The sequence below is a fragment of the Nonomuraea sp. NPDC003709 genome, assembly GCF_040610775.1.
Classification (GTDB): domain Bacteria; phylum Actinomycetota; class Actinomycetes; order Streptosporangiales; family Streptosporangiaceae; genus Nonomuraea; species Nonomuraea angiospora_A.
Genome location: NZ_JBEXMW010000003.1, coordinates 803,426 through 859,450, shown reverse-complemented (window position 1 = coordinate 859,450; position 56,025 = coordinate 803,426). Strand labels below are relative to the sequence as shown.

General features: G+C 71.5%; 51 protein-coding genes and 2 pseudogenes (2 of these 53 only partly in view). 25 read left to right on the top strand and 28 right to left on the bottom strand.

All coding sequences use genetic code 11. From position 1 onward, the window contains the following. The 4 genes in view from ABZX61_RS12680 to ABZX61_RS12665 are tightly spaced (at most 1 nt apart) and all read right to left on the bottom strand, a layout consistent with a single transcriptional unit that may run on beyond the window. Positions 1-344 carry the 5' portion of a family 78 glycoside hydrolase catalytic domain gene (locus tag ABZX61_RS12680; RefSeq protein WP_355194012.1) on the bottom strand. It extends 2,248 nt beyond the left edge of the window, so 344 of the gene's 2,592 nt are visible here — the first part of the coding sequence; the start codon lies at positions 342-344; the stop codon falls past the left edge of the window. A 1-nt stretch (position 345) separates the two neighbouring features. Next, positions 346-1,173, bottom strand: a complete 828-nt coding sequence (locus ABZX61_RS12675; protein ID WP_355194010.1) for a carbohydrate ABC transporter permease — start codon at positions 1,171-1,173, stop codon at positions 346-348. Then, positions 1,170-2,084 carry a sugar ABC transporter permease gene (locus ABZX61_RS12670; protein ID WP_355194008.1) on the bottom strand — a complete coding sequence of 305 codons (915 nt, stop codon included), beginning with the start codon at positions 2,082-2,084 and terminating at the stop codon, positions 1,170-1,172. The genes ABZX61_RS12675 and ABZX61_RS12670 overlap by 4 nt, the downstream gene beginning before the upstream one ends. Continuing rightward, positions 2,078-3,379 (bottom strand): ABC transporter substrate-binding protein, encoded by a 1,302-nt coding sequence (locus tag ABZX61_RS12665; RefSeq protein ID WP_355194006.1) that lies wholly within the window; start codon positions 3,377-3,379, stop codon positions 2,078-2,080. Before ABZX61_RS12665 ends, ABZX61_RS12670 begins: the two co-directional genes overlap by 7 nt. A 242-nt stretch (positions 3,380-3,621) precedes the next feature. Here ABZX61_RS12665 and ABZX61_RS12660 point away from each other — a divergent pair, with 242 nt between their 5' ends. Beyond that, positions 3,622-4,611 carry a LacI family DNA-binding transcriptional regulator gene (locus ABZX61_RS12660; protein WP_355194004.1) on the top strand — a complete coding sequence of 330 codons (990 nt, stop codon included), beginning with the start codon at positions 3,622-3,624 and terminating at the stop codon, positions 4,609-4,611. Here the strand turns inward: ABZX61_RS12660 and ABZX61_RS12655 are convergent. Beyond that, complete coding sequence (locus ABZX61_RS12655; RefSeq protein ID WP_355194002.1) at positions 4,606-5,928, bottom strand: cellulose binding domain-containing protein; 1,323 nt, start codon at positions 5,926-5,928, stop codon at positions 4,606-4,608. The two genes, ABZX61_RS12660 and ABZX61_RS12655, sit on opposite strands and share 6 nt — an antisense overlap. A 118-nt stretch (positions 5,929-6,046) precedes the next feature. Continuing rightward, the gene (locus tag ABZX61_RS12650; RefSeq protein ID WP_350723289.1) at positions 6,047-7,255 is read right to left on the bottom strand and encodes an ROK family protein; all 1,209 of its coding nucleotides are present in this window, start codon (positions 7,253-7,255) and stop codon (positions 6,047-6,049) included. A 132-nt stretch (positions 7,256-7,387) separates the two neighbouring features. On the opposite strand from ABZX61_RS12650, the gene ABZX61_RS12645 reads away from it, so the two are divergent. Genes ABZX61_RS12645 through ABZX61_RS12625 form a run of 5 tightly spaced genes read left to right on the top strand, consistent with a single transcriptional unit; the run spans position 7,388 to position 11,781 of the window. Next, on the top strand, positions 7,388-8,440 hold the full coding sequence (locus ABZX61_RS12645) for a substrate-binding domain-containing protein (protein ID WP_355194000.1): 1,053 nt from the start codon (positions 7,388-7,390) through the stop codon (positions 8,438-8,440). Positions 8,441-8,494: 54 nt separating this feature from the next. Continuing rightward, positions 8,495-9,469 carry an ABC transporter permease gene (locus tag ABZX61_RS12640; RefSeq protein ID WP_350723292.1) on the top strand — a complete coding sequence of 325 codons (975 nt, stop codon included), beginning with the start codon at positions 8,495-8,497 and terminating at the stop codon, positions 9,467-9,469. Further along, positions 9,466-10,221: an ATP-binding cassette domain-containing protein gene (locus tag ABZX61_RS12635; protein ID WP_350723294.1), complete on the top strand. Its 756-nt coding sequence runs from the start codon at positions 9,466-9,468 to the stop codon at positions 10,219-10,221. Before ABZX61_RS12640 ends, ABZX61_RS12635 begins: the two co-directional genes overlap by 4 nt. Before the next feature lie 25 nt (positions 10,222-10,246). Beyond that, positions 10,247-11,116 carry a sugar phosphate isomerase/epimerase gene (locus ABZX61_RS12630; RefSeq protein WP_355193997.1) on the top strand — a complete coding sequence of 290 codons (870 nt, stop codon included), beginning with the start codon at positions 10,247-10,249 and terminating at the stop codon, positions 11,114-11,116. Beyond that, positions 11,113-11,781, top strand: a complete 669-nt coding sequence (locus ABZX61_RS12625; protein WP_355193995.1) for a nucleoside/nucleotide kinase family protein — start codon at positions 11,113-11,115, stop codon at positions 11,779-11,781. Before ABZX61_RS12630 ends, ABZX61_RS12625 begins: the two co-directional genes overlap by 4 nt. 21 nt (positions 11,782-11,802) lie before the next feature. Here ABZX61_RS12625 and ABZX61_RS12620 read toward each other — a convergent pair whose 3' ends face one another. Further along, positions 11,803-13,278 (bottom strand): fatty acid--CoA ligase family protein, encoded by a 1,476-nt coding sequence (locus ABZX61_RS12620; protein ID WP_355193993.1) that lies wholly within the window; start codon positions 13,276-13,278, stop codon positions 11,803-11,805. Next, complete coding sequence (locus ABZX61_RS12615) at positions 13,262-14,815, bottom strand: NAD(P)-binding domain-containing protein (RefSeq protein ID WP_355193991.1); 1,554 nt, start codon at positions 14,813-14,815, stop codon at positions 13,262-13,264. The genes ABZX61_RS12620 and ABZX61_RS12615 overlap by 17 nt, the downstream gene beginning before the upstream one ends. A gap of 62 nt (positions 14,816-14,877) precedes the next feature. Here ABZX61_RS12615 and ABZX61_RS12610 point away from each other — a divergent pair, with 62 nt between their 5' ends. The 6 genes and pseudogenes from ABZX61_RS12610 to ABZX61_RS12585 all read left to right on the top strand — a co-directional run. Then, a complete protein-coding gene (locus ABZX61_RS12610; protein WP_355193989.1) occupies positions 14,878-16,365 on the top strand; it encodes an aromatic amino acid ammonia-lyase in 1,488 nt (495 codons plus the stop codon). A gap of 6 nt (positions 16,366-16,371) precedes the next feature. Further along, positions 16,372-17,715: an FAD-binding protein gene (locus ABZX61_RS12605; RefSeq protein ID WP_355193987.1), complete on the top strand. Its 1,344-nt coding sequence runs from the start codon at positions 16,372-16,374 to the stop codon at positions 17,713-17,715. A 103-nt stretch (positions 17,716-17,818) separates the two neighbouring features. Then, positions 17,819-18,478 (top strand): DUF998 domain-containing protein, encoded by a 660-nt coding sequence (locus tag ABZX61_RS12600; protein WP_355193985.1) that lies wholly within the window; start codon positions 17,819-17,821, stop codon positions 18,476-18,478. A gap of 37 nt (positions 18,479-18,515) precedes the next feature. Continuing rightward, positions 18,516-18,890 carry a YciI family protein gene (locus tag ABZX61_RS12595; RefSeq protein WP_350723308.1) on the top strand — a complete coding sequence of 125 codons (375 nt, stop codon included), beginning with the start codon at positions 18,516-18,518 and terminating at the stop codon, positions 18,888-18,890. Positions 18,891-18,947: 57 nt separating this feature from the next. Next, positions 18,948-20,204, top strand: a complete 1,257-nt coding sequence (locus ABZX61_RS12590) for an RNA polymerase sigma factor (protein WP_355193983.1) — start codon at positions 18,948-18,950, stop codon at positions 20,202-20,204. A gap of 74 nt (positions 20,205-20,278) precedes the next feature. Beyond that, positions 20,279-20,467, top strand: a pseudogene (locus ABZX61_RS12585) (oligopeptide/dipeptide ABC transporter ATP-binding protein); the annotation flags it as partial. On the opposite strand, the gene ABZX61_RS12580 reads toward ABZX61_RS12585, so the two are convergent. The 7 genes and pseudogenes from ABZX61_RS12580 to ABZX61_RS12550 form a co-directional block, all read right to left on the bottom strand. Further along, complete coding sequence (locus ABZX61_RS12580) at positions 20,468-21,856, bottom strand: serine hydrolase domain-containing protein (protein WP_355193981.1); 1,389 nt, start codon at positions 21,854-21,856, stop codon at positions 20,468-20,470. Between the two features lie 138 nt (positions 21,857-21,994). Further along, positions 21,995-22,423, bottom strand: a pseudogene (locus ABZX61_RS12575) (hypothetical protein). A gap of 21 nt (positions 22,424-22,444) precedes the next feature. Continuing rightward, positions 22,445-23,461: a LacI family DNA-binding transcriptional regulator gene (locus tag ABZX61_RS12570; RefSeq protein WP_355193979.1), complete on the bottom strand. Its 1,017-nt coding sequence runs from the start codon at positions 23,459-23,461 to the stop codon at positions 22,445-22,447. Between the two features lie 37 nt (positions 23,462-23,498). Further along, positions 23,499-24,308 carry a carbohydrate ABC transporter permease gene (locus ABZX61_RS12565; RefSeq protein ID WP_350723315.1) on the bottom strand — a complete coding sequence of 270 codons (810 nt, stop codon included), beginning with the start codon at positions 24,306-24,308 and terminating at the stop codon, positions 23,499-23,501. Continuing rightward, on the bottom strand, positions 24,305-25,237 hold the full coding sequence (locus tag ABZX61_RS12560; protein ID WP_355193977.1) for a sugar ABC transporter permease: 933 nt from the start codon (positions 25,235-25,237) through the stop codon (positions 24,305-24,307). Before ABZX61_RS12560 ends, ABZX61_RS12565 begins: the two co-directional genes overlap by 4 nt. A 1-nt stretch (position 25,238) precedes the next feature. Continuing rightward, complete coding sequence (locus ABZX61_RS12555) at positions 25,239-26,474, bottom strand: extracellular solute-binding protein (RefSeq protein WP_355193975.1); 1,236 nt, start codon at positions 26,472-26,474, stop codon at positions 25,239-25,241. 219 nt (positions 26,475-26,693) lie between these two features. Then, positions 26,694-27,848 carry an FAD-dependent monooxygenase gene (locus tag ABZX61_RS12550; protein WP_355193973.1) on the bottom strand — a complete coding sequence of 385 codons (1,155 nt, stop codon included), beginning with the start codon at positions 27,846-27,848 and terminating at the stop codon, positions 26,694-26,696. Positions 27,849-27,907: 59 nt separating this feature from the next. Between ABZX61_RS12550 and ABZX61_RS12545 the strand changes: the two genes are divergently transcribed. Together ABZX61_RS12545 and ABZX61_RS12540 are read left to right on the top strand one after the other, a co-directional pair. After that, positions 27,908-28,474 carry a TetR family transcriptional regulator gene (locus ABZX61_RS12545; protein ID WP_355193971.1) on the top strand — a complete coding sequence of 189 codons (567 nt, stop codon included), beginning with the start codon at positions 27,908-27,910 and terminating at the stop codon, positions 28,472-28,474. A gap of 221 nt (positions 28,475-28,695) precedes the next feature. Continuing rightward, positions 28,696-28,902, top strand: coding sequence for a cold-shock protein (locus tag ABZX61_RS12540; RefSeq protein WP_192788611.1), 207 nt, complete (start codon positions 28,696-28,698; stop codon positions 28,900-28,902). Between the two features lie 57 nt (positions 28,903-28,959). Here the strand turns inward: ABZX61_RS12540 and ABZX61_RS12535 are convergent, their stop codons facing one another. From ABZX61_RS12535 to ABZX61_RS12520, 4 genes are all read right to left on the bottom strand, one after another. Further along, positions 28,960-30,099, bottom strand: coding sequence for an alpha/beta hydrolase (locus tag ABZX61_RS12535; RefSeq protein ID WP_355193969.1), 1,140 nt, complete (start codon positions 30,097-30,099; stop codon positions 28,960-28,962). A 75-nt stretch (positions 30,100-30,174) separates the two neighbouring features. Further along, positions 30,175-32,019: a hypothetical protein gene (locus tag ABZX61_RS12530; protein WP_355193967.1), complete on the bottom strand. Its 1,845-nt coding sequence runs from the start codon at positions 32,017-32,019 to the stop codon at positions 30,175-30,177. 71 nt (positions 32,020-32,090) lie between these two features. After that, positions 32,091-33,929, bottom strand: coding sequence for an ABC transporter ATP-binding protein (locus ABZX61_RS12525; RefSeq protein ID WP_355193965.1), 1,839 nt, complete (start codon positions 33,927-33,929; stop codon positions 32,091-32,093). A 101-nt stretch (positions 33,930-34,030) separates the two neighbouring features. After that, complete coding sequence (locus tag ABZX61_RS12520; RefSeq protein WP_355193963.1) at positions 34,031-35,452, bottom strand: hypothetical protein; 1,422 nt, start codon at positions 35,450-35,452, stop codon at positions 34,031-34,033. 133 nt (positions 35,453-35,585) lie between these two features. On the opposite strand from ABZX61_RS12520, the gene ABZX61_RS12515 reads away from it, so the two are divergent. Continuing rightward, positions 35,586-36,251 (top strand): sensor domain-containing protein, encoded by a 666-nt coding sequence (locus tag ABZX61_RS12515; RefSeq protein WP_355193961.1) that lies wholly within the window; start codon positions 35,586-35,588, stop codon positions 36,249-36,251. 66 nt (positions 36,252-36,317) lie between these two features. On the opposite strand, the gene ABZX61_RS12510 is transcribed toward ABZX61_RS12515, so the two are convergent. Further along, positions 36,318-36,704, bottom strand: coding sequence for a hypothetical protein (locus ABZX61_RS12510; protein ID WP_355193959.1), 387 nt, complete (start codon positions 36,702-36,704; stop codon positions 36,318-36,320). 168 nt (positions 36,705-36,872) lie between these two features. Here ABZX61_RS12510 and ABZX61_RS12505 point away from each other — a divergent pair, with 168 nt between their 5' ends. Genes ABZX61_RS12505 through ABZX61_RS12495 form a run of 3 tightly spaced genes read left to right on the top strand, consistent with a single transcriptional unit; the run spans position 36,873 to position 40,608 of the window. Further along, positions 36,873-38,909, top strand: a complete 2,037-nt coding sequence (locus ABZX61_RS12505; RefSeq protein ID WP_355193957.1) for a histidine kinase — start codon at positions 36,873-36,875, stop codon at positions 38,907-38,909. Then, entirely contained in the window at positions 38,906-39,565 is a 660-nt protein-coding gene (locus ABZX61_RS12500; protein WP_355193955.1) for a response regulator transcription factor, read from the top strand. Before ABZX61_RS12505 ends, ABZX61_RS12500 begins: the two co-directional genes overlap by 4 nt. 59 nt (positions 39,566-39,624) lie before the next feature. After that, positions 39,625-40,608 carry an aldo/keto reductase gene (locus ABZX61_RS12495; protein ID WP_355193954.1) on the top strand — a complete coding sequence of 328 codons (984 nt, stop codon included), beginning with the start codon at positions 39,625-39,627 and terminating at the stop codon, positions 40,606-40,608. A gap of 38 nt (positions 40,609-40,646) precedes the next feature. Here the strand turns inward: ABZX61_RS12495 and ABZX61_RS12490 are convergent, their stop codons facing one another. Beyond that, positions 40,647-41,702, bottom strand: coding sequence for a Glu/Leu/Phe/Val dehydrogenase dimerization domain-containing protein (locus ABZX61_RS12490; protein WP_355193952.1), 1,056 nt, complete (start codon positions 41,700-41,702; stop codon positions 40,647-40,649). Positions 41,703-42,007: 305 nt separating this feature from the next. Here ABZX61_RS12490 and pqqA point away from each other — a divergent pair, with 305 nt between their 5' ends. The 7 genes from pqqA (at position 42,008) to ABZX61_RS12455 (ending at position 48,332) form a co-directional block, all read left to right on the top strand. Beyond that, a complete protein-coding gene (pqqA, locus tag ABZX61_RS12485) occupies positions 42,008-42,163 on the top strand; it encodes a pyrroloquinoline quinone precursor peptide PqqA (protein WP_225963807.1) in 156 nt (51 codons plus the stop codon). A gap of 12 nt (positions 42,164-42,175) precedes the next feature. Continuing rightward, positions 42,176-42,985, top strand: coding sequence for an MBL fold metallo-hydrolase (locus ABZX61_RS12480; protein ID WP_355193950.1), 810 nt, complete (start codon positions 42,176-42,178; stop codon positions 42,983-42,985). Continuing rightward, a complete protein-coding gene (gene pqqC / locus ABZX61_RS12475; protein ID WP_355193948.1) occupies positions 42,982-43,653 on the top strand; it encodes a pyrroloquinoline-quinone synthase PqqC in 672 nt (223 codons plus the stop codon). The genes ABZX61_RS12480 and pqqC overlap by 4 nt, the downstream gene beginning before the upstream one ends. Beyond that, a complete protein-coding gene (gene pqqD / locus ABZX61_RS12470; protein WP_350723348.1) occupies positions 43,650-43,889 on the top strand; it encodes a pyrroloquinoline quinone biosynthesis peptide chaperone PqqD in 240 nt (79 codons plus the stop codon). The genes pqqC and pqqD overlap by 4 nt, the downstream gene beginning before the upstream one ends. Next, entirely contained in the window at positions 43,886-44,935 is a 1,050-nt protein-coding gene (gene pqqE, locus ABZX61_RS12465; RefSeq protein ID WP_355193946.1) for a pyrroloquinoline quinone biosynthesis protein PqqE, read from the top strand. Before pqqD ends, pqqE begins: the two co-directional genes overlap by 4 nt. Before the next feature lie 95 nt (positions 44,936-45,030). Then, positions 45,031-45,417 carry a hypothetical protein gene (locus ABZX61_RS12460; RefSeq protein ID WP_355193944.1) on the top strand — a complete coding sequence of 129 codons (387 nt, stop codon included), beginning with the start codon at positions 45,031-45,033 and terminating at the stop codon, positions 45,415-45,417. Positions 45,418-45,455: 38 nt separating this feature from the next. Continuing rightward, positions 45,456-48,332: a BTAD domain-containing putative transcriptional regulator gene (locus ABZX61_RS12455; RefSeq protein WP_355193942.1), complete on the top strand. Its 2,877-nt coding sequence runs from the start codon at positions 45,456-45,458 to the stop codon at positions 48,330-48,332. 49 nt (positions 48,333-48,381) lie between these two features. Here the strand turns inward: ABZX61_RS12455 and ABZX61_RS12450 are convergent, their stop codons facing one another. From ABZX61_RS12450 to ABZX61_RS12420, 7 genes are all read right to left on the bottom strand, one after another. Beyond that, complete coding sequence (locus tag ABZX61_RS12450; RefSeq protein ID WP_355193940.1) at positions 48,382-50,241, bottom strand: BTAD domain-containing putative transcriptional regulator; 1,860 nt, start codon at positions 50,239-50,241, stop codon at positions 48,382-48,384. A 101-nt stretch (positions 50,242-50,342) separates the two neighbouring features. After that, positions 50,343-51,563, bottom strand: coding sequence for a nucleotide disphospho-sugar-binding domain-containing protein (locus ABZX61_RS12445; protein WP_355193939.1), 1,221 nt, complete (start codon positions 51,561-51,563; stop codon positions 50,343-50,345). 138 nt (positions 51,564-51,701) lie between these two features. After that, complete coding sequence (locus tag ABZX61_RS12440; RefSeq protein ID WP_350723358.1) at positions 51,702-51,962, bottom strand: GlsB/YeaQ/YmgE family stress response membrane protein; 261 nt, start codon at positions 51,960-51,962, stop codon at positions 51,702-51,704. A 39-nt stretch (positions 51,963-52,001) separates the two neighbouring features. Then, positions 52,002-52,940 (bottom strand): hypothetical protein, encoded by a 939-nt coding sequence (locus ABZX61_RS12435; protein ID WP_355193937.1) that lies wholly within the window; start codon positions 52,938-52,940, stop codon positions 52,002-52,004. 79 nt (positions 52,941-53,019) lie between these two features. After that, entirely contained in the window at positions 53,020-53,484 is a 465-nt protein-coding gene (locus ABZX61_RS12430; RefSeq protein WP_350723362.1) for a MarR family transcriptional regulator, read from the bottom strand. Positions 53,485-53,566: 82 nt separating this feature from the next. Beyond that, positions 53,567-54,463, bottom strand: a complete 897-nt coding sequence (locus ABZX61_RS12425) for a sugar phosphate isomerase/epimerase (protein WP_355193935.1) — start codon at positions 54,461-54,463, stop codon at positions 53,567-53,569. An 11-nt stretch (positions 54,464-54,474) separates the two neighbouring features. After that, positions 54,475-56,025, bottom strand: partial view of a PQQ-dependent sugar dehydrogenase gene (locus ABZX61_RS12420; protein ID WP_355193933.1) — the 3' portion only. Its footprint extends 570 nt past the window's final position; 1,551 of the gene's 2,121 nt are visible here — the last part of the coding sequence; the start codon falls outside the window, past its right edge; it ends in the stop codon at positions 54,475-54,477.

Here is a 56,025-nt window from a genome sequence, read left to right as displayed (position 1 = left end):
GCGGCGGCGCCGGCCTGCCAGTCGGCGGGTTGCAGCAGGCCGGTCTCGGCCCAGGACCATTCGCTCCAGTCGCTCGCCGAGCCGTCGTGGCCGTGGACCCGTACGCGGGCGCTGCGCCGTTCGCGCGAGCCCAGCGGCTCGCCGGGCCAGGGCACCAGCACCGACTCCTCCGACTCGACGCGTCCGCTCGCCGTGCCGTCGCCGAGCTCGATCTCGTAGGCGGCCTGCCGCCAGCCGGGGAGGTCGGTGGCGACGGTCCACGACAGGCGGGGCGCGTTCTCGCCGATGCCGAGCGGCTCGCGGTGGTGTTCGAAGGTGGGGGCGTGGACGTGCGGAGAGGTCATATCATCCCTTGATGGCGCCGGCGGTCATCCCGGCCACGATCTTGCGGTTGAAGAAGACGAAGAGCAGCAGCGGCGGGATCGTGATCAGCACGATGTCCATGAACAGCAGGTTCCACTGCGTGCTGTACTGGCTCTGGAAGTTGTAGAGGGTCACCTGCACGGTCGCGTTGTCGTCGCCGGGCAGGAAGTACAGCGGGTTGACGAAGTCGTTGAAGACCGCCACCGAACTGGTCACGATCACGGTGACGGTGACCGGCTTGAGCAGGGGGAAGATCACCCGGAAGAAGAGCGCGGGCCCGCTGCAACCGTCGATCATGGCGGCCTCGTCCAGCTCGCGCGGGATGGCCGCGACGAACGCGCGGAAGAGCAGCACCGCGAACGACAGATGGAAGGCGACCTCGATCAGGATCAGCCCGGGCAGCGTCTTGAACAGGCCGATGGCCTGCAGCAGCCAGATCGTCGGGACGATCGCGGGCGGGATGATCAGCCCGGCCAGGACCAGGAAGTTCGCCAGCGACCCGATCCGGCCCGCGCGGCGTTGCAGCACGAACGCGGCCATGGCGGCGAAGAGCACGACGAGCGTGACCGACACGACGGTGAGGATCGTGCTGTTGAGGTAGGCGCGCAGCAGCACGTAGTCATGCGCCTCGATCACCTCCAGGAAGTTCTGGACGACCCGCCACTCGCTCGGCCAGGAGAAGTCCAGGTCCGCGGACTGGAGGGGGTCCTTGACCGCGGTCAGCAGCATGAACGAGAACGGGACCAGGAAGACCACGGCGGCCCCGAGCAGCGCGATCCCCTCCGCGCCGAATCTCTTGAGTGCTCTCACGAAGTCACCTGCCTCTTGGCCAGGAAGCGGTTCAGGGGGACGACGATCGCGGTCACGACCACGAACAGGATCACGTTGCCCGCGGTGGACAGGCCGAAGAAGCCGGCCTGGTACTGCTTGTAGATGATCGAGGCGATGGTGTCGCTGGTGAAGCCCGGTCCGCCGCGGGTCATCGTCCAGATCAGGTCGAAAGAGCGCAGCCCCCCGATGAGGGAGAGGACGATCACCGAGTACGTGGCCGGCCAGGACAGCGGGAGAGTGACGTGGCGGAAGCGGTGCCAGGCCCCTCCGCCGTCCACGGCGACCGCCTGGTAGTAGTCGCGGGGGATGGACATGATGCCGGCGATGTAGATCACCGTGGCCAGGCCCACGCCCTTCCACACATCCACCAGGGCGACCGAGAGCAGGGCGGTACCGGCGTCGCCGAGCCAGTCGGGCCCGTCGACCCCGACCACGGCCAGGGCCTTGTTCACCAGGCCGGTGTCCGGCCTGAGCAGGGCGCTGAAGGTGATGCCGACCGCGACCGTCGACACCAGGACGGGGAAGAACACCACCGAGCGCAGGAAGCCACGCAGCCGCAGCCGTGAGGTGAGCAGCACGCCGAGCAGCAGCCCGAGCACCACCTTCAGCCCGGAGGTGAGCACGGCGTAGACCAGGGTGTTGGCGAAGCCGGCGCGCAGGTTCTGCTCGGCGAAGAAGTCGCGGAAGTTGTCCAGCCCCACGAAGGTGCTGTCGAACAGGGTCCAGCGGGTCAGCGCGAAGTAGCAGGCCATCGCCGTCGGCACCAGGAAGATCACCAGGTAGACGACCGCGGCCGGCAGGTAGAGCGCGTACGGGTAGGCCGTTGCGTGGGGACGGGGCAAGGCCGGGCCGGGCCCCGTGCGGGGCCCGGCGTCCTGCTGGGTCACCATCCGGGCAGCCCCAGCTGCTTGGCCTGCTTGTCCACGTCCTTGTCGTACTGCGCGGCACCCTCGGCGGGCGGCGTCAGCCCGGAGCCGACCGCGACGGTGATCTGCTCCAGCGACGGGCCCTTGACCGGCGAGACGAACTCCAGCGCGGAGGCGGTGGCGCCCTTGTCGAGGTAGGCCTGGAGGTCCTTGGCCGCCTGGATGGCGTTGTCCGGCAGCTTGGCCCCGTTGATCCGGAACGGTCCCGCGGGCTGGACGGCCTTGCTGATCGCGTCGGCGCCGGCCGGGGAGGCGATGAAGGCGAGGAACTTCTTGGCCGCGTCCAGGTGCTCGGTGGTCTTGGCGATGTAGACGCCGGGCGGCTCCCAGACGGTGGCGCCGTTCTTGGCCGCGTCGGCGCCGGGGACGCCGAAGAAGCCGATGTCGGTGGCGGCCTGCGGCATCGTGGCCACCAGTGGCGGGATCTGGGAGCTGGTCATCGCGTAGTGCGCGCCCTTGCCCTCGACCAGCATCTTCATGCCCTGCTCGGCGGTGGCCGAGCCGAAGCCGTCGTTCTGGTAGCCCTTGGCGTGCACCTCGGCCAGGTGATCGAACCCGGCCCTGGCCGCGGGGGTGGTGGCGAACTTGGCCTTGTTGGCCGTGTAGTCCTGCGCGAAGGCCGGGACCGCGGCCTGGACGTTGTAGTAGTCGCTGAGAAGCAGGAGCTGCGAGGTCCAGGTGTCCTTGAACGTGGAGATCACCGGTGTGATCCCGGCCGCCTTGACCTTGTCGTTGTTGGCCATGAACTCGGCCCAGGTCTTGGGCACCTGGAGGCCGAGCTGCTCGTAGACCTTGCGGTTGTACAGGATGCCGCCGCCGCTCATGCTGCCGGACGGCACGCCGTACACCTTGCCGCCCTGGGTCACGGCGGGCAGGTACTCCTTCTGCACGTCGGCCAGCACCGGATCGCCGGTCAGGTCGACCATGGTCTGCGCCGGGTTGAGCGCCTGGAGCAGCGAGCCCGAGTTGTACCAGAACACGTCCGACATCTCGCCGGTCGAGAGCCTGGTCTTGATGAGGTTGTCGCCTTCGGTGCCGCCCGGCCGCGTCTCGGTCTCAATCTTGATCTTGGGGTTGGCCTGCATGAAGGCGCCCGCGAGCCCCTTGGCTCTCGCCATGGTCGACGCGCCGTTGTCGATGAGGAAGGACAGGGTGACGGTGCCGTCGGCAGCCGTCCCGGAGTCGGATCCGCAGGAGGTCAGTGCCGCCGTCGTCAGAACGGCCAGGCCCGCTGCGAGCATGCGGTGAGAGGTCTTCACAGTGCCCCTACAGGTCGTTGAATCGTTTTAACGGGCCCCCGATGCGAGTTAACGTAGCCGTTACGCCACCAGCGGTCAAGGAAAAAACGTAGACCGGTCTACGCCATATGTCCTAGAAGAGACATCGCATCTCACGACTTATGTAAACCGGTCTACGCAGGCGTACAATCGGCAGGACTCAGCTTCGAGAAGGGATGCCCATGGTCGCGCCTGAGCGACGACGAAGAGTGACCATATCCGACGTGGCGAAACTCGCCGGGGTCTCCAAGGCGGCGGTCTCGAAGGTCATCCGGAACGACTACGGGGTCAGCGAGGCCATGCGGGACCGCGTCAAGCGGGCCATCGACGAGCTCGGCTACCGTCCCCAGGCCGCCGCCCGCGCGCTGCGCGGACGGTCGTTCACCATCGGCGTCCTCATGCAGCACATCGGGATCCCGTTCTACGCCGAGATCATGAGCGGCCTGGTGGAGCAGCTCGCGGAGTCCGACTACCAAGCGATCATGATCCAGGGCGGCACCCGCAACAAGACCGAGGAACGAGCCATCGACGCCCTGATGGACCGGCAGGTGGACGGCATTCTCATGATCGCCCCACTCGCCGGCCGCACGCAGCTGGAGCGGGTGGCACGCGAGATCCCCACCCTGGTGCTCGGCCGGCACGATCGCTCACCGGCGTACGACTCGATCGTCGACGACGACCGAACGGGCTCCGAGCTCGTCATGGAGCACCTGATCGCGCTCGGTCACCGTCGCATCGGGCACATCACCTTCCACGAGGAGCAGGGACAACCCGCCGACCACAAGCCGCACATCAGGGCCGAGACCTACGAGCGCGTGATGCGTGACCACGGGTTCGCCGACGAGATCGCCGTGGTCGCGACCTCGTACTCCGAGGACGGCGGTTATCGCGGCGCCCACGAGCTGCTGAGCCGGTCTCCGCGCCCGACTGCGATCTTCGCGGGCTCCGACGAGTCGGCGCTCGGCGTCCTGACCGCGCTCCACGAAGCCGGTCTCACCGTCCCGGACGACGTCTCCGTCGCCGGCTACGACAACACCCGCCTGGCCGCCCATCCCAACATCGCGCTGACCACCGTCAACCAGGACGGAGCCGTCATGGGCCGTACGGCGGGGCGGCTGCTGCTCGAACGCATCGAAGGCCGCACCACCGCCGTGCACTTCTCCGTCACGCCGAGCCTGGTCGTGCGCCGCTCCACCGCGCCTCCCGGCCTATGAGCAGGTGATGCCGGTCGGGGCGGCCGTGGACGGGCCGTTGGCCTGGTAGCCGAAGGTGGCCGTCGCGCCCGCCGCGAGGCTCGTGGCCCAGCTCGGCGCCTTGATCGTCCACGTGGCGCCCGACGACGTGACGGTGGAGCCCCAGCCGTTGACCAGGGACACGCCGGACGGCGCGGTCCACGTGATCGTCCAGTTGTTCCAGGTCGAAGTGCCCGTGTTCTTCACGGTGACGTTGGCCGTGAAACCGCCCTGCCAGGTGCTGGCGACCTGGTGGTTCACGCTGCAGGAGACGCCGGTGCCGCCCGTGGGCGTCACGGTGGGGGTCACCGTGGGAGTCACCGTCGGGGTCGGTGTAGGCGTGGAGGTCGGGCCCTGTGAGGTGGTGTAGGTGACCTTGGTGTACGGCGTGCCGCACTGCGGGTTGCAGGCCGACGGCAGCGAGAAGCTGTACACGCGCCCGCCGTTGATCAGCGTGTCCGTGGCGTCCCGCACGCGGATCTGGAACTGGCCGCCGCCCGACGTGGTCCCGCCGATGACGTAGGACTGGCCCATGTCGCTGTTCATCTGGGCCGTCTGCCAGGTGCCGTTGGCGTAGTACTCGACGCCGTGGATGCCGTTGGCCAGGTGCGAGACGGAGATGGCCGGCCACCAGACCTGGGCGCCCTGTAGGAAGCCGATGTTGATGTCGCCGCTGTAGTTGGGCGCGGGGACGAACGACCAGGTGACGTGCCGGTTGTTCCAGTGGTTGGGGTACATGTCCCCGATCGCGCCGCCGTTCTTCACGAACCGGTTGAGCGAGTCCTTGGACAGGTCCAGATGGTAGGGATCGTCGCGGCACCAGCCGTTGGAGTCACCGCAGCTGTCGGCGACGAGCATGGTCAGCTTCGCGCCGTTGTAGGCGTCGGAGACCCAGGAGCCGTTGCGGCAGAACGCCTGGTTCGGCGCGCCGTCGTTGGTGCCCGTGCAGTAGTCGCTGATCTCGACCTGCACGTAGCGGCCGCAGTTGAGGCCGTTGTTCCATAACCCGGCCTTGCTGAGGTTGGCTCCCGTCAGCGGCCGGGGGTAGAAGGCGTAGTCGCCGGGGGTGTTGTAGACGTTGAGCGCGACGAAGTCCTGCGAGTCGAGGCTCGCCTGGGGCATCCCGCAGCCGCCGTACGGCGAGCCGAGTCCGTCGAAGTAGGTGGCGTTGCCGGTCACCGGGCCGGGCGGGTCGGCGACCGCACCGGCGGACTGTTCCGTCAAGGACACGAAGGCGCAGAGCACGACCAGGAAACCGGGAAGCAGGATGGCAAGCAACCGGCGACGAACGTAACTCATCGGACTCCCAACCCAGAAAGGTTCGGATCGACTCTTTCCGCGGAGCTACGGCCGGTCAAGCACAGGCGATCGCGACCTGGGCGAACACGCCGGAAAGCCTGTAACTTTCATCGGCTCGCTATGCCACGGCGCCGTCCACGAGCTGCTGGACCCGCGCGGGGGTGTAGATGCCGTCGACCAGCAGCTGCGCCAGGCCGAGCACGCCCGCGTGCGGGTCGAGGTCGCTGCGCACGATCTGCAGGTTGCGGGTGGCCAGCGGGAGCGAGCGCCGGTAGACGATCTCGCGGATGCCGGCGAAGAGCTGCTCGTCGGTGTGGGCGAGCTGCCCGCCGATGACGATGACGCGCGGGTTGAACAGGTTGACCGTGTCGGCGATCGCGCCGCCGAGGATGCGGGCCGCGCGCCGGGCGAGCCGCACCGCGACGAGGTCGCCGCTGCGGATCAGGCGTACGGCGTCGTCCACGGTGGTCACGTCGCGGCCCGCCTCGCGCAGGTCGCGCACGATGGCCCAGCCCCCGGCGTACGCCTCGACGCAGCCCGCGTTGCCGCACCGGCAGATGGGCGGCTCGGCCACGTCGTCCACCGTGACCTGGATGTGGCCGACGTCGCCGGCCGCTCCGTCGGCGCCGCGGTGCACCTTGCCGCTGGCGATGAGGCCGGTGCCGACGCCGGTGCCGATCTTGAGCATGAGCAGGTGGGGCACGTCCGGGTAGCGCAGCCGCTGCTCGCCGTACGCCATGGCGTTGACGTCCTTGTCCACCAGGACGGGGCAGTCGAAGCGGGAGCGGAACCAGCCGGGGATGTCGTAGCGGTCCCAGCCTGTCATGATCGGCGGGCTGACGACCCGTCCGGTCTCGAAGTCCACCGGGCCCGGCACGTCGAGCCCGATGCCGAGCACCTCGCCGGGCTTGCGCCTGGCCGCGGCGAGGACCTCGGTGAACAGCTCGTCCACGATGGTGAGGATGGCCTGCGGGCCCGCCGTCACCTCGGCGCGGACCTCGCGCTCGGCCCGCACCTCGCCGGCCAGGTCGCACACGGCGGCCCGCAGGCCGGTCGCGCCGATGTCGGCCACCAGCAGCACCCCGCGGTCCCGGTTGACCACGAACTGGCCCGCAGGGCGGCCGCGGGTGCGCGCCTCCTCCTCGGCGGGCATCAGCAGACCGGCCGCGAGCAGGCCGTCGAGCCGCTGGTTGACGGTGGTGCGCGACAGGCCGGTGTGGCGCATCACGTCGGCCTTCGTCAGGCCGTCGGGGGCGTCGCGGAACAGGCTGAGGATCTCGCCTGAGCTGGCTCCCCGCCACACGCCGGGCAGGCTCGGTGCATCCATACGGGTCACTCTAGCTATGTCTCCCACTAGACGGAAGTTAGCCATGTTTCGACATAAAAAGTCGAAAGGAGTGTTGCAATCTAACGGAAACACTGGTTACGGTCATGCCATCGACGCTGAAAGGGGCATCCGATGATGGCCAACACCCGAGGTCGCCGCACCGCGGCCCTCAGCGCGGTTCTCGCTGCGGGCGCGCTCGCGCTGGCTGCCTGCGGCTCCAGCGAGACCACCGGGAGCACCCCCGTGGCCGGGGAGGCGGGCACCGCGACACCCAAGATCGCCGCCGTGATCAAGGGCCTGGACAACCCGTTCTTCCAGACGATGAAGCAGGGCATGGACGACCAGGCCGCCACGGCCAAGGTGCCGGTCACGGTCCAGGCGGCCAACGCCATCACGGACACGACCGGCCAGGCGGACAAGCTCAACGGCCTGGCCGGGCAGGACTTCTCCTGTTACGTGGTCAACCCGATCTCCGGCACCAACCTGGTCCAGGGCCTGGCCCAGCTCTCCGCCCAGAACAAGACCGTGGTCAACATCGACAGCCCGATCGACGCGGCGGCGGCCAAGAGCGCGAACGTCAAGCTCGCGACGTACATCGGGACCGACAACGTCGAGGCCGGCAAGACGGCCGGGCAGCGCATGACCGAGCTGCTGGCCGACGGCGGCGACGTCGCCGCCATCGGCGGCATCGCGGGCGACGTGACCAGCGGCGCCCGGGTCGAGGGCTTCAAGCAGGGCCTCGGGCCCAAGGTCAAGATGGTGCAGACCGTCGCGGCCAACTGGGAGCGGCAGACCGCGCTCACCGCCGCCACCGACGTGCTGCAGGCGCACCCCGACCTGGCCGGATTCTTCGTCGCCAACGACGACATGGGGCTGGGCGTGGCGCGCGCCGTCGCCAACGCGGGCAAGGCCGGCAAGGTCAAGGTCATCAGCGTCGACGGCATCAAGGACGCGCTCGACGCGGTCAAGGCCGGCACCCTGGACGGCACCGTCGCCCAGTACCCGTACGCGATCGGGCTGATGGGCGTGGAGGCGTGCCAGGCGGCGGCGACCGGCAAGACGCTGCCCGCCAACGTCAAGGCCCCGGTCGAGCTGGTCACCAAGGAGAACGCCGACAAGGCGCTGGCGGCCACACCCAAGCCGTTCGGCAGCTACGACGACCCGTTCGCGTCCCTCATCAAGTAGCGCCTACGCCGTCCTGCCCGGCCGTCCGGCCCGGTGGGACGAGGAGTGACAGACATGGCAAACGCAACGCTCGCGGCCCGCGACGGAGAGCACTGGGCCGCGAAGCTGAAAGACGTCGGGTTCTGGGCGGAGTGGGCGGCCCTCGTCGGACTGGTCGTCCTGGTGATCGTGTTCCAGGCGCTCAATCCGACCTTCCTCAGCCCCGGCAACATCACCTCCATGCTGCTGGCCGCCGCGATCCTGATCGTGCTGGCCGTGGGCCAGACGTTCGTGATCGCCACCGCCGGCATCGACCTGTCGATCGCCTCGGCGATGACGCTGGGCGCGGTGGTCTTCGGCCAGGCGTACACGGCGCAGTGGGGGCTGGCGCTCTCCTGCGTGGCGGGCGTGCTCGCCGCGGCAGTGGCGGGCCTGGTCAACGGCATGATCACCGCCTGGGGCAAGATCGCGGACTTCATCGTGACGCTGGGCATGCTCTCGGCGGCCTCCGGTCTGGCGCTGATCCTCTCCGACGGCAAGCCGGTCACGATCATCGACCCCGCGCTGCTGGCCCTGTCCACCGGGAGAGTGGGGATCTTCGGCTACTCGTTCCTGATCGCGATCGTGGTCGCGATCGTGGCGCACGTCGTGCTGTTCCACACCAGGTTCGGCACCCACGTGCTGGCCACCGGCGGCTCGCCGGAGTCGGCCAACGCGATGGGCATCAGCACCCGGCGGATCAAGATCGCCGTCTACGCCATCAGCGGCGCGCTGGCCGGGCTGGGGGCGCTGCTCCTGGTCGCCCGCGTCGGCGCCGCCGAACCCGCCTCCAACACCTCCTTCCTGCTCAACTCCGTGGCCGCGGTCGTGCTCGGCGGGGTGAGCCTCTTCGGTGGGCGGGGCACCATCATCGGCCCGGTCATCGGCGCGCTGCTGCTGGTCGCGCTGGTCAACGGGCTGACCCTGCTCGGGGTCTCCCAGTTCTACCAACCGCTGGCCGTCGGCGTCGTCGTGGTGCTGGCCGCCCTGCTCACAAGGTTCCAGCGATGACCGAGAACGGCACTCCCCTGCTCGAGGCCCACGAGGTCTCCCTGGCCTTCGGCAGCGTACGCGCGCTGGCCGACGTCTCCCTCACCCTGCGCCGTGGCGAGATCACCGCGCTGGTCGGCGACAACGGCGCGGGCAAGTCCACCCTCGTCCGCTGCATCTCCGGCATCCACCGGCCGCAGAGCGGCCGCATCGTCTTCGACGGCGCCGAGACCGACTTCCGCTCCCCGGAGGACGCCCGCGAGGCCGGGATCGAGACCGTGCACCAGAACCTCGCGCTGGTGGAAGACCTCACGGTGTGGCAGAACCTGTTCCTCAACCGCGAGATCGTCCGCAGGTTCGGCCCGGTCGCCCTGCTCGACCGGCGCGCCATGCAGGCCCGCGCCCGCGAGATGGTCTCCACGCTCGCCGTCAACGTGCCCGCGGTGAAGTCCCGGGTACGCCGGCTCTCGGGCGGCCAGCGCCAGGCCGTGGCCATCTGCCGCGCCGCCGGGTTCAGCTCCAAGCTCGTGATCATGGACGAGCCCACGGCCGCGCTCGGCGTGCAGGAGACCGCCCGGGTCGAGGAGCTGATCCTCAGACTCCGCGACGAGGGTCACGCGGTCCTGCTCATCAGCCACAACTTCGCCCAGGTCATGCGGCTCAGCCAGCAGGTGTGGGTGATGCGGGCCGGGCGGTGCGTGGGCGGGCGGCGTACGGCCGAGACCACCGGCGAGGAGATCGTCGCCCTGATCACCGGCGCGCTCAGCAACTGACGCCCCAGAAAGGCAATCCACTCAGATGACCACCAACCCCATCGGCGTCCACGCTCTCGTCTGGGTCGGCGACACCGGCCCGGCCTCGCTGGCGTACGCGATCGACAAGACCAAGGCGACCGGCTTCGACCTGCTGGAGATCTCGCTGCACGACTCGGCGAACCTCGACGTCGCCGCCGCGCGTGAGGCCCTGCGTACGGCCGGACTGGGCGTGGCCTGCTCCCGCGGCCTCGCCTTCGACGCCGACGTCTCCAGCGACGACCCGGCCGTGGTCGAGCGCGGCGAGAAGCTGCTGCACGACTCCCTGGCCACGACCCGCGAGCTCGGCGGCACCCACTTCACCGGCGCGCTCTACAGCGCGCTCGGCAAGTACGGCCGCCCGCTCACCGAGGCGGGGCGGCGCAACGTGGTCGCGGTGCTGCGCCGGCTGGCCCAGGAGGCGAGCGGCCACGGCATGACGCTCGGCCTGGAGATCTGCAACCGGTACGAGACCAACGTCATCAACACCGCCCGGGACGCGCTGCGCCTCGCCGACGACATCGGCGAGGACAACGTCCTGATCCACCTCGACACGTACCACATGAACATCGAGGAGGACGACCTCGTCCGCCCCGTGCGCGAGGTCGGCGACCGGCTGGGCTACGTCCACATCGGCGAGAACCACCGTGGCTACCTCGGCTCCGGCCACCTGGACTTCACCGCGTTCTTCCACGCCCTGGACGACATCCGATACCAGGGGCCGATCACCTTCGAGTCGTTCTCCTCGGCGGTCGTGATGGAGGGGCTCTCCAACGACCTGGCGATCTGGCGCAACCTGTGGGACGACGGCGAAGACCTCGCCCGGCACGCCCGCGCCTTCATCGCCGGCCACCTCCACACCAGCCCGGCCCGATGAGCCTGGACGACCTCCTCGCCCGGGCCCGCGCCTGGGGCGGCCGGCGGGCCCTCCTGGGCATCACCGGCGGCCCCGGCGCGGGCAAGACCACGCTCGCGGTGACCCTCACCCGCCTGCTCCGGCAGGAGCCACCCCCCGGCCTCACCGCCGACTGGGTGGCCCACGTCCCGATGGACGGCTTCCACCTGGCCGACGTCGAGCTCGACCGGCTCGGCCGGCGCGACCGCAAGGGCGCCCCCGACACCTTCGACGCCGCCGGCTACGCCGCCCTCCTCCGCCGCCTGCGCGAGGACGAGGAGGACGTGGTCTACGCCCCCGCCTTCGAGCGCGACCTGGAGCAGCCCATCGCCGGCAGCATCCCGGTCCCCCGCGCCGCCCGGCTGATCATCACCGAGGGCAACTACCTCCTGCTCGACGAGGGTGACTGGGGCCGCGTACGCCCCTGGCTGGACGAGGTCTGGTACTGCGATCTGGGCCACGCCGAGCGCGTGGACCGGCTGGTCACCCGGCACATCCGCTTCGGCAAGCCGCCGGAGCACGCGGTGAGCTGGGTGGCGGAGGTCGACCAGCGCAACGCCGATCTGATCGCCACCACCAAACCGAAGGCCGACCTGATCGTCCCTGACGCCGTCATCCGGTCGATCGAGCATCCCGGCGGCATGTGAGCGGCCCCGTCCGACCTGCGGCTAAGCCTCCGCTCGGGATATCGCGGTCATCAGGAGGCGCTTGTCCGGTTTGCCGTTCGGCGCCGGTGGCGCCTCTTCGATGACGGTGATCGTCGCCGGCACGCACGCGTCACCCAGTTGCCCACCGACCAGCCTCCGCAGCTCACCGAGATCCGGGGCCCGGCCAGCCACCGGCACCACGAACGCGTGCACCGCCTCGCCGGTGTTCTCGTCGGGGGCGCCGACCACGTACGCCTCCGCGACATCGGGGGACGCGGCCAGAGCCCGCTCGATCGGGCCGGCGTAGTAGAGATTCGCGTTGACGATGACGACGTCCCGCGTCCGCCCGGCCAGGTACAGCCGCCCGTCCTCGTCGAAGTGGCCCAGGTCCCGGGTGCGCACCCACCCGTCCACGAACACCTCCGCGGTCTCCGCCGGTTCGGCCCAGTAGCCGATGGCCTGCGCGGGTGTGCGGACGTACAGCTCGCCGTCGACGCCGGGCGGGACGGGCCTGCCGTCCGCGTCCCGGATCACGACGTCGACGACGTCGGGCGGGAACCCGACCGAGGGAGGGACGTCCGACGGCGTGGCCATCGAGATCGTGCCGGTCTCGGTCTGGCCGTAGCCCTGGAACACGACCGGGCCGAGCACGTCGAGCGCCTCTCGGAGCCGGGACGCCGCCAGTGGCGACCCGGACACCATGAGCGCCTGGAGACTGCTCAGGTCTGCCGGGTCGTCACGCTGCGCGGCGACGAGTTTGTACAGGCGGGGCACGGTGATGACGGTGGCGGAGGCCCGATGCCTGACGATCGCGTCGGGGAAGGCCGGCGGGTCGGCGACGACCATGGTGCCGCCCGCGGCGAGCGTGAGCACGCCGTACTCCATCATCACCTGGCTGCTCAGCGACCCGAACATGAGGTAGCGCCGCAGCCGGGACGCCAGCTCCCGGATCGCCGGCGGCCACGCCCGCGGCCGGGCCGTCCACGCCGCGTTCATGGCGGCGTACGTCTGCGCGCACGCCTTCGGCGTGCCGGTGCTGCCGCTGGTGTGAAGGAGCCGGGCGACATCGTGCGGCCGGCCGGACAGCTGCGGCGGGCCGCCGTCGTCGGGCGCGGCCAGCAGCTCCGGCACGGTCAGCGTGCGCGGCGTGTGTTCCGGACCGGTGGGCGCGTCGGTCACGACGGCGGCGACGTCCTGGCGGAGCAGGTGGCGCAACTGGCCGTCGGACAGCCCTGGCCGCACGCCGACGACCCGGGCTCCCACGACGTACCCGGCGATGATCGCGGCGAACGCTTCGGGGGTGACGCCCAGCAGCATGGCGAGGCCGTCCCCCGGCCCGACGGCCGCGGCGCGCAGCCCGGCCGCCATCCGCCGGACGAGGCCGAGCAGCTGCGCGCCGGTGACGGCACGGGCACCGTGCTCGAAGACGGGCCGGTCCCCGGCCGCGGCGAGGAGGTCGAGGACGACGCCCGGGTACGGTTCAGCCGGCGTCGGCAAGGCACTCCTTGACGAAGACGGCCAGCGGCTGCTGGTGCACCGCCGGCAGGTCCCACTGGTTCTCCAGGTTCTCGGCGAGGTGGTGGACGCCGGCCGGCGCCCCGTCGCGGTAGTGCCGCACCACCGGGTGCAGGTAGCTCGCGTCGTGGGCGTTGACGGCGTCGTTCTCGACGACCCTCGGGACCGAGATGTCGAAGGGGTCGACGGCGTCGTGATCCTTTCCGTACTCCAGGGTGACGACGAACGCGTGCCGGGCCGGGCCGAACCCGCCGCCGGCGACGTAGGCGACCGGTACCTCCTCCTGGTAGAGCGCGGTGGCGCCGTCCACCGTGACCAGGTCGCCGAGTACGCCGAACTGCTGCCAGAGCGCGGAGGAGCGGTTGACCCTGGCGATGATCGCGTCGCTGATCGCGTCCGGGGCCGGATCCACCTGCTCGGCCGGCCAGGTCCCGCCGTGGTAGCGGGTGGTCAGGATCCGGTGCAGCGCGCGCACCCCGTAGCGGAAGCCGTGGATGAACCCGCTGGTGGCCTTCTTGAAGTCGCGCTGCTGGGTGAGCGTGCCGGCGAAGTACAGGTCGGGCACGTTGACCGACTCGTACGCCGGCGTCTGCTCCGGGAACCGGTCGTCGATGACCAGCGCGGGCCGGCAGCCGTCGTCGAACGCCGAGGCGTCGAACCGGAACCCGGTGCACACGATCACCCGGTCGTAGAACAGCTCGCGCAGCGCCTCCACGGTGCGGGCGTAGCGGAACATCACCCGGTAGCGGCCGTCATCGCGGCGTTCGATGCTCTCCACCGTGCCGTCGAGGACCGTGTTCTGGGACTTCAGCTGGTAGCTGTCGAGGAAGTTGTTGTTCACCGCGCGCAGGTGCCCGACGTAATGCGACTGCCAGGCCATCCTGATGGAGTGCGGCCCGGCGATGTGGATGACCGCGGCCTGCTCCATGAGCGCGTCGGCGGTCTCGAATCCCGAGTTGCCCTTGCCGATCACCAGGACCCGCTGGTCGGCGAAGGATGCCGGGTCGGTCTCGAACGTGTCGTAGCGTTCGGCGGTCTCGATGCCGGGGATCGGCGGGACGTACAGCTGGGAGACGCCGGTGGCCATGACCAGCCGCCGGCCCGCCCACGAGCGCCCGCCGCGGTCGGTGACGGTGAACCCGCCGTCGTCCCGGCTGATCCGGACGACGTCGGTGTCGTAGCTCACCCGGACGCCGGTCGCCGCCGCGAAGTCGGACAGGTAGCGCACGAGATCGTCGGCCTGCGGGAAGTACCGCTCGCTGTACCGGGTGAACAGCAGCTCGGGATCGTCGCTCAGCAACGAGTTCCAGTCCATCCGCAGCCGCAGCTCCGGGTCCGCGTACCCGGTGTGCACCTTGTTGATGGAGATCAGCCGGCGGTGCCGCGGGAACCTGGTGAAGAAGGTGCCCGGTCCGGCTCCGCGTTCCAGGACGACATAGTCATGACCGCTACGTTCGAGCGATGCGGCGAGCTGCAGCCCGGCCGGTCCGGCCCCGATGATCAGGTAGTCATGCGCCATGATCTGGAAGCTACGGACGAATTCTCAGAAGATTCTGAGAATTGACCGCCTATGGTCCGGGCATGCCCGCCGCCGAAGTTCCCATAGCTCTCAGCGCCCCGCTCCGCTCGGCCGACCTGCGCCGCGCCGCCGCACCGGTGTCCGTCGTGGTCGACGCGGGCGTCCGCGACCGGGTCGAGCGCGGCCGTGACTTCCTCCGCGACGTGCTGCGGGAGGAGGAACGTCCGGTCTACGGCGCGACCACCGGCTTCGGCGCCCTGGTCGGGTTTCCCGGCCGGGAGGAGGAGGCGGACCAGTGTGACAACACCCTGGCCCACCTCGGCGCCGGGCAGGGGCCGGATCTCGCCCATGAGGTGAGCCGGGCCGCGCTTCTCGTGCGCGTGTGGTCGCTCGCGCAGGGGGTGTCCGGGGTTTCGGCGCACGTGATCGACGGGCTCGCCGCGATGTTCGCGACGACGTTCGTACCGGCGATCCCCCGGTACGGCTCGGTCGGCGCGAGCGGAGACCTGATCCCGCTCGCCTGTGCCGCCCAGGCGCTGCGCGGCCGCGGGGAGGCGTACGTCGACGGCCGGCGGATGCCCGCGGCCGAGGCGCTCCACCATGCCGGGCTGACCCCGTTGACGCTCGACGGCCGGGACGCCCTCGCGCTGGTCAACGGCACGTCCCTCACCACCGCCGCGACCGCCCTGGCCCTGGACGGCGTCCGCTCCGCCCACCGCGCGATGCAGGCGCTCACCTGTCTGCTGGTCGATCTGCTGGGCTGCGACCCGGGCTTCCTCGACCCGCGCCTGATCGCGGCGTACGGCCATCCGGGTGCGGCCGACGTCGCCGACGGCATGCGCAAGCACCTTTCCGGGATCGTCCCGGCCGGCACGCGCGCGCTGCAGGAGCCGTACAGCATCCGCTGCTCTCCCCAGCTGCTGGGCGCCGCCGAGGATGCCCTGCGGTACGTGGACGGCGTCGTCGCGGGCGACCTGTCCGGCGTCAGCGACAACCCGCTGTTCTTCCCCGACGACGACCTGGTGGTGCACGGCGGCAACTTCTTCGGGCAGCCGGCCGCCTTCGCCTCCGATGTCCTCGCGATGGTCACCGCTCAGCTCGGCAACCTCGCTGAGCGGCAGCTGGACCTCCTCGTCGACCCGGCCCGCAACGGCGGCCTGCCCCCGATGCTCGCCGCCGGGCCCGGCCGTCAACACGGGATGCAGGGGGTGCAGCTCGCCACGACCGCGTTCGTCGCCGAGATCCGCCACGCCGCCGTACCGGTCAGCATGCAGAGCCTGCCGACCAACCTGCACAACCAGGACGTGGTGCCGTTCGGCACCCAGGCCGCCCTTCGCGCCCACGACGCGGCCGCCCTGCTGCGGTTGCTCTGCGGGTCGCTCGCGGTGGGGCTGCGGCAGGCCGCGCACGTCGGCGCCCGCCGCCCCACGGCTCCGGGCTGCGCGGCGCTCCTCGACGCCCTGATCGAGGCGATCCCTCCGGTCGACCCCGACCGCCCGCTGGACGCCGATGTCCGCAAGGCCGCCGAGCTCATGGTTGACGTATGGTGACCCTGAGTGACCACGCCGAGTTCGGGGGCCGGGATGAGCAAGGAAGCGTGGTTGTACGCGCCGGAATGCCTGGATGCCGCGAGTGACGATTTCGGGCACCTGATCAGGCGGCGGCCCGCGGCCGTGTGCCGGCCGGGATCGGCCCCGGACGTGGCCGCCGCGGTGCGCCGGGCGGCCGAGCAAGGGATGCCCGTGGCCGCCCGCGGGCAGGGCCATTCCGTCTACGGCCGGGCGCAGGCCGAGGACGGTCTCGTGATCGACATGAGCGACCTGAACGCCGTGCACGCGGTCGAGGCCGATCGCGTGACCGTGGGCGGCGGCGCGACCTGGCGGTCGGTGCTCGACGCCACCCTGCCGCACGGCCTGACCCCGCCGGTGCTCACCGACTATCTCGACCTTTCGGTCGGCGGGACCGTTTCCGCGGGCGGTCTGGGCGGCATGACGTTCCGGCACGGTTTCCAGAGCTGCAACGTCATCGAGCTGGAGGTGGTGACGGGCGAGGGTGAGGTCGTCACGTGCTCGGCGAGCGCGCACCCCGAACTCTTCGACGCCGTACGCGGCGGGCTCAGCCAGTACGGGATCATCACGCGGGCCGTCCTCCGGCTCGTCCGCGCTCCCGAACGGGTCCGCCTGCACACCCTGTCCTACCCGGACCACCGGGCGATGACGGCCGACCAGCGCCGCCTGCTGTCCACGGACCGGGTCGACTTCCTGCAAGGCACGATCCGGCCGGGCCGGCAGTGCGTGGTCGAAGTAGGGGTCGGTCACTCGGCCGACTCGCCGCCTGATGACGAGGAGACGCTGGCCGGCCTGTCCGACCTCCGCGACCGGGCCGAGCGCGTCGATCTGCCGTACCTGGAGCTGTTCCTGCGGCTGAGCAAGCTCGAGAACCACCTGCGGGCGGCGGGCACCTGGCACCATCCCCACCCGTGGCTGCACTCCTTCGTCCCGGACGCGGCCGCCGACGGGTTGGCCGCGGAGCTCCTCGCCGACGTGACCCAGGAGGACCTGGGCGAGTTCGGGCGCATCCTGCTCTACCCCATCCGCCCCGGCCGCGTGAGCTCGCCGCTGGTGCGCCTGCCGGAGGGGGAGGTCGCGTTCCTCTGCAGCCTCGTGTGCTTCCCCGCCGACGATCCCCTGCTGGTGGGCAGGCTGGTCAAGACCAACCGCGCGGTGTACGACCGCATCCGCGCCATCGGCGGCCACCTCTATCCCGTCAGCGCCGTCGCGCTCACGCGGGCCGGCTGGAAGGACCACTACGGCCCGTTGTGGCCCGCCGTGGAGCACGCGAAGGCCCGATTCGACCCCCGCCACCTGCTGACTCCCGGGCAGGGGATGTTCGCCGAATAAATCTTGAAAAAACTTCGGGGCGCGTGTCGAAAACGCCTCCCCTCGTTCGCAGCGTGTCCAGAGGGCCGGATGGGCCGGCCCCGCCGACGCGAGGTTGACGATCATGACCCGGCAGCTTGCCCACTCCCCCGCCCGATCCCTCTCCACCCAGCGCCTGCTCCTCGGCTGCGGCGTCGCCGCCGGTCCGTTCTACGTGATCGTCGCCCTCGCCCAGGCGTTCACCCGGCAGGGCTTCGACCTGGCCCGCCACCCGTGGAGCTTCCTCGCCAACGGCGAGCTCGGCTGGATCCAGACCGCCAACTTCGTCCTCACCGCCCTGGCCACCATCGCCGCCGCCGCCGGCCTGCGCCGAGCCCTGGCGCCCGGCCGGGGAGCCCGGTGGGCGCCGATCCTGGTCGGCGTGTTCGGCGCCAGCATGATCGGCGCCGCGATCTTCCCCGCCGACCCCGCGATGGGTTTCCCCGCCGGGACCCCGGAAGGCCCGGGCGTCATCACCCTGTCGGGTACCCTGCACCTGGCCGCCGGCGGCGTCGGGTTCCTGTGCATGATCGCGGCCTGCTACGTCATCGCCTCCCGGCAGTCGCGTGAGGGCCGCACGGGCTGGGCCCTGTACTCCCGCGTCACCGGCACGCTGTTCCTCGGCTCCTTCGTCGGCATCGCGAGCGGCGGCGGCGTCGCCTGGACCAACCTGCTGTTCGTCGCCGGCATCGTGGCGGTCTGGAGCTGGCTGTCGCTACTGTCCCTGAACCTCTCCCGCGCCTGACCTGCCATCCCCACCCATAGAGAAAGGAAATTTCACGATGCGCTACCTGGTCACCCTCAAAGTCAACGCCCAGCCCGAAGGGCCGCCGCCGGCCGACCTCATGGAGGCCATCTTCAAGCTCGGCCAGGAGGCCACCGAGGCCGGGGCCCTGCTCGACAACAGCGGCCTAGCCCCCAGCTCCGAGGGGGCGCGGGTCGAGGTGAGCGGGGGCCGGCTGACCGTCAGCGACGGCCCGTTCGCCGAGGCCAAGGAGCTGATCAGCTACGCACTGTACGAGGTCAGGAGCAAGGAGGAAGCCGTGGAGTGGACCACCCGCTTCGTCAAGCTCCACCGTGACCTGTGGCCGGGATGGGAGGGCGAATCGGACGTGCTGCGGCTGTTCGGGCCCGAGGACTTCGCCCCGCCGGCCTGACCCGGTGCTCATCCGGCCGCGGACGTGGTCCGCGGCCGGATGCTGTATGCAGGACGCATGACGGTAGCCGATTCGCACCGGGCGGTGGAGGCGGTGTGGCGGATCGAGTCCGCCCGGGTCATCGCCGCCCTGGCCCGCATGGTCAACGACATCGGGCTGGCCGAGGAGCTGGCACAGGACGCGCTGGTGGCCGCGCTCGAAGAGTGGCCGCGTAAGGGCGTACCCGACAATCCGGGCGCCTGGCTGACGCTCGCCGCCAAGCATCAGGCCCTCGACCAGTTCCGCCGCCGTGACACCTACCAGCGCAAGCTGCAGCAGATCGGCCGGGACATGGAGCTCCGCCAGGAGTCGGCGGAGGCCGAGCTCGACGAGGCCCTCGACGACCACATCGGCGACGACCTGCTCCGCCTGATCTTCACCGCCTGCCATCCCGACCTGCCCGCCGAGGGCCGGCTCGCGCTCACCCTTCGGCTGCTCGGCGGCCTGTCCACGGCCGAGATCGCCCGCGCCTTCCTCGTTCCGGAGCCCACCGTCGGGCAGCGCATCTCGCGGGCCAAGCGCACCCTCGCCGACAAGAGGATCCCGATCGAGCTGCCGCCGCCCGCCGAGCTGCCCGCGCGGCTGGCCTCCCCCCTGGAGGTCATCTACCTGATCTTCAACGAGGGCTACGCGGCGACCGCCGGCGACGACTGGATCCGCCCGTCGCTGTGCCAGGAGGCCATGCGCCTCGGCCGCGTACTGGTCGGGCTCATGCCCGCGGAGCCCGAGGTGCACGGCCTGCTCGCGCTCATGGAGATCCAGGCCTCGCGCATCCCGGCCAGGACCGCCCGCGACGGCTCGCCCATCCTGCTGCTCGACCAGGACCGCAGCCGCTGGGACCGGCTCCTGGTCCGCCGCGGCCTGGACGCGCTGCGCCGCGCCGAGGAGCTGGGCACGCTCGGGCCGTACGGGCTGCAGGCGGCCATCGCCGCGTGCCACGCCCGCGCGCTCACCCCGGAGGCCACCGACTGGGAACGCATGGCCGCCCTCTACCGGCTGCTGGCCCACCTCACGCCCTCGCCGATCGTCGAGCTGAACCGGGCGGTCGCGGTCGGCATGGCGTACGGGCCCGAGCGCGGGCTGGAGATCGCCGACGGCCTCCGGGACGAGCGCGCCCTGCGGGAGTACGCGCATCTGCCCGCTGTCCGCGGTGACCTGCTGGCCAAGCTCGGCCGGGCCGAGGAGGCGGCCGCCGAGTTCCGGCGCGCGGCCGAGCTGACCCGGAACGTCCGCGAGCGCGACCTGTTCCTGGAGCGCGCCGCCGCGCTGTCATAGTGCGATAACGGTCACCGGACGATCCGCTCCCGGGCCCGGAGCAGGGCGGCCACGATCTTCTCCGCGCGGTCGGGCGGATCCTGCTCAAGGGCGAGGTGCCCGCCCCGCTCGACCCGCCGTCGGGGTGCCGGTTCCGTACTCGCTGCTGGAAGGCGCAGGACGTCTGCGCCCGGGAGGCGCCGCCCCTGGAGCCGGCCGACGAGGAGCCGCTGCACGGGGCCGCCTGCCACTTCCCGCTCCAGGAGGTGGCGGCCGCTGATTGATCAGGAGGTGGCCGTGGCCCGGCCGAACAGCCGGCCGGCGAGGTCGACGCCCACGACCGTGCCGCTGTCGTCGCGGGTGAAGAAGCCGCGCTGCCCCTTCAGGCCGCCCTCGGTGATGATGTACTCGTCGCCGTCACCGTTGCCGTCGCCGGGCAGGAAGCCCACGGCGGCCGGCGGGTAGTCCGGGGGCATCTCGGTCTCCGACGCCTGGCGGATCTCCGGCTTGATCCCGACCTCGAGGGTGAGCCGGGTGCCGTCGGTGGCGAGGTCGAGGTTCATGGCGTCGATCTCGTAGCGGCCGGCGACCTCCGCCGCCCGCGCCCGGTCGTACGGGATCGGCTCGGGGTCCCGTTCGACCACGCCGAGGTAGTGCTCCAGCGCCCAGCGCGCGACGCTCTCGTTGAAGCGGTAGCCGTCCGGACCGGCGTTGGCCAGCGAGACGACGGCGAAGTCGTGTTCGGGCACGATGAGCAGTTCGGCGAACTGGCCGTTGCCGGATCCGCCGTGCCCGATGGTGCGCACCCCGTCCACCTCGCGCAGGAACCAGCAGATGCCGAAGGCGTCGCCGAGCGTGCTGGCCCGCAGCTCGACCGTCGGCTCCCGCATGCTCCGCAGCGTCTCCGCGGGCAGCACCCCCTCTGCGGCGCCCAGGTGGAAGCGGGCCCAGGCCAGCAGGTCGCTGACGGAGGAGGCGAGGCCGCCGCCGGGGTTGTTGCCGCGCATGCCGGCCCGCCTCGACTTCCACGGCCGCGCGAACCGCAGCATGCCGTCCTCGCCGCGGTTGTAGCCCACGGCGAAGCGGCGGACCATGACGTCGTCCAGCTCGAAGAAGGTGTTCGACAGCCCGGCCGGCTCCAGGACCAGCGCGGACACGGCCTTCTCGTAGCTCAGGCCGGTGACGTTCTCGATGATCCGGCCAGCCAGGTTGTAGCCCGCCTGGCTGTAGGAGGCACGGACGCCGGGCGGCGCGATCAGCGCCAGGCCGACCAGCTGCGCCACGAACGCGGCCAGGGAGCCGTCCTCCTCCTCCACGTCGATCAGGTTCCAGTCCAGGCCGGCGGTGTGGTTGAGCAGGTTCAGCACGGTGATCCGCGCGGCGGCGGCCTCGTCGGCGAGCGTGAGCTCGGGCACGTAGCGGCGCACCGGCGCGTCCAGCTCCACCTTGCCCTCCGCGACCAGGCGCATCAGCGCGGTCGCGGTGAAGGTCTTGGTCACCGAGCCCAGGTGGAACAGGGTCCGGTCGTCGACCGGCAACGGGTTGTCGAGGCTCGTCACGCCATGAGCGGCGACGAACTCCCGGCCCCCGGCCAGCACCCCGACGGCGACGCCGGGGATCCCGAACTCCTTGGCCGCCGCCTCGACGAACTCGGCCAGCTTCTCCTGCGACATGTGATTCCCTCTCGGCTTCTCGTACGCTCTGACGTGCACGTACGACGATGGCCGCCGCCGCTGACACGGGTCTGACAGCCCGCTGCCACGCGCTCTCAGCGCTGCGACCGGCCAGGGACGGGCTTCACATGCGCCGGGTCATCTCCCGGTCACGATGATGCGCTGGTAGGCGGTCAGCGCCGGGCTGCCGTCGTCCTTCACCTCGACGATGACGTGGACGGTGCTCCCCTGCCGCGCGTCCGCCGGCACGGTGAAGCTCGCCTTCGAGGAATGGCGTCCCGGTGCGGCGGTCGCCGCGCCGTCATCGGTGGTGAGCTCGACGGTGCCCCGTTAGCTGTCCGCCTCCTGGTACTGCCACCAGCGAGAGCTGAGTGCGTCCCCGTCGGGATCGGTCGCCCTGGCGGAGAGGCGCACCCTCTGCCCGGGCCACGCGGTGATGTCGCGGCGCCCCGCCGGCAGGGTGACCTCGGGCCGAGGCGTCGTCGAGTTCGGGGTCGGCGGTGACGATGGTCCGCGGCCGGGGGCTCTGGGTGACGGCTTCGGCCGTGGGGCACGGAGAGTGCGCATTCATGTCAATGGCGGCCGGCCTCACGCCCCGCCGGTGGACTCGCGGGCCACGACCGTGAAGCGGCTGACGAACTCGCGCGCGACCTCCCGCTTCTTGCCCTTCTCCGTGATCCGCTTGGCGAGGAACCGGACGGCCGTGCCGGCCATCAGCGAGTGATCGGGGTCGATCGACGACAGAGCGGGCACGGTGTAGCCGCCTTCGGCGATGTTGTCGAAGCCGATGACCTTCACCTCGTCGGGCACGCGTACGCCCCGGTCGGCCAGCCCGCGCAGCACGCCGATCGCCACCGTGTCGGTCACGCAGAACACGCCGTCGAACTCCACCCCGTCGTCCACCAGGCGCCGGGCCGCGGCGGCCCCGCCCTCCATCGTGAACCGCGAGGTCGGGGCCACGAGCCGCGCGTCGAAGGCGACGCCGGCCTCGTCGAGCGCCTCGCGGTAGCCGGTGAAGCGCAGGCTGGAGACGTTGACCTCCGCCCCCTGGGCGCCGCCGTCGACGAGCGCGATGCGGCGGCAGCCCCGCTCGATCAGGTGGGCGGTGGCGGCGCGGGCGCCTTCGACGTTGGGCATGGCGACGTGGTCCACGGGCCCGTCGAAGATGCGCTCCCCCAGGATGACGATGGGGTAGTCGACCTTGAGCAGGTCGGTGTCGGTCGGCCCGAGCCCGACGGTGCTGAGGATGAGCCCGTCGTAGAGGCGGTTGCGGGACAGGGCGAGCGCGTCCAGCTCGCCCTCGCGCGAGGCGCCGGTCTGCTCGATGGCCACCTTGAGGTTGTGCCGGGCCGCCGCCGTGATGATCTCGGCCGCGAGCTGCCCGAAGTACGGCCGGTCCACCTCGGGTACGGCGAGCCCGATCGTGCCGGTCCGCCCGGTGCGAAGGTTGCGCGCCGCCACGTTGACCCGGTAGTCGAGCTGGTTGATGGCCTGCAGCACGCGCTCGCGCGTCTCGGCCTTGACATGGGGGTGGTCGTTGAGCACGTGGGACACCGTCATGGCGGACACCCCCGCGGCCCTGGCCACGTCCTGGATCGTCACCATTTCTGGATCACCCGCACGGCCCGCATCCTCTCACGCGTCAACCCTTGACGCTCCCCCGCAGCAGCCCGTTGACGATGTGCCGCTGCATCGCGATGAAGAAGATCACGACGGGAGTCAGCACGATCACGCTGAGCGTCATGAACGCCGGCCAGTCCACCGAGTACTGCCCGACCGCCTTGTAGACCTGCAGCACCAGGGTCTGCTTGTCGGGCGAGCTGATGAACACGTTCGGCGTGATGAAGTCGTTCCAGATCCACATGGTCTGGAACACGCCGACCGTGATGAGGATGGGCCGGATGAGCGGCAGCACGATCCGCCAGTAGATCTGCCACGGCCCCGCGCCGTCGATGCGCGCCGCCTCGAAGATCGAGATCGGCAGTGACCGCAGGTAGCCCTGGATGAGGAAGTAGCAGAAGACCGAGCCGGCGGCGTACAGGAAGATGAGCCCTTCGAGGCTGTCGACCAGCCGCAGCTGCACGAGGATCCGGTAGACCGGGATCAGCGTGGCCTGCCCCGGCACCAGGAACGCGATCACGAGCAGCGCGCCGGCCACCCGGTTGAGCAGCGTCTTGCGCAGCAGCATCGCGTACGCCGCCATCGACCCGATGATCAGCATGATCACGATGGAGACGGCGGTGACGTACAGCGTGTTGAGGAAGGACTGCAGGATCGGCGTGCTCTCGAAGACCCGCGCGTAGTTGTCGAGGTACAGGCCCGACGGCAGGCCCAGTGGTGAGGCCGACGTCTCCGCCTGTGTCTTGAAGGTGTTGACGACGATGTAGTAGAACGGCACGCCGACCACGGCGGCGGCCAGGATCATCGCGAAGCTGAGCAGCGGCCTCCTCATGACAGGCGCCCTTCGAGCCGGCTCGACAGGACCAGCTGGACGGCCACGATCGCGCCGACGACCAGCATGAAGACCACCGCCAGCGCCGATGCCTGGCCGAACTTGGCCTGCGCGATGCCGCTCTGGATGATCGACTGGGTGATGGTGAAGGTGGCGTACCCGGGGCCGCCCTTGGTGAGGGTGTAGGGCAGGTCGTAGACCTTCAGGCCGCCGGTCATCAGCAGCAGCGAGCTGATGGTGACGGCCGGGGCGAGCAGCGGCAGCGTGATGGAGAGGAACGACTGGCGCGGCGAGGCGCCGTCCACCCGCGCGGCCTCGTAGTAGTCGTCGGGAATCGACTGCAGGTACGCCAGGTAGAGGATGGCGTGCCAGCCGGTGGACGACCAGACGGCGACCATGATGACCGACAGCTGGGCGAGCGTGCTGTCGGACAGCCAGGGCACCGGGCCCAGCTCTCCGAGCAGGCTGTTGATGGCGCCCGACCCGAGCGGCGACAGGATGAACCCCCACACCAGGCCGAGGATCGCGATGCTGGGGATGGCGGGGAAGAAGAAGACGGCCCGTACCACGCTCCGGCCGAAGAAGCGCCGGTTGAGCAGCACGGCCAGCGGGATCGCCAGCAGGGTAATGATCAGCGTGGTGCCGATCGCGTACAGCAGCGTGAACCCCAGCCCGGCCAGCATGGCCGGGTCGGCGAAGATCTTCCGGTAGTTCTCCAGCCCGACGAAGTTGACCTCCGTCGAGTAGCCGTTGAAGTCGGTCACGCTGAAGTAGAGCGACTGCGCCAGCGGGATCGCGAACAGCACCGCGAACACGATCCCGATCGGCACCAGGAACGCCTGCAGCCGCAGCCCCTCCAGCCGTTTCGGCGAGACCAGCCAGGACAGGGCGCCCGTCGCGGCGGGCGCCCTCGTGCCGAACGCCGTCATGTCAGCTCTGGCCCTTGAGCCGGTTGTCGAGCGCGGCGGCCACGTCGGCCGGCTGCTCCTGGCCCTGCACCATCAGCTGGAGCTGCGCGACCGCCTCGGTGTTGAGCGCGTCCTGCGCCCGTGGCCAGGCGATCTGCGGCAGGTAGAAGGTGCCGTCCTTGAGCGCCTGGAGGTTGGGCTCCAGCACCTTGTCGATCTCGGGCGTGACGTCCGACGTGGTCGTCATGGCCGCCGTCTGCTTGTTGAACAGCGTCACGCCTTCCTTGCTGCCGAGGTACGTCAGGAACGCCTCGGCCTCCTTCTCGTGCTCGGTCTTGGCGTTGATGGCGTAACCGGGCGAGGCCGCGCCGGACCAGAACGGCTTGCCGTCGGGCGTCGGCACGCCGACGAAGGCCATGTTCATCTTCGGCGCCTTCTCCCGCAGCGTGGACACGTTCCACGGGCCCGCGGAGATCATCGCGACGCGGCCGTTGGCGAACTCGTCAACGATCTGCTCGCCGCTCAGGCCCACGACGTCCTTGCTCATGACCCCGCTGGTGAACAGCTGGTTGAAGTTCGTCAGCGGCCCGAGCCACAGGTCCCCGAACTTCTTCTGGCCCGCGAAGATCTGCTCGTCCACGTCGCCGCCCTGGCGCGCGTTCTCATGGCCGACCAGGGCCGCGAGGGTGAGCGGCATGCCCGTCACCGAGTCGTAGTACGGCGTCGTACCCGCCGCCTTGAGCTTCTGGCACAGCGCGACGAAGTCGGCCCACTTGGTCGGGAACTCGGTGACGCCCGCCTTGGCGAGGAGGTCCTTGTTGTAGAGGATGCCGGCGGACCACGACGAGATCGACATGCCGTACGCCTTGCCGTCCCGCGAGTAGGTGGCGGTGTTGAACTTGGACATGTTCGCCATATACGGCTTGCCGGTCAGGTCTTTGACGAAGCCGCCCTGGATGAGGTTGGTCTTGTTCTCGGCCGCGATCGCGAACACGTCGGCGCCGGTGCCCGAGACGAGCCGGGTCTGCAGCGTGGAGATGTACTCGGCCACCGGCGGGGCCGTGGAGAACTCGACGTCGATGGTGGGATTCTGCTTCTCGAAGGCATCGATGATCGGTTTCATCGACTGCTCGTTGTCCCAGGAGAAGAACGTCAGCTTGGTCTTCCCGCCGCCTCCGCCTCCTCCTCCCGAGCCGCATCCGGTCAGGGCCAGAACGGCAGCCGCCAGGATCGCAGTTGAGCTTCTGAGCAGGGACATCGCGCACCTCTTTGGCACTCAGACCGTGGGGGGTCGGGCACGTCGGATCGTCGTCCGCGGGGGCCTGGACTGCTGCGCCCGCTTGGGGGTTGTATCGATAAAACATGTATCGATACGAATCGCAGCCTGTCAAGAGTGCGTTACCGATCGCGCAACAGGCCAGGCCCGTCCAAGTGAGGGTCTGGCCAGGCTCGATGCGGACATGTAACGTTACGGCCCTCAAGCTTTCGAGGCGTGCCAGAGGGCGGCGAGCTGCCGGGTGGCCAGGCGGGACGGGACGGCCCGGAGCAGCGTGTCGCGCAACCACGCGGCGAGACCGGTCTGGGAGGTCAGCCGCGACTGCCGGGACGCCGCCCGCATGATGCGGTTGGCGCTGGGCCTGCGCTCGGCGTCGTAGCGCAGGAGCCGCTCGGCGACGTCGGCCGGCTCGGCGCCGGTCAGGTGGCGGGTCAGCGCGGCCGCGTCCTCGAAGGCCTGGCTGGCACCCTGGCCGAGGTCCGGTGGCATGGCGTGCGCGGCGTCGCCGAGGAAGGCGATCCGGCCGGTCGCGTACGAGGGCAGGGGTTCGGCCAGGCGGGCGATCGGGTCGACGTAGATGTCGTCGGCTGGGGTGGCCTCGATCAGCGCGGTGACGAGGGGGTGCCAGTCGGCCATCAGGGACAGCATCTGCCGGCGTGCCTCGTACGCGTCCGGCGGCGTGCCGTGCAGGACGGAGTCGGTGAACCAGTAGAGGCGGTCCTCGCCGACGGGGAACAGGCCGAACATCGCCCCGCTGCGGCGGTCGACCAGCTGGCTGGCGAGCAGGTCCGCGGCCAGGCCGGCCGGGCGGGGCAGCATGCCGCGCAGGTCGATCCGGCCGGTGCGCCGCAACCCGGGGTGACCGGGGAAGAGTTGTGCGCGCAGCTTGCTGCCGATGCCGTCGGCCGCGATCACGGCGTCCGCTCTCGCGACGGGGTTCCCGTCGCTGATCACGCTCACCCCGGCGGGATCGGGCTCCAGGCGCTCGACGGGGGTCGCGGTGCGCACCAGGCCGGGAGGCAGCGGGGCGCGCAGCGCCCGGTGCAGTTCCGCCCGGTCGATGATGGCGGGCGTCCCGACCTCCTGCTGCGCCCGGGCCAGGTCGGTGATCAGCAGCGGCCGTCCGCGCCAGTCCCGCAATCCTCCGAGGGTCGCGTGCATGACGTGCCCGCGAACATCGTCGGCCAGCCCCACCGCGTCCAGCGCGCGAAGCCCGTTGGGCATGACCACGATCCCGGTGCCGGCCTCCCGGAGCTCGGCGCCCCGTTCGAAGAGGGTCACCTCATGACCCAGGCGGTGCAGCCCCACCGCGGCCGCCACTCCTCCGAGCCCGGCGCCGACCACCACGACCCTCATGAGGCCTCCTCATCCATTCACTACGATCGTACTAGTACGGGCATTGGTATCATGGCCGCATGCCGCCCACGAATCCAGCCCGTCGCCAAGCTCTGACCGATGCGGCCATCGAGCTGCTGGCGTCGTCGGGCGCGCACGGGCTGACCCACCGCGCGGTGGAGAAGGCGGCAGGCCTCCCGCCGGGGACGGCCTCCAACTACTTCCGCAGCCGCGAAGCCCTGCTGGTGGCCGCCGCGGAGCGCATCGTCGAGCTGCACCACGCCGACACCGACCGGGCCGTCGAGCAACCGGCGACCCTGGTCGACCTGCTGACGGAATCGCTGCTCACAGCGGCGACCACGCTGCGCGACCGCTATCTGGCGATCTTCGAGCTGCAGCTGGAGGCCGCACGCCGGCCGGTGCTCGCCTCGGCGCTCGCGAGCCTGCAGGACACGGCGGTGCTGGTCACCGCCGGACACCACGACCAGCTCGGCCTCACCATCCCGCGCGAGAAGATCCCGGCCCTGATCGCGCTCTATGGCGGTACGCTGTTCACGCTGGTCAGCGCGCCGCCGGGGAGTGTCAGCAGGGACGTCGTCCAGAATGTGGTGCAGGTCATGGTGTACGGCTGCATCGAGGACGTCTAGGCACGAAAAGGTCAATCCACGGCAAAACTTTTCGGACGCGACGGTGAATAGGAAAGTCTCATCCAGCTGCACCGGAAGCGTGTGATAGGGTGGGGGAGTTGCAGTTGCGGTACCCATCGACTTAGTGCGCGCCCGACGGAATACAACCTTCGGGCGCGTTTTGTTTGCCGGGCAATTCCGGATGGGCTCATGTTTTCTGCACTTATCTAAAGGAGATCTACATGGCTACCGGAACCGTGAAGTGGTTCAACTCTGAAAAGGGCTTCGGCTTCATCGCGCAGGACGGCGGCGGCGCCGACGTCTTCGCGCACTACTCCAACATCGTGTCCAACGGCGGCTACCGCGAGCTGACCGAGGGCCAGAAGGTGTCCTTCGACATCGTCCAGGGCCAGAAGGGCCCGCAGGCGGAGAACATCGTCTCGGCCTGACGCAACAGCGCACGTCGAGAGCGGGCCCGCACCCTCATGGGTGCGGGCCCGTTTTCGTCAGGGATTCTGGAAGGCCACCTCGGGATCGGCCGCGGACGGGCCGTCCAGCAGCGGCTGGTGCCTGCCGCGTAGGTGCTGGTCGAAGAAGGCGCCCACATAGGCCGTGGTGATCTCGCCCGATCGTTCGCCCGAGAGCGGGGCGGAGGGGTCGACGACCCCCGCCTGCCCGCCGATGATCGGCAGGTCGATGAAGGTGAAGTGCCCGGAGTCGGCGACCGTCAGCCAGCGCTTCCAGCCGTCCAGCCGCTGCCAGGCCAGCGGCCAGCTCGTGTCGACGGTGTCGGGCGAGTGCTGGGCCTTGGTGCCGAGCATGAGGAAAGGCCGCTTACCGAGGCCGGACTGCGGTACCGGCGCGAAGAACGTGCCGTCCATGTCCACCCCCGCGCGGATGCGGCGGTCGGCGGCCATGACGGCAGCGGCGGCGTTGCCGCCCAGGGAGTGCCCGGCGGCGCCGATCCGCCCCGGGTCGATCATCTTCCAGCGCTTCCAGTGCGTCAGCTCGCCGACCACGAAGGAGAGGTCGGCGCCTCGGCCCTCGGCGGCCTTGGCCATCAGCTTCTTCTCCGCCTCGTCGGAGGGGGCCCGCTCGATCGCCTCGCAGGCGACGCAGGTCAGGGTACGGCCGCCGGGGAAGGCGGTCCCGTACGACTCGTAGGCGTGGTCCACGAGTGCGACGACATACCCCTTGGACGCCAGCTCCTCGGCGAGCGTCGTCAGGGTGGCGCGGTTGAGCGTGAAGCCCGGCGAGAGCAGCACCAAGGGATGCCTGCCGCCGATCGGGCGGGCGCCGGCGCGGGCGTTCACGCGCACGCCGGCGAGCTGCTCGGCCTTGAACCTGGTGTCGAGCTTCAGCCCCTTGAGCAGGAGCCGGGCCTCGTCGACGGTCATGTACGGGGCGGGACCGCCGCCGGTGGAGGCGGGGTAGTACATCGACACCATCAGCTCCCGCCCGTCCGCGGTGGGCACCCACGGGTCGGGACGCTTCCTGTCGACGAGGTGCAGGGTGTCGCGACCGACCGCGTACTGCCCGGTCGGGCGGGGAATGGAGAGGGCTTCCGCGGTGGCGGCGGCCGCGGAAGCCGGGAACACGGCGCCCAGCAGAGCGACGAGTGCGAGCGCAAGACGGGATCTCATCATGGGCAGGAGCGTAAAAATGACGCCCCTGCCGCCGACACTCCCGAAAGGCCCGTTCGCTCCCTTACTTTCGTCAACCTAGTCGCCGGCGGCGCTCCGGTACTGGGCGGCGAGGGCGACGGTCTGCTGCGCGGTGTACGGGTCGAAGGTGCGCAGCGCCCGGGCGTCCAGGCCGGCCAGCAGCTGGGCGGCCTGCTCGGGGTCGCCGTCGCGGCGGACGTACTCGTTGTCCTGGAACCGGATCGACGGGCGGGCGGCGTCGAGCGCGGCGGTCCGGACGATCGCCGCCACGACCGGGTCATGGCTCCCGGTCTCGGCCTGGCGGCGCTCGCGTACCCCGGCCAGCGCCTCGCCCGCCGAGGCGAGGGCGTCGCTGCCGCCGAGGGCGAACCACGCGCCCGTCTCCGCCGCGTGCAGCACCTCGGCGTCGCGCTCCTCCGCCACGCCCTGCGGGGGTGTGATGCGGACGCGCAGCGGCTCGCCGGTGACCACCCACTGCACGGGCTCCCCCGCCGGGTCGCGGGCGGGGATGCCGAGGACCGGCGTGATGTCGTATTCGCCGGGTTCGGCGAAGGTGAATCCGGACGAGCCGAAGGTGAGGTTGACGTTGTTGCTGATCGCCCCGCTGGGCGGGATGGTGAGCTTCGCGGTGGAGTCCATGGCGGCCATGCACCGCTGGGCGATCGGGGTGAACGCGGTCACGTCCGCCGGCGGATCGCTGCGGCGGCGTACCAGGATCTCCAGCGGCCCGGCCTTCGGGTCGAGCACCCAGCGCTCCACCTCCAGATCCGCCGCCGTGCGGTTCTCCAGGGTGACCTTGAGGAACACGGGCTGGCCGAAGGCGAAGACCGGCCCGGACTCGGGCGCGGCGAGCGTCAGCCGGTAGCCGTCGAACGGGATCTCCGGCGCGTACGGCGAGTGCCCGCCGCCCCCGTCGGCCCAGTAGCGAACGGAGTGGAAGGGCTCACCCCCGGGGATCAGCGCCGTCAACGGCCCGTGCCGAAGAAATGTCAGCTCGTCGGCGTCGAAGGTGAACGCGAACTCCCGCCAGTAGTCCTGCTCGTGGCCGCCGCCCAGGTATCGCCAGTCGTAGTTCATGAAGGAGGTCGAGTCGGCCCGGCCGACCACGCGCTCGAAGCGGTGCGCGAGGTTGAGCGCGTGCCCGAGCTCGTGCACGATGGTCCTGATGATCTTCTGATCCCTGGTCGCCCCCTGGAAGCCGGCGGTGAAGACCGCCGCGCCCTGCCGCTGGAGCAGCCCTTCGGCGTCGAACATCACGCCGGCCAGCCCGGGGATGGCCGCCCGGGACAGCAGGAGCAGATGCAGCTCCCACGCCCTGGCGCGCAGCGACGCGTCGCCCGTGATGAGCATGAGATCGCTCAGCATGGTGTAGAGCAGCGAGTCGTCCCAGGCTCCGGCGATCCCGGCGGGGATGGGGCTCTGCCGCCCGACGTCCTTGACCGCGAACCCGGCGCCCCGCAGGCAGCCGTTGATCGTGCGCTCCACGCCCTGGAAGATCACCGGGCTCGGCGCCGGGACGTTCTGCTCCAGCTCGATCTCCAGGCCCAGCTCGCGCAGCGCGTCGTCCTTGTGCTCGACGGGGACGACCACCTCGGTCTGGGTCGGCAACCCGTTCAGCGGGGCGTCGAGGACGAACGTGACCGACACGCCGTCGCTCTGCGCCAGGGCCAGCGACCCCGTCGTCTTATTGGTGGGACCCGCCTGCCAGATCGCCGGCCACTTGCCGTCGTCGAGCGCGACCTTGGTGCCGGGCGCGGTGCGCGCCGACGCCAGGTACGCCTTCCGGCCGTCCGCCGCGAGCTGGAACACGTCCGCGCTGATCACCCCCGAGCCGTCCGCGTCCACCCGCAGCGTGACCGAGATGCCGCCGCTCTGCCCCTCGTAGCGTCCGTCCCTGATCATGGGATCTCCTCGATGTCGATTGCACCGTTCCAACGATGGGGCACGACAGGCCGGGATCGCATGAGTATCCCCTACTCAACCACCGCCTCGGCGACGATGGAGCGGTCGTCGTCCATCAGGAAGCCGCCGGACTGGTGCCGCCAGAGCCGGGCGTACGGGCCTTCGGTCTGCAGCAGCTCGGCGTGGGAGCCCTGCTCCACGATGCATCCCCGGTTGAGCACGACCAGCCGGTCCATCCGGACGACGGTGCTCAGGCGGTGCGCGACCACGAGCGCGGTGCGGTCGCGCATCAGGTGCCACAGGGCTTCCTGGACGAGGATCTCGCTCTCGGAGTCGAGAGCGCTGGTGGCCTCGTCCAGCAGCAGGATCGGGGCGTCGCGCAGGATGGCGCGCGCGAGCGCGAGGCGCTGCCGCTGGCCGCCGGAGAGCTTGACGCCGCGCTCGCCGACCAGGGTGTCGAAGCCGTTCGGCAGGGACTCGGCGAACTCCGTGACGTGCGCCGCCCGCGCCGCCGCGAGGATCTCTGCGTCGGTGGCGCCCGGCCGGGCGAACGCGATGTTGTCACGCACCGACCGGTGGAACATGGCGGGTTCCTGGGGGACGTACGCGATGAGGCTGCGCAGGTCGGCCTGGCGCAGCCGGGAGATGTCCTGGCCGCCTATCAGGATCCGGCCCGCGTCGACGTCCATGAGGCGCAGCAGCAGCCGGGTGAGGGTGGTCTTGCCGCCGCCGGACTGGCCGACCAGCCCGATCTTGGTGCCGCTGGGGACGTCCAGGTCCAGGCCCTCGAACAGGGGCGTGGCACCCTCGTGCGCGAACCTCACCCGCTCGAAGCGGACGCTCGAGTCGGCCGGGCGCAGCGGCTGCGGGTCGGCGGAGTCCAGCACGGTCGGCGGCACGAGGAGGAGTTCGGTGAACTGGGCGGCCTCGGTGAGCACGCTCTCGATCCGCCGGTAGATCTGGTTGAACTCGAACATGATGCTGATCGCGCTCGTGTAGTAGGAGAACGTCACCACGATGGCCTCGACACCCAGACCGCCCCGCAGCACCACGGCGAGGAGCAGGCCGACGGCACTGGTGAGGACCGAGATCGGGGCGACGACCGTGTCCACCCGCAGGTTGCCGTAGTCCCAGGACCGCAGTGCCAGCCGCTGCTGCTCGGCGATCCTGGCCCGGTGCTCGGTGGCTTCGCGGTCTTCGGCGGCGAACGCGCGGACCGTCTCCATGTTGGCCAGCACGTCGGCGACGTGGCCCGACACGAGCACCCTGGCGGCCTCGCGCTCGTCGACCAGCGCCTGGCGACGGCGGATCAACGGGGCGACGAGCACGCCGGTCACGACGATGAGACCGATGAGAACGAGGACCAGCAGCGGGTGATACTGCCACAGCACCACCGAGGCGAAGGCCAGCGGCATCAGCTTGGCCATGATCGAGAAGGTGAGCGTGTCGGCGAAGTCCTCGAACCGGGAGGAGAATCCCAGCACCCGCTTGGTCAGCGAGCCGGCGAAGTTGTTGTGGAAGAACGCGGCGTCCTTGGTCAGCAGCTCCTCCATGCCCACCACGCCGAGCCGTTCGATGCCCCGGGCGTCCGTGCGGTTGAGGAAGTGCAGCCCGATCCGCCACAGCACCTCGCCCGCCAGCAGCAGCGCGCCGAAGGCGAGCACGTACGGCAGGAGCGTGGCGACGCTGCCGTCCCCGCCCCCGGCCAGCTGCCCCACCAGCCCGGCCACCGCCAGCGGCGCCAGGTAGGACAGGCAGATGTTGCCCAGCGCCGGCATGGTGAGCGCGGGCACCGCGACCCACCGCTGGCGGATCAGCTCACCGCAGTAGTAGCGCAGTGCCAGCAGGATCGCCGACCTCCGCGCAGATGGATTGCCTGGGGAATCCTGAAGTGTTCCGAGCACAGCCATCCGCCCTCCCGAATGCAGACACCGCCCCGCTAAATGCTGCCGTCCGGGGGTACGAGGGAGCGAACGATTTTCCGGCCGGCGCCCCCTCGTACGACGCGGGCTTACTGGATTGCGCCGGATTGGGAGAGAAGGTCCTGATACCAGGTGTCGTACGGGTGATTGGTCGCCGGGTAGTTGGCGAGCGGGCTGGTCGCGTCGCCGGTCGAGTCGAAGTCCCAGCCCCGTACGAGCCGTCCCGCCTGCCGCGCCGCGGTGATGAACGAGGACTGCGTGGCGGGCGCGGCGTAGAACAGCGCGCCCTGCTGGAGCTCCGCGCTGTCGCCCTGCTGGAACTCGTCGAAGGCGACCTGCTGGTAGCGGATGCGGTCGCCGGTGTACCTGTCGGTGTCGATGCGCAGGGTCTGCGACGGGGTCGGGCCGTCGGCGCCGGTCCACACGCGCACGCGAGAGGTGCCGCTGGCCGAGGTGGTCTTGTCGTAGCGGGCGTCGGAGGTCTTGGCGTTGCCGCTCCACGAGACCGTCATCGCGCCGGCGTCGAGCACGCCGTCCCAGTCCCAGTTCTGGCTGCTGCTCTGGCTGCGGTGGATCTCGCGCAGCTGCGTGCCCGCCGGATCGGTGAACCTGATCGTCGGCAGCACGCCGTCGTCGTACTTGTGGCTGGCCGACCAGGTGATCTCGCCGTCGGCGCCGAGGCGGCCCACGCGGTACCACAGCGTGGTCGCGGTCTGGGACTGGTGGACCTCGACCAGGTCGCCGTTGTCGTTGAGGGCGACTGCCGGCGTCACGCCGTTGTCGTACTTGCCGTGGCGCAGCCAGGTCACGCGGCCGTCGGCGCCGTACGTGCCGGACCAGTACCAGAGCGCGCCCGCACCCGAGTCGTGCACCTCCACGACCTGGCCGCGGCCGTTGATCGCGACGGCCGGGTTGGAGCCGACGTCGCGCTTGTACTGGGTGCGGGTCGTCCCGTTGCCGGAGATCAGGGGCAGCACCCGGCCGCGCAGCGCGTCCACCGTCGGCGGGGTCGCCGGGTAGTCCTTGGCCCAGAGCAGCCGCGAGCCGAAGACGGAGACGAACTCCTGGTTGAGCGCCGCCAGGTTGCCGGCCGCGTACGAGGTGTTGTCGGTCAGGTCGTCCTTGATGTCGAGGGCGACGACGATCGGGGCGGCGGTGGGATGCTGCGCGGACCAGGTGTTGATCACCTTGAGCCAGTCGCGCAGGAGGTTGGAGGCGGGGTTGCCGGTGTGGTCGACCTGGTTGCCCGGGGAGTCGTGGCCGATGGAGTAGTCGTTCGAGGTGGCGTAGCCGTTGTCGTGTATGTCGAGTTCGATGAAGCGGATGCCGTGGTCGAGCTGGTAGGCGATCGAGTTCTTGGCGCCGGCGACGTTGCCCGAGTAGCTGTTGTGCGTGGCGCGGAAGATCGCCGAGGGTAACGGCGGGTCCGCCTGCGCCTCGGCGGGTCCGCTGATCAGCAGCGCGGACGCGGCGAGGGCGAGCGCGGACAGGACGGTTCGTGATCGGAGCATGCTCTGATCATCACGTCGGAGATCTTTCCCGACAATACTGCTGCCGAGGCCGTTCAGGTAGGGCTGTCCCTACCATGGACACGCCCGTGCGCAGGGTCGATGCGTCATGGTCCCGGCTCGTAGCGTCTTTCCCATGAGAACCCTCCAGCGCCGCCTCGCCACCGACACCCGCTACACCCTGCTCGGCCTCCCGCTCTCCGTCGCCTCCTTCGCCACCACCGTCATCGGTGTCTCGGCGGGCCTGGGCAGCGCGGTCGCCTTCGTCGGCCTGCCGGTGCTGGCCGCGACGGCCGCCGCGGCCAAGCACCTCGCCGACCTCGAACGCGTCGCGCTCCCCGACGTGCTCGGCCACCCCGTCGCCCGCCCGGCGTACACCCCCGTCCCCGAGGGCGCGGGCTGGTTCCGCCGCGTGATGAACCCGCTGACCAGCGGGCAGGCGATGATGGACCTGCTGCACGGGATCGTCGCGCTGCCATTCGCACTGGCCGCCTTCGTCCTCAGCGCCGTGTGGTGGGCCGGGGCCATCGCCGGCCTCACCTTCCCCATCTACGGCTGGACCATCGCCCGGATCCCCGGCGCCCTCGAGAACGGCCTGCCCGAGTGGCTGGGACTCGCCCCCACCCCCACGACGTTCGTGCTCGTCACCACGGCGGTCGGCGCCCTGTTCGCGCTGACGCTGGTGCCGGTGGTCCGGATGGCCGCCCTGCTCAAGGCGAGCGTGGCGCAGACCATGCTCACCCGCGCCGTCCACCCGGAGCCCGCCGCGACCCGCGAGCCCTCCTGGGTGATCGCCCGATGACCCACCATGGCCGCCTCTGCCCCGCGTGAGCCGGGCAGAGGCGGCCATCGTCATTTTCAGGACAGGTCAGGCGCGCAGCACCTGGACCACGCGTACGCCGCTGAAGACCCCCATCGCCAGGTGCGCCCCGACGAGGGCGGCCTGGAAGAGCCGCAGGGACAGGGTGAGCCGCGGGTCGTCGTAGCCGCCGTCGTAGAAGCCGGAGACGAACGCGAGAACGCCCGCGATCGTGAGCAGCCCGGCGGAGACGGCGGCCACGCCGCGGTGGCGGCGGGTGGTCCCGAAGGCCAGGACGGCCTGGACGATCATCATGGGGAGCGGCGCGGACAGGCGCGCCTCGGAGCCGAGCGCGTCGAGCAGGGTCGGGCTGAGGCCGGTGCCGATGGAGATCAGAGCGCCCGTGACGTCCATGACGAGCAGCAGGGCGACCAGGGCTGGGACGGGGCGGTTCATGGTGGTTCCTCCGTGTGTCGATGGATCAACCATGGGCGCCCGGCCGTCCGCGTTTCACGAGGCCACGGTCATGATCGCGACGGGACGTCCGGTCCCGGCCGGGCGGGACGTGACAGTCGGGACATCCTGTCCCGTGACCTGCGCACGCGCGGCGGGCACAATGGCGCCGTGTCACCACGCGACAGGCAGGTCAAGGCGGGCGCCGCCGCCGGCGCGGCCCTCACGCTGGGCCTCACCGCGGCCGGCATCGTGCTGCACGTCGCCGACGGGCAGACGCCCGGCAACCCCGATCTGATGGCGTGGTGGCCGATGAGCGCGACGGCCGCCTGCTCGTACGGCCTGATGGGCGCCTGGCTCGCCGGCGCGCGCCCGCGGCTCGTCATCGGCTGGCTGCTGCTGGCGATCGGCCTCCTCCAGGCGATCAGCTTCGCCGGCCCCCAGTACGCCGTGCACGCGCTGGCGATCGGGCACCCGCTGCCGGGCGCCGAGGCCGCGCTGTGGGTCGGAAACTGGACGTGGCGCACCGGGTTCGCCCTCATCGCCCTGGTGCTGCCGCTGCTGCTGCCCGACGGGCGGCTGCTGGGGCGCGGCTGGCGCCCGGCGATGTGGCTGGCGGCGGCCGGCGTGCTGGCGGCGAGCGTGGACGCGGCGAGGACCGGCTACACCGTGGACGCGCCCAGCCTGATCGGCACCTACCTGCGCAATCCCGTCGGCGTGGACCGGCTGCCGCCGTGGCTGGGGCTGGCGGTGAACGCGGTTCCGGCGGCCGCGCTGGCGTTCGCGCTCGTGTGCCTGTGGCTCCGATGGAGCGAGGGCGGCCTGTCGCAGCGGCAGCAGCTCAAGTGGATCGGGCTCGGGTTCGCGGCCACGGTGGTGCTGTTCGGGCTGGGGTTCCCGCTCGGCCCGGTGGTGACCGCGGCGGCGATGCTGCCGCTGCCGCTCGGGTGCCTGGTGGCGGCCATGCGGTACGGGCTGTGGGACGTCGACGTGGTCGTCAGCCGGTCGCTGCGCTACACCCTGCTCCTGCTGTGCGCCCTGGTCGGTTACACCGCGCTGGTGGACGTCCTGAGCGGCCTGCTCGGGCGCTCGACCGGCGCGCCGCTGGTCGCCGTGGCGGTGGTGGCGCTGGCCGGCCGCCCGCTGGAGGGCCTGCTGCGGGGCCGGGTGAACCGGCTGGTGCACGGCCAGCGCGAGGACCCGTACGCGGTGCTGGCCGGCATCGCCCGGCGCCTGGACGCCGCCCGCGACGCGGACGTGGTCGGCGCCGAGCTGCTGCCCGAGATGACCCGCACGGTGGCCTCGACGATGCGCCTGCCGTACGTGGCGATCGAGCTGGCCGACGGCGAGCGCGTCGCGCACGGGAGCCCCGTGGCGGAGACCGAACGCCTCCCCCTGCGTTACGGCGGTGCCGACGTCGGCACCATGCTGGTCGGCCACCGCGCCGACGGGCTGAGCCGGGCCGAGCGCAGGCTGCTGGCCTCGCTCGCCGCGTCCGCCGGGGTGGCCGTGCACACGGTCGCCCTGACGCGAGACCTGGTGCGCTCGCGCAAGCAGCTCGTCACCGCGCGGGAGGAGGAGCGGCGGCGGCTCTACCGGGAGCTGCACGACGGCTTCGGCCCCCTGCTGGCCGCGGCGGCGCTGCAGGCCGAGACCGCCCGCGACCTCATCGGCGAGGACCGGGCGGCGGCGACGCGGCTGCTGGACAAGGTGGTGCCGCGGCTGCGCGGGGCGGTGGACGACGTCCGCGGGATCGTGCACGGCCTGCGCCCGCCCGCCCTCGACGATCTCGGCCTGCCGTCGGCCGTGCGCGAGCTGGCCGGCCGGTTCGCCGGCGCGCGCCTGCGGATCGACGTCGAGATCGCCGAGCCCCTGGAGCCGGCGCCGGCCGCCGTCGAGGTCGCCGCGTACCGCATGGTGGCCGAGGCCCTGACCAACACCACCCGCCACGCGGGCGCGGCCACGGCCCGGGTCGAGCTGCGGCGCGAGGCGGACGACCTGCGGGTCGTGGTCGAGGACGACGGCCGCGGCATGCCGGCGGCGCCGGTGCCGGGCATGGGGGTGGCGTCCATGCGGGCCAGGGCGCGCGAACTCGGCGGTGACCTGACCATCGGCGCCGGGACCGGCGGCGCCGGAACCCGCGTCGAGGCCCGCCTGCCGCTGCACACGCGTGGCGAGATCGAGCTGACCGAGGAGGTGCCCGCGTGAGGGTGCTCGTCGTCGATGACCATCCGCTCTACCGGGAGGGACTCATCACCGCCCTGGAGGCCCTGCCGGACGTCGAGGTGGTCGGGGAGGCGCCCGACGGGCACGAAGCCGTCCGGCTCGCCGCCGAGCTGACGCCGGACATCGTGGTGATGGACCTCAACCTGCCCGCGCGCGACGGCGGCCCGGCGCTCAACGGCATCGACGCCACCCGCGAGATCGTCCGGCACCGCCCGGAGATCGCGGTGCTGGTCCTGACGATGCTGGACGGCGACGACTCGGTGTTCGCGGCGATGCGGGCGGGCGCGCGCGGCTATCTCGTCAAGGGCGCCGACCGGCAGGAGATCGCGCGGGCGCTGCGGGCCGTCGGCAGCGGCGAGGTGGTCTTCAGCGCGGCGATCGCGGGACGGGTGCTGTCGTGGTTCGCCTCCGGCGGCCGGGCCACGACCATGCCGTTCCCCGAGCTGACCGAACGCGAGCGCGAGGTGCTCGATCTCGTGGCCCGCGGGCTGACGAACGCCGCCATCGCCAAGCGGCTGTTCCTGTCGGACAAGACGGTCCGCAACCACGTGTCCAACGTCTTCACCAAGCTGCAGGTCGCCGACCGCGCCGAAGCCGTCGCCCGGGCCAGGGACGCGGGCCTGGGCACGGGCGGCTGATCACCTCGTACGGGCCGGCCCGTCGGCAGCCGATCCCGGGCGTGTGGTCAACTGGCGGCATGACTGCGGAGAGCTGGGACGGGATGGGTGTGCGTGAGCTGGGCCACACAGGGCTGCGGGTGACACCCGTGGGGATCGGGCTGGCCGCTCTGGGCCGGCCGGCGTACATCACGCTCGGCCGGGAGGAGGACCTCGGCGGTGATCGCAGCGTCGGCGCGATGCGGGCCCGGAGCTGGGCGGTCCTGGACGCGGCGCTGACGGCCGGGGTGCGGTACTTCGACGTGGCCCGCTCCTACGGCCGGGCGGAGGAGTTCCTCGGCGGCTGGCTGCGCGAGCGCGCCATCGCGCCCGGGGCGGTGACCGTGGGATCGAAATGGGGGTACGCCTACGTCGGCGACTGGCGGATGCAGGCCGACCGGCACGAGGTGAAAGAGCTGTCCGCCGGGCAGCTGCGACGGCAGCTCGACGAGACGCGGGAGCTGCTGGGCGGGCACCTGTCGCTGTACCAGATCCACTCGGCCACCCTGGAGAGCGGCGTGCTCGACGACCGGGACGTCCTCGCCGGGCTGCGCGAGCTGCGCGCCTCCGGCGTGTCGGTCGGCCTGTCCACGACCGGGCCGCGTCAGGCGGACACCATCGACCGGGCGGTCGAGCTCGGCCTGTTCGACACGGTCCAGGCGACCTGGAACCTGCTCGAACCGTCCGCCGGCCCGGCCCTGGACCGGGCCCATCGCGCCGGGCTGGGGGTGATCGTCAAGGAGGGCGTGGCCAACGGCCGCCTGACCGCCCACGCCGCCCCGGACGCGCTCGCCGGCGCCGCCCGGGAACGCGGCCTCACCCCGGACGCTCTGGCCCTGGCCGCGATCCTGGCCAGGCCGTGGGCCGGGGTGGTGCTGAGCGGGGCCGCGTCGGTGGAGCAGCTCGACAGCAATCTCGCCGCGGTCCGCGTCGCCTGGGACCCGGATCTGGACGAGCGGCTCGCCGTCCTGGCCGAGGCACCCGAGACCTACTGGGCGACCCGGGGCTCGCTGGCCTGGCAGTGACCCCAGGCAGCCGATCGCTCAGGGCGCACGGCACGGACTCATCCGACGGGCCGTCCCACCCGGGCGGCGTCGAGGCGGCGGCGGGCCAGGTCCGTCGCGGCCCGGGCGGGGGTGACGTTCCGGTGTTCGGCCTCGTGGAGCAGCTCGGTGACGGTGTGCTCGATGGCCTCGACGCGTACGCGGGCCTCCTCGGGGCTCTCGTGACGCAGTTCCACGGCGAGCGCGTTGACGGCGCCGCCCGCGCTGACGACGTAGTCCGGCACCCAGACGATGCCGCGCTCGTGCAGCAGGTCGGCGACGGGCTCGGTGGCGAGCTGGTTGTTGGCGGGCCCGGCGATGGCGGCGCAGCGCAGCTCCGGTACGACGTCCCCGGTGAGGATGCCGCCGAGCGCGGCCGGGACGAGGATGTCGACCTCGGCGGTGAGGGCCTCCCCGGGCGAGGCCCAGGTCGCGCCGAGCTCGCGGGCCGGGGCCCGCTTGGCGGGGTCGATGTCGCTGACCAGGAGTTCGGCTCCCTCCTCGGCGAGCAGGCCGGCCACGCGGAGGCCCACGCTGCCGAGTCCCACCAGCGACACGCGCGCGCCCTTGAGGGCCGAGGTGCCGTGGAGGCGGTGGCGTACGGCGCGCAGGGCCGCCAGCGTGCCGAGCGCGGTGGCCGGTGAGGAGTCGCCGCTGCCGCCCTGCTCCACCGGCCGGCAGAAGACGTGGGCGGTACGTTCGCCGATGACCGCCATGTCCTCGGGGCTCGTCCCGACGTCCGGACCGGTCGCGTACGTGCCGTCCAGGGACGCGACGGCGTCCGCCACGTCCTCCAGCAGCTTGCGGCGCAGCGCCGGATCCAGCTCGGTGCCCTCGGGCACGGCGACGACGGTCTTGCCGCCGCCGTTGGCCAGCCCGGCCACGGCGCACTTGGCGGTCATGCCGGCCGACAGGCGCAGCGCGTCGGCGAGCCCGTCGCGCCAGTCGGCGTAGCGCCAGACGCGGCATCCGCCGACCGCCTGGCCGAGCGCCGTCGAGTGGACGGCGACGATCACCGGCAGCCCGGAGCGCGGGCCGGTGCGGATGGCGACGTGTTCGTGGTCGAGTTCGGGCACGGCTCCGGTCCCTCCGGTCGAGCGGCATCAGGGCTCAAGCGTCCGCCATACGCCGGCGCGCAGGTCCCTCGGCCCGAACGAACGGCCGGAAATCGGCGCGACCGCGCGAACGAGACGAACTTCGTTTGGCGATCGGGCGGCTTCACCGACCGAATGGCGAGACATCGGATGAACGATCCCGTCGGACCCGCCCATGCCCGGAAAGTTTCCGGAAATCAGCGATATAGCTCCGATCTAAGGCATTGACGTCCGCCATCTCACAGGGTCATATCGGTTGTAACACCCTACGGAAGGCAGGTACGCATATGTCCCAGCCGAAAGAGCAGGGCAAGAAGCAACCTCGCAGGATCCACGAGAAGAAGGTCAGGACCCGCGGCGAGGAGACGACCTGGCACAAGCCTGACTACCAGGTCGTCGAGGCATCGATGGAGATGACCGCGTACTTCCTGGCCACCCGGTAACCGGGCGCCGCCATGCGACTGCAGGTGCTCGGCACCGCGGCCGGTGGCGGCGTGCCCCAGTGGAACTGCGCGTGCCCCGGCTGCTCCGGGGCACGCGCCCATCCGGGCCGCCGCCGACGTCACGCCAGCCTGGCCGTCCAACTCGACGACGGCGCTTACGTGGTCAACGCCACGCCCGACATCGCCGAGCAGATCGAGTCGTGCGCGTGGCTGCGCCCGGGGCCGGGCCCCCGCGCGTCGCCGCTGAAGGGCGTGATCCTCACCGACGCCGAGCTCGACCACACGATCGGCCTGCTCAGGCTCAGGGAGGCCGACGCGCTGGAGGTGCGCTCCACCCCGGTCGTAAGGGACGCGCTGCGCCCCTTCGCCGAGCTCCTGCGCCCCTACCTCCAGCTGGCCTGGGCCGACGCCGCCACCATCCCGGTGTCGGGCAAGCGTCCCCGGTATGCCGCCGGCTCCCCCGAAGCCGCGGGCTGGGTGTCGGCGCTGCGCCTCGGGCCGCTGGTGTACGCCCCCGCCATGGGGGTGTGGCCGGACGAGCTGGACGAGGCGTTCCAGCAGGCCGCGTGCGTGATCGTGGACGGCACGTTCTGGGACGACGAGGAGCCCCGCCGTACCGGGATCTCCGCCAGGACCGCCACCCAGATGGGCCACCTGCCGATCGAGGCGACCATGGAACGGCTCTCCAAGCTGCCCGGCCGCCGCCTGTACACCCACCTCAACAACACCAACCCCCTCGTGGACCCGGCGGCCGAGCAGCACGAGGTGCTCGCCGAGCTGGGGATCGAGGTGGCCGCCGACGGGATGGTGATCGACCTTTGAACGGCTTCGAGGCCGAGCTGCGGGCCGTACCGGAGAAGCGTTACCACCACCTGCACCCGTTCAACCAGCGCATGCACGCGGGTGAGCTGACCCGGGACGAGCTGCGGGGGTGGATACTCAACCGCTTCCACTACCAGCGGCACATCCCGGTCAAGGACGCGTTCGTCCTGGCCAAGCTGACCACACCCGAGCTGCGCAGGATGTGGTTGCGCAGGATCCAGGACCACGACGGCGCCGCGCCCGGCGAGGGCGGCATCGAGCGGTGGCTGCGCCTGGGCGAGGCGGCCGGGCTGGAGCGGTCGCTCCTGCTGTCGGGCGAGGGCGTGCTGCCCGGCGTGCGGCTGGCCGTCGACGGCTACGTGAACCTGTGCCGCAACGGCTCCGCGCTGGAGGCCGTCGCGGCGTCGCTGACCGAGCTGTTCGCCCCGGACCTCATGCGTACGAGGATCGCCGCCTTCGAACGGCACTACCAGTGGATAGACCCGGACGGACTGCGATATTTCCAGGTACGCGTCTCCCAGGGTCGCCAGGACAGCGGCGAGGCTCTGACCCTGGTGCTCGACTGGGCGCGGACGCGCGCCGATCAGGAGAAGGCCGTCGCGGCGCTCGCCTACAAGTGCGACCTCCTGTGGTCCTTGCTCGACGCCGTGGACGGGGCGTACCGATGACCTGGCGTCCGGTGCTGTCCCGCTCGGCCATGCTCCGCCACGACCCCGTACGCGGGGCGGACCTGCTGATCGTGCCCGAGCGGATCGTCGTGCTCAACACGGAGGCCGCGGCCATCGTCGCCCTGTGCGACGGCGCGCGGACCGTGGCGGACATCGTCGCCGAGCTGCCCGAGGGCGCGGAGCCCGACGTCGTGGAGTTCCTCGAACGGGTCCGGGCCGAGGGCTGGCTCCGGTGAGCGCCCCCTGGGCCATGCTGGCCGAGCTCACGCACGCGTGCCCGCTGCGCTGCCCGTACTGCTCGAACCCGACTGAGCTGGCGACCAGGTCGAGCGAGCTGGACACCGGCGAGTGGCGGCGGATATTCGGCGAGGCGGCGGCGCTGGGCGTCGTGCACGCGCATCTGTCCGGCGGCGAGCCGCTGCTGAGACCCGACCTGGCGGAGATCGTGGCGGCGGCCGACCGCGCGGGCGTCTACACGCAGCTGGTCACCAGCGGCGTCGGGCTGAGCGAGCGCAGGACGGGCGAGCTCGCGGCGGCGGGGTTGCGCAGTGTGCAGCTGTCGGTCCAGTCGGCCACGGCGCCGGAGTCGGACCGGATCGCCGGGGTCGCGTCGTTCGCGAAGAAGGAGCGGGCCGCCGCGGCGGTGGTCGCGAGCGGGCTGCCGCTCGGGCTCAATGTGGTGCTGCACCGGGCCAACCTGGACGCCGTCGGCGAGATCATCGAGCTCGGGCTGGAGTGGGGCGTGGAGCGCATCGAGCTGGCCAACACCCAGTTCTACGGGTGGGGGCTGCTCAACAGGTCCGCGCTGCTGCCGACCAGGGAGCAGCTCGCCCGCGCCGAGGCCGTAGTCCAGAAATATCGGGAAAAGACGGGTGTTGAGCTGATCTGGGTGATCCCTGACTACTTCGACGGCGTGCCCAAACCCTGCATGGGCGGCTGGGGCGCGATCTCGATCACCGTCGCGCCCGACGGCCGCGTGCTGCCCTGCCCGGCGGCGTACGACCTGCCGCTGGACCTCCCCAGCGCCCGCGATCACTCGCTCGGCTGGATCTGGGAGCATTCGCCGGCCTTCAACGCCTACCGGGGCACCGGCTGGATGCGCGAGCCGTGCGCGAGCTGCCCGCGCAAGACGCTCGACTTCGGCGGCTGCCGCTGCCAGGCGTACGCGCTGACCGGCGACGCGAGCCGTACCGATCCGGCCTGCGGGCTCTCCCCCGACCACCACCTCGTCACGGAGCTGACGGCGGAGGGCACGTTCACCTACAGGCGGCCGGCGCGCTAGGAGCCCTCCGCGTATGCGCGGCGTCAATCCGCGGTAGACGACCGCGTCCTACGGTCGGCGTCATTCACCTTTGCCGCCGACCGAGGAAGGCAACCATGTTCCGCACCCCTCTCCGCCGAGGTCTCGCCGCCGCCGCGGCCTGCATCGCCCTCTCCGGGTCCGCGAGCGCCTGCGGTGGCGGCGGGAACGCCGAAGTGTGCACCGAGACGTTCAAGCTCTATGAGGACTACACGACGCAGGCGCAATCCGCGGCCGGCGACGCCGCGAGCATGAACAAGCTGAACGCCGACATCGGCGCCAAGGTCAAGGAACTCGCGGGGAAGGCCGAAGGCGACCTCGCCACGGCCCTGAACGGCATGGCCGACACCTTCACCAACGCCCAGATCGACCCCTCCGACAAGGACGCGGCCCTGGCCGAACTGCAGGAGGTGCGGACCAACATGAAGACCGCTCTGGACAAGGTCAACGCGATCTGCACCTGATAGGCGGAGAAAGGCGGTGACCTCTCCTGACCGAGCGGATGTGGTTCACGCTGCTGGGCCCGGTGCGCGTGCTGCGGGAGGAGCGCGAGGTCCGGCTGGGCGGGCCGCAGCAGCGTGCCTTCCTGGCCCTGCTGCTGGCCGCCGCGGGACAGCCCGTCGGCGTCGATGACCTGGTCGACGGCCTGTGGGGGCAGGACCCGCCGCCCACCGCGCTCAACGTGCTGCATCGGAACGTGGGAAGGCTGCGCCGGGCGCTGGAGCCGGGGCTGCCGGCGCGGGAGGCGGGCCGGTGGCTGCTGCCCGCGGCGGGCGGTTACCGGCTCGCGGTGGACGCGGCCGGCGCGGACCTTCTCCGGTTCCGGGAACAGGTGGCGCGGGCCCGCGCGGCCGCCGCCGAGGATCGGCCCGCCGAAGCGGTGGACCACTACGTGCGGGCGCTGGGGTTGTGGCAGGGGGCCGTGGCCGCCGGGATCCCGCCCGCGGTCCGTGCCCGGCCGGTCTTCGTCGCCCTGGACCGGGAGTACGCGGCGGCGGTGGGCGTGGCCGCCAACTACGCGCTGGCCGTCGGCAGGCCCGCGCCGCTGCTGCCGGCCGTACGGGCGGCGGCCGAGCGGGAGCCGCTGGACGAGCTGCTGCAGGCCCGGCTGGTTCAGCTGCTGGCCGCGACCGGCCGCCAGAGCGCGGCCCGCGACCACTATCTCCAGGTCCGCGCCCGGCTGGCCGAGGATCTGGGCATCGACCCGGGGCCGGAGCTGACCGCCGCGGGGGAGGACGTGCTGCGCCGCCCGGCCGCCCACGGGGCGCAGGCGACCATGACCGGGCCCGCCGGGCCCGCAGCGCGGCCGAGCATGACCAGGCCCACCCAGCCCGGGGTGTGGGCGAGCGTGGCCAGGCCCGCTCAGCTGCCCGCCGATCCGCCGGTCTTCGAGGGGCGCCACGCGGAGCTGGCACAGCTGCCGGCCCCGGAGGAGGACCACGCCGGATCGGACGCCGCGCAGGTCAGGGTCATCTACGGCATGGGCGGCATCGGCAAGACCACCCTGGCCGTGCACTGGGCGCATCAGGTCGCCCACCACTACGCCGACGGGCAGCTGTTCCTGAACCTGCGCGGCTTCCACCCCAGCGACCAGGCGATGAGCGCCGGTGAGGCGCTGGACGCGCTCCTGGCCGGCCTGGGCGTGGCCGCGGAGGAGATCCCGGTCGACGTGGAGGCGCGGGCCGCGCTGCTCCGCGACCGCGTCGCCGGACGGCGGATGCTCCTGCTGCTCGACAACGCCCGGGACGCCCGGCAGGTACGCCCGCTGCTGCCCGCGTCCCCCGGCTGCCTCGTCATCGTGACCAGCCGCAACCGGCTCGACGGGCTCGCCGGCGCCCACCCGCTGGTCCTGGAACCGCTGCCGGCCCGCGAGGCCGCCGACCTGCTGCGTGCCCGGCTGGGCGCGGCGCGGGTGGAGGCGGAGCCGGACGCGACCGCCCAGATCCTGTCCCTGTGCGGCGGGCTGCCGCTCGCGCTGGTCGCCGTCGCCGCCCACGCTCTGACCCACCCGTCCTTCACGCTGGCGTCCATCGCGGCCGAGCTGCGCCAGGCGCGCGGCAACCTGGACGGCTTCACCGGCTTCGACGCGACGGCGGCCCCGCAGGCGGTGTTCTCCTGGTCCTACCGCGCGCTCACCCCGGCGGCGGCCCGGCTGTTCCGGCTGCTCGGCACCGCGCCGGGGCCCGACATCAGCGCGTCGGCCGCGGCCGGCCTGGCCGGCCTGAGCCTTTCCGGCGTGCGCCCGCCGCTGCTGGAGCTCACCGCCGCCCACCTGCTCACCGAGCACGTGCCGGGCCGCTTCACGTTCCACGACCTGATCCGCGCGTACGCCGCCGAGACGGCCGCCGAGGAGGAGGCGGATCACGATGTCACGGCCGCACTGCACCGGCTGCTGGACCACTACCTCCGTACGGCGCACCGCTGCTCGGAGCTGATCAAACCGGGCCAGAACACGATTCCCTTCCCCGAGCCGCGGGACGGCGTCGCCCCGGACCCGATCGACGACACGGTCCGGGCGCTGGCCTGGTTCGGCGCCGAGGAGGATGCCGTCCTCGCCACCGTCGAGCACGCCGCCCGGCTCGGGCTCGACCACCATGTCGCGCATCTGGCCTGGTCGGCGCATACGTACCTGATCCTGATGCGCCCCGCGGAGCGGGTGCTGGCGCTGGCGCGGACCGCGGTGCGGGCCACGGAGCGGCTCGGTGACCCGCGCATGCACGCCCACGCCCTGCACGCCCTGGCGTCGGCGTGCACGCGTGCCGGGCTGCCCGGCGAGGCGCACGACGCCTACCGGCGCGCTTTGAGCCTGTTCACCGAGCTGGGGGACGTGAAGGGCCAGTCCGTCGCCCATCTCGAACTGACCCGCCTGCACGACCGCCAGGGCCGTTACCAGGAGGCACTGCGCCACGCGCGGCGCTGCCTCGTGTTGTCCCGCCAGGAGGGAGCGACCCCGTTCGAGGAGGCCGGCGCCCTGAACGCGGTGGGCTGGGTGCTGATCCGGCTGGGCGAGCCGCGCGCGGGCCTGGCGTACAGCCGGCGATCGCTGAAGCTGCAGACCAACGTGGTCGGCCAGAGCTTCGTCCTCTACACCATCGGCTGGGCGCATCACCTCCTGGGAGAGCACCGTGCGGCGATCGACAACTACCGCAGGTCCCTGGCGCTGGGCGGCGGCCAGAGCTGGCACGGTCGTGACCACGACGCTCTGGTGCTGGAGCGGCTCGGCGACGCCTTGGCTGCCGCCGGTGATCCCGACGCGGCCAGGTCGAGCTGGCGGGCCGCCCTGGAACGCCTCTACGACTCCCGGACCGAGGCCAGGGCGGCCCTCACCGCCAAACTCGACGGCGGATCATCCGCGGGGCAGGACCGCCGGTCACCGTGAACGGTGCGTCAGCCCATGGGCAGGGCCGCCGGTCGCCGTGAGCGGCGCGTCAGCCCATGGGCAGGGCCGCAGGTCGCCGTGAGTGGTGCCTCAGCAGCCGGCTCAGCGCGGCGTCGCACTGTTCGACGCCCTCGCACGCCCACGCCTGCCGCCTCGCGAACGCCTTGACCAGGCCGTGATACCGGTAGGTCCCGCCCGGCCCGGCCAGCAGCAGGTGCGCGTCGACCAGCGACTCCAGCAGCCGGTGGGCCCGCGGTCGCGGCAGGCCGAGCAGCGCCCCGACCGACTCTGCCGTCAGCTCGCCGTAGTCGGGCAGCGCGGCGAGCCGGAAGGCCGTGGCCTGCTGCGGATCGAGCCGGCTCTGGGCCAGCAGCAAGGGCGCCTCGATCAGCGCGCAGCCGTCGTTCGCGCCCGCGGGCCGGTACAGGTCGTCCTCCAGGCGCATGCGGACCTGCCGCACCGTCCAGTGCGGCCTGGCCTGCAGCAGGTCCGCGGCCACGCGTACGGCCAGTGGCTGGTGCGAGCACAGATCGACCAGCTCGACCGCGTCCTGCCGGTGCCCGAGGACCCTCCCGTGGCCGGCCAGCCGGGCCAGCAGCTCCAGCGCGTCCGCCGGGGGCAGGGCGTGGAGCCCGATCCAGCGGGCGCCGGGCAGGTCGATCAGGTGCCGCCAGGTGGTGACGATCGCGGCACAGCCGGGCGCCGCCGGCAGCAGGTGGCGTACCTGGTCCGCGTCGCCGGCGTCGTCCAGCAGGATCAGCACCCGCCGGTCGGCCAGCACGGTTCGCCACAGGGCCGCCCGCTCCTCCAGCCGATCGGGCAGCCGATCCCCCGGCACGCCGAAGGAGCGCAGGAAGAAGCCCAGGACCTCGGCGGGGTCCGCCGGGCGACCGGCGGACGTTCCGAGATCCGCGTAGAGCTGGCCGTCCGGGAACCGGTCCCGCATCGCGTGCGCCGCCTGGACGGCCAGCGCGGTCTTCCCCACCCCGCCGAGCCCGGTGATCGCCACCACCGGCGTCCACCCGCCGGGACCGAGCGTGCCGTGGACGGCGGCCAGCTCCGCCTCCCTGCCCACGAAGCCGGGTGGCGCGGCGGGCAACTGGGCGGGCGGCCGCTCGGGCGCGACGACCGGGCCCGGCACCGGCGGGTCGAGTCCGGGGTCCGCGCGCAGGATGCGCTGGTGCAGCTCGCGCAGGCCGGTGCCGGGGTCGATGCCGAGCTCCGCCGCGAGCAACCGCCGTACCTCGTCATACGCGCCCAGCGCCTCCGCCTGCCGGCCCGACCGGTAGAGGGCGACCATCTGCAGCTCGCGCAGCCGCTCGCGCATGGGCTCGGCGGCGACGGCCTCGGCCAGCTCCTCGCTCGCCTCGGCGTGCCGGCCGAGCTCCAGGTCGAGCGACAGCCGCTCCTCCAGCGCGGCGACCCGGCGCTGGACCAGGCGGGTCCGCTCCTGGTCGACGTAGTCGCCGCGGGCCCCGCCCAGAGGCGGGCCTTGCCACAGCCGCAGGGCGCCGCGCAGCAGGCCGGCCGCCTCGGCCGCATTCCCCCGAGCCCGTACGGCCTGCGCCTCCCGCACCTGCCCGAGAAAGGTGTGCCAGTCCACGGACACCGTGCCGGTGGAGATGACGTAACCGCAACCGGACGACCTGATCACCCGATCGTCGTCCTCGCCGGATGACACGACACGGCGCAGCCGGCACACATAGGTACGCACGACGGCCCGCGCGCTCTCCGGCGGCCGCTCCCCCCACAGCGCGTCCACGATCTCGTCGATCGACGCCGCCTCGCCCTCGCGTAACAGCAGGAAGGCGAGCAACGCCCGCTGCTGGGGTGCGCCGAGGTCGAGCTCCGCGTCACCGCGCCATCCCCTGACCGGCCCCAGCAGGGCGAACCGCAACCCAGTCTTCATGATCGATCGTTCCTCCCCCCATCGGTAAGACCCCTGGTCAGACCGCGGGAAATCGTAGGCCGCCCCTTGTGACCAAGGACTGACCGAAGTGTGACCGCGGCTCACCCTCGACGAGCCGCCACCAGTTCGGCGATCGACTCCAGGGCGTCGAAGCCGGCGATCTCCTCGCGCAGCTCCCGTGCGCGGGCGCGGTAGGACGGCGTCGACAGGACGGTGTTCACGGCCGAGCGGAGTGCGGCGTCGTCGGGTCGCGCGGTGGCCAGGTTGACGCCCGTACCGCTCCACTCGACCCGGGCGGCGATCAATGGCTTGTCCTCGGTGACGCCCGCGACGACGAGCGGGACACCGCGCCGCAGGGCGGTGTGCACCCCGCCGTAGCCACCGTTGGTGACCAGGAGGTCGGCATGGGGCAGCAGCAGGTCGAAGGGGATGAAGTCAGCCACCCGGGCGTTGCCGGGAACGGCCTCCATGAGGTTCCGCACGTCCTCGACACCGCCCGGCCGCGCGGTGGCGGCGACGACGAGGACCTCGGAGTCGGCGAGGACGCGCAGCGTGGGGACGACCAGCTCCTCCAGGTCCACGTTGGCGAACGTCCCCTGCGTCGTCACCACGACCGGGCGGCCGTCCGACAGTTCCCTCCACCACGACGGCCGCTCGAAGGCCCCGGCGGGCGCCGACGGCAGGGGGCCGACGAAGCGGAAGGAGCTCGGGAGGTCGTCACGGGGGAACTCGAACCCGGGGACGGTCAGCTGCAGGTAGTGGTCGGGGACGGTGATCAGGCTGGTGAGCACGAACTCGGGAAGGCTCACCCCGACCGACTCGAACAGCTTCTCCAGATGCTGCTGCGCGTCCACGTGGATCTCGGGGCCCCAGCCGGTCGCCGGGGGCGGCGGCGAGACGCCCACGCTGACGGTGATCGGACGCGTGTCCGGCCCGGAGGCCAGGGAGAGCGGCAGGGCCCCGAGGAACAGGTTGTCGGTGATCACCGCGGTGGCCGGGATGTCGGCCAGCAGCCGCCGCAGCGCCTCGTACTGGGCCGGAACCGGGTCGCCGAAGATGTGCTTGACGTCGAACCCGAGCTGGACCGGGCCGGGAGGGAGCTGCCCGCGTTCGGGGAACTCCAGGTCCATCCGCCGGTCGTCGTAGTCGGCCTCCTCGGGGAGCGCCGTGAAGCACGCGCCGACGGCCTCCGCACGCTCCTTGAACCTCGTGCCGGTGAGGAAGGTGACCTCGTGACCGCGCCGCACCAGATCGGCGGCGACGGTGAGGAGGGGAGCCACGTGCCCGTTGGCGGGCGTGGCGGCGATAATGATCTTGGGCATGAACATCTCCGCTGTCAGAACGTGAGAAACAAGCGGAGATCGTACGTTCGCCCTTGTGCATAACTAGTGACCAGATTCAACACATGCGAACGGCCGCCGCCGGAGCCCGATGCTCCGGCGACGGCCGCGTCCGTGGCCTCAGGACCTGCTTTTCTTGCCCAGCATGCTCGTGGCGGCCGCCACGCAGGCGACGGCGAGGACGAGTTGCACGACGATCACCAGCCAGGTCTTCTCGCTGAAGCCGAACAGGTAGGCGATCCCGGTGCCGACCCCGGCGGCGACGATGCCCGCGGCGATGGTGGCGAACCAGCCGATGTCCTGGCGTCCGGGCAGGAGCAGCCGGCCGAGGCCGCCCACGACGGCCCCGCCGATCACGGCTCCGAGCAGGATGGTGAGCATTTCGGTCTCCTTGTGTGAGTGTTTTCCGATGGGTCGGAGCTAGTTGCCGCTGTCCTGCTGGGCGAGGTCGCCGCAGGTGAAGCCCTCTCTGCGCTCGGGATCGAGCTGGATCCGGCTGAGGTTGGTGGTCTCCATGGGCCTGCGGAAGGTCTCGAGCTTGTCGCAGTCGTACATGACGTACGTGCCGTCGCTCTCGCCGAGCAGCATCATCCAGCGGCCGTCGTAGAGCGGCTTGTCGTCCTCGGCGCTCTTGACCACCGTCCACTGGTCCTGGAAGCCGACCGCGCCCAGCAGCTCGCTGGCCTGGCCGGTCTCCTGGACGTCGATCGCGCCCTCGACGAGGCTCAGGATGAGCAGGAACCCCAGGCCGACGCCGGTCAGGCCGCCGACGATCACCTTCGTCCCGGCGCGCCCGACGGGTTTGCGGCGCATCAGCCGGAACGGGATCAGGAAGGCCAGCACGCCCAGCCCCACCGCGACGACGACCATGACGAACAGGTCCAGCGTGCCGAAGATGCGGAAGATGCCCCAGTACGTCGCTCCGCACCACAGCGCCGCCGCCGTGGCGGCGATCCAGGGCCGCTTCCTGATCCCCTGGAAGAGCCTGTTCGCCGCGCCGCCGGTCAGCTTGTCGATCAGCCATGCCAGGCCGGCGATGACGCCGAGCAGCGGAAGGGCGACCAGCAGGAGCAGGACCAGGGTGCTCGTCAGCCGGCCGAGCAGGACCGACTGGTCGACGCCCACCTGCTGCGGGTTGACGCCGAAGACGGCGTACATCTGCTCGACGCCGATGTAGAGGACCGCATAGAGCGCCACCGTGATCGGCACGACGACGGATCCGATGCGTTCGAGCAGCGCCATGACGCCGCCGCCGTCCTCCTGCTCCCGCTCCGGCCCCTGCTCCGGCCCCGTGGCGACGGCGCTCTCCGGAGCTTCGGGAGGGTACCGGTGCTCCGGCGATATCCGATGACTCGACATGGCCCACGACCGTAGGACCCGCCCGCATGCGGAACGTTGACGGCGCGTATACGCGGCGGCGGGGACGAGCCCGGGCTGCCTACTGCGCGCCGTCCGGCTCGATGAGGTGATCGAGGAGGACCTGGCTGATGTCCTCCAGCTGCCGCAGTTGCTCCGGGGTGAGCAGGTCGATCAGGTGCTCGCGCACACTGGCCACGTGGCGGGGAGCCGTGGCCCGCAGCGCGGCCAGGCCGTCGTCGGTCAGGACGGCGAGCCAGCCCCGCCGGTCGTCCACGCAGTGCTCCCTGCGCACCCATCCCTTCTCTTCGAGCTTGTTGACCGCGTGGGAGATGCGGCTGGGCTTGGAGTTGGTCCAGTGCGCCAGCTCGCTCATGCGCATGGTCCGCTCAGGCGCCTCGGAGAGCAGGACCAGCAGCTCGTAGTAGGTCGGCGGCATGCCGGCCCCGGCCAGCAGGTCGCGCTCCAGGCGGTCGGTCAGCAGGCGGCTGGCCAGCCCGAAGGCCCGCCAGGCCCGCTGTTCGTCGTCGTTGAGCCATCGCGTCACGAAGGCATCGTACTGAATGGTTTTGCGCTGAAATAAACGCCGAGCCCGGACCCGGGGGCGGGCTCGGCGGGTCCGATGGTGGTCAGTATCGGAGCTTGCGCAGGTAGCGGTAGCCGACCTCCGCGGTCTGCCGGGGGGTCACGTCGGGAGTGTCGTTCTCGACGATGTACTCCTTCACCTGGTGCTTGTCGAAGATCCGCCGGAAGTCGATGGTCCCGGTGCCGAGGTCGGCCATGTCGCCGTCCAGGTGCCGGTCCTTGACGTGGAACTGCAGCACCCGCTGCGGCGCCCTGCGGATGACGTCGAGGGCGAAGCGCACCGGGTCGGCGGCGCCGCGTCCGACGCCGCCGGTGACCGCCCAGTAGATGTCGATCTCCAGGTGGACCAGGCGGGGGTCGAGCTCGGAGGTGAGCACGTCCCAGGGGGTCTTCCCGCCTCCGAGGTCGGTCGTGAACTCGTGGGCGTGGTTGTGGTAGCCGTAGCGCAGGCCGGCCGCGCGGGCGGCCTGCGCCTCGACGTTCATGCGCTCGGCCCACGCCTTCCACTCGTCCAGGCTGGTCGAGTTCAGGTAGGGGACGACCATGAAGGACTGGCCGAGGGTCAGCGCGTTCTCGATCTTCGTGTCCAGGGCGGCCTGGTCGGCGGTGAGGCCGTCGTGGCTGGAGCTGGCCCGGATGCCGAGCCCGTCGAGGAACGTACGCAGCTGCTTGGCCGTGCGGCCGAAGTAGCCGAGCGCGACCTCGATCTTCGGGTAGCCGGTCTCGGCCAGGTAGGCGAGGGTGGCGTCGTAGTTCTTGGCGAGGTCGTCGCGTACCGTCCAGAGCTGGATGCTGATCTGGTCCCGGGGGATGCGGTTCCTGCCGGGGTGGTGCGCGGTGGCCGCGGCGGCGGCCGGGGAGGCGGCGGCGACGGCGGCCGCCCCGAGTCCGAGGCCCGCGGCGAGCAGGGAGCGCCTGCTGGGGCCGTATCCGTAGCACATGGGGGGTTCTCCTAACGTGTGGGCTGGAGGATGACCTCGTCGCTGCCGGTCAGCGAGGGCAGGTCCGCGCCGCCGGGGTCGGTGTAGGTCGCGACGAAGACGCCGGTGAGGTGGTCGGTGTCCGGATCGTGCCCGCTCGGCACGGTGGTCTGGATGGAGCCCGTGCAGCCGCGGGCCGTGGTCTGCGGGTGGCCGTGCTCGTCGTGGCCGAGGATGTAGTCCACGGTCACGTTGGCGCAGTTCACCGGCTGGTCGTCGGTGACCCGCACCTCGAACTCGACGGCGTCGCCGAACCTGAACGTCTGCCCGTCGGCGGGCCGGACCAGCTCGACGACCGGCGCGGCGTTGCCGACCACGATCCGCACCGACGTCGCCGCCGACCTGCCGGCCTCGTCGCTGACGCGCAGCGTGGCGTTGTAGAGGCCGTTCTGCCGGTACGTGTACGACGCCTGCGGGCTGCGGGAGTCGACCCGGCCGTCGGCGTCGAAGTCCCAGGCGTAGCGGATCCGGTCCCCGTCGACGTCGGTCGTGCCGGCGCTGGTGAAGTTGACGGTGAGCGGCGCGTGGCCGGCGGTCACCGACGCGGCGGCGGCCGGGACGGGAGTGTGGTTGCCGGTGTTGCCGATGTAGTCGAAGCGTGAGAGCTGGGCGTCCGGGTTCTCCTGGAAGTAGCCGTCGCCGTACTCCAGCACGTAGAGCGCGCCGTCGGGGCCGAACTCCATGTCCATCGGGTTGTCGAACACGAGCGACGGCAGCACGTCCTCGATCCGCCCGTCACGGTGGAACGCCTTGACGTAGTCGCGGGTCCACTCGTAGAAGAGCGGGACGCCGTCGTAGTACCTGGGCCAGGCCACGGTGGTGCGGCCCTGCGCGGCGCGCGGGTCGTAGGCGTACGCGGGCCCGGCCATCGGGCCGATGCCGCCGGTGCCCAGTTGCGGGAACTCCTGCGACGGCCCGTACGAGTACCACACGTCCGGCTGGACCACCGGCGGCAGCCGGCGCAGGCCGGTGTTGTGCGGCGACTCGTTGACGGGCGCGGCGCAGGCGAACGCGTTGCCGGACGCGCCGGTCGCGAAGTCGTAGTCGACGTACGGGAGCCGCGCCGTCGCGCAGTACGGCCAGCCGTAGTTGCCCGCCTTGCGGATCTTCGTCCACTTGCCGTTCCCCGCCGGACCCCGCTGCGGATCGGCCTCCCCCGCGTCGGGCGAGTAGTCGGCGACGTAGAGGTCACCGTTGGACCGGTTGACCTCGATGCGGAACGGGTTGCGCAGGCCCATCGCGTAGATCTCCGGCCGGGTGCCCGCGGTCCCCGGCGGGAAGAGGTTGCCGCGCGGGATCGTGTAGGAGCCGTCCGGGCGGACCTTGACGCGCAGGATCTTGCCGCGCAGGTCGTTGGTGTTGCCGGCGCTGCGCTGGGCGTCGAACGCCGGGTTCCGGTCCGACCGCTCGTCGAGCGGGGCGTAGCCGTCGGAGGAGAACGGGTTCGTGTCGTCGCCGGTCGACAGGTAGAGGTTGCCGGCGGCGTCGAAGACGATGTCCCCGCCGACGTGGCAGCAGATGCC

Excerpts from the sequence above, each read along its gene's own strand:
- ABZX61_RS12530 (WP_355193967.1), bottom strand. The coding sequence starts at position 32,019 with ATGATCAGGGACGGACGCTACGAGGGGCAGAGCGGCGGCATCTCGGTC.
- ABZX61_RS12455 (WP_355193942.1), top strand. The coding sequence starts at position 45,456 with ATGTGGTTCACGCTGCTGGGCCCGGTGCGCGTGCTGCGGGAGGAGCGC.
- ABZX61_RS12570 (WP_355193979.1), bottom strand. The coding sequence starts at position 23,461 with ATGGTGACGATCCAGGACGTGGCCAGGGCCGCGGGGGTGTCCGCCATG.
- ABZX61_RS12630 (WP_355193997.1), top strand. The coding sequence starts at position 10,247 with ATGACCACCAACCCCATCGGCGTCCACGCTCTCGTCTGGGTCGGCGAC.
- ABZX61_RS12535 (WP_355193969.1), bottom strand. The coding sequence starts at position 30,099 with ATGATGAGATCCCGTCTTGCGCTCGCACTCGTCGCTCTGCTGGGCGCC.
- ABZX61_RS12645 (WP_355194000.1), top strand. The coding sequence starts at position 7,388 with ATGATGGCCAACACCCGAGGTCGCCGCACCGCGGCCCTCAGCGCGGTT.
- ABZX61_RS12550 (WP_355193973.1), bottom strand. The coding sequence starts at position 27,848 with ATGAGGGTCGTGGTGGTCGGCGCCGGGCTCGGAGGAGTGGCGGCCGCG.
- ABZX61_RS12435 (WP_355193937.1), bottom strand. The coding sequence starts at position 52,940 with ATGTCGAGTCATCGGATATCGCCGGAGCACCGGTACCCTCCCGAAGCT.
- ABZX61_RS12580 (WP_355193981.1), bottom strand. The coding sequence starts at position 21,856 with ATGTCGCAGGAGAAGCTGGCCGAGTTCGTCGAGGCGGCGGCCAAGGAG.
- ABZX61_RS12670 (WP_355194008.1), bottom strand. The coding sequence starts at position 2,084 with ATGGTGACCCAGCAGGACGCCGGGCCCCGCACGGGGCCCGGCCCGGCC.
- ABZX61_RS12655 (WP_355194002.1), bottom strand. The coding sequence starts at position 5,928 with ATGAGTTACGTTCGTCGCCGGTTGCTTGCCATCCTGCTTCCCGGTTTC.
- ABZX61_RS12445 (WP_355193939.1), bottom strand. The coding sequence starts at position 51,563 with ATGCCCAAGATCATTATCGCCGCCACGCCCGCCAACGGGCACGTGGCT.
- ABZX61_RS12480 (WP_355193950.1), top strand. The coding sequence starts at position 42,176 with ATGCGACTGCAGGTGCTCGGCACCGCGGCCGGTGGCGGCGTGCCCCAG.
- ABZX61_RS12520 (WP_355193963.1), bottom strand. The coding sequence starts at position 35,452 with ATGCTCCGATCACGAACCGTCCTGTCCGCGCTCGCCCTCGCCGCGTCC.
- ABZX61_RS12590 (WP_355193983.1), top strand. The coding sequence starts at position 18,948 with ATGACGGTAGCCGATTCGCACCGGGCGGTGGAGGCGGTGTGGCGGATC.
- ABZX61_RS12650 (WP_350723289.1), bottom strand. The coding sequence starts at position 7,255 with ATGGATGCACCGAGCCTGCCCGGCGTGTGGCGGGGAGCCAGCTCAGGC.
- ABZX61_RS12460 (WP_355193944.1), top strand. The coding sequence starts at position 45,031 with ATGTTCCGCACCCCTCTCCGCCGAGGTCTCGCCGCCGCCGCGGCCTGC.
- ABZX61_RS12555 (WP_355193975.1), bottom strand. The coding sequence starts at position 26,474 with ATGTCCCTGCTCAGAAGCTCAACTGCGATCCTGGCGGCTGCCGTTCTG.
- ABZX61_RS12545 (WP_355193971.1), top strand. The coding sequence starts at position 27,908 with ATGCCGCCCACGAATCCAGCCCGTCGCCAAGCTCTGACCGATGCGGCC.
- ABZX61_RS12615 (WP_355193991.1), bottom strand. The coding sequence starts at position 14,815 with ATGGCGCATGACTACCTGATCATCGGGGCCGGACCGGCCGGGCTGCAG.
- ABZX61_RS12515 (WP_355193961.1), top strand. The coding sequence starts at position 35,586 with ATGAGAACCCTCCAGCGCCGCCTCGCCACCGACACCCGCTACACCCTG.
- ABZX61_RS12540 (WP_192788611.1), top strand. The coding sequence starts at position 28,696 with ATGGCTACCGGAACCGTGAAGTGGTTCAACTCTGAAAAGGGCTTCGGC.
- pqqA (WP_225963807.1), top strand. The coding sequence starts at position 42,008 with ATGTCCCAGCCGAAAGAGCAGGGCAAGAAGCAACCTCGCAGGATCCAC.
- ABZX61_RS12625 (WP_355193995.1), top strand. The coding sequence starts at position 11,113 with ATGAGCCTGGACGACCTCCTCGCCCGGGCCCGCGCCTGGGGCGGCCGG.
- ABZX61_RS12450 (WP_355193940.1), bottom strand. The coding sequence starts at position 50,241 with ATGAAGACTGGGTTGCGGTTCGCCCTGCTGGGGCCGGTCAGGGGATGG.
- ABZX61_RS12425 (WP_355193935.1), bottom strand. The coding sequence starts at position 54,463 with ATGTGCTACGGATACGGCCCCAGCAGGCGCTCCCTGCTCGCCGCGGGC.
- ABZX61_RS12510 (WP_355193959.1), bottom strand. The coding sequence starts at position 36,704 with ATGAACCGCCCCGTCCCAGCCCTGGTCGCCCTGCTGCTCGTCATGGAC.
- ABZX61_RS12600 (WP_355193985.1), top strand. The coding sequence starts at position 17,819 with ATGACCCGGCAGCTTGCCCACTCCCCCGCCCGATCCCTCTCCACCCAG.
- pqqD (WP_350723348.1), top strand. The coding sequence starts at position 43,650 with ATGACCTGGCGTCCGGTGCTGTCCCGCTCGGCCATGCTCCGCCACGAC.
- ABZX61_RS12635 (WP_350723294.1), top strand. The coding sequence starts at position 9,466 with ATGACCGAGAACGGCACTCCCCTGCTCGAGGCCCACGAGGTCTCCCTG.
- ABZX61_RS12610 (WP_355193989.1), top strand. The coding sequence starts at position 14,878 with ATGCCCGCCGCCGAAGTTCCCATAGCTCTCAGCGCCCCGCTCCGCTCG.
- ABZX61_RS12640 (WP_350723292.1), top strand. The coding sequence starts at position 8,495 with ATGGCAAACGCAACGCTCGCGGCCCGCGACGGAGAGCACTGGGCCGCG.
- ABZX61_RS12565 (WP_350723315.1), bottom strand. The coding sequence starts at position 24,308 with ATGAGGAGGCCGCTGCTCAGCTTCGCGATGATCCTGGCCGCCGCCGTG.
- ABZX61_RS12595 (WP_350723308.1), top strand. The coding sequence starts at position 18,516 with ATGCGCTACCTGGTCACCCTCAAAGTCAACGCCCAGCCCGAAGGGCCG.
- ABZX61_RS12560 (WP_355193977.1), bottom strand. The coding sequence starts at position 25,237 with ATGACGGCGTTCGGCACGAGGGCGCCCGCCGCGACGGGCGCCCTGTCC.
- ABZX61_RS12525 (WP_355193965.1), bottom strand. The coding sequence starts at position 33,929 with ATGGCTGTGCTCGGAACACTTCAGGATTCCCCAGGCAATCCATCTGCG.
- ABZX61_RS12495 (WP_355193954.1), top strand. The coding sequence starts at position 39,625 with ATGACTGCGGAGAGCTGGGACGGGATGGGTGTGCGTGAGCTGGGCCAC.
- ABZX61_RS12440 (WP_350723358.1), bottom strand. The coding sequence starts at position 51,962 with ATGCTCACCATCCTGCTCGGAGCCGTGATCGGCGGGGCCGTCGTGGGC.